Annotated in this window: 35 protein-coding genes (1 of these 35 only partly in view); 9 read left to right on the forward strand and 26 right to left on the reverse strand. The window is 39.8% G+C overall.

Annotation, left to right across the window (positions count from 1 at the left end):
* From HMPREF1505_RS00500 to HMPREF1505_RS00560, 13 genes are all read right to left on the reverse strand, one after another.
* Positions 1-140 carry the start of a hypothetical protein gene (locus HMPREF1505_RS00500; RefSeq protein WP_155948898.1) on the reverse strand. The gene continues 562 nt to the left of window position 1, outside the view, so the window shows 140 of its 702 coding nt (coding positions 1-140); its start codon is at positions 138-140; its stop codon lies beyond the left edge, outside the window.
* Between the two features lie 189 nt (positions 141-329).
* Entirely contained in the window at positions 330-908 is a 579-nt protein-coding gene (locus tag HMPREF1505_RS00505; RefSeq protein ID WP_231480310.1) for a hypothetical protein, read from the reverse strand.
* A gap of 182 nt (positions 909-1,090) precedes the next feature.
* Complete coding sequence (locus HMPREF1505_RS00510) at positions 1,091-1,489, reverse strand: HIT family protein (RefSeq protein WP_036920941.1); 399 nt, start codon at positions 1,487-1,489, stop codon at positions 1,091-1,093.
* Positions 1,490-1,510: 21 nt separating this feature from the next.
* Positions 1,511-1,981, reverse strand: a complete 471-nt coding sequence (greA, locus tag HMPREF1505_RS00515; protein ID WP_004360966.1) for a transcription elongation factor GreA — start codon at positions 1,979-1,981, stop codon at positions 1,511-1,513.
* Positions 1,982-2,673: 692 nt separating this feature from the next.
* Positions 2,674-3,261 carry a pyridoxal 5'-phosphate synthase glutaminase subunit PdxT gene (gene pdxT / locus HMPREF1505_RS00520; protein WP_036920946.1) on the reverse strand — a complete coding sequence of 196 codons (588 nt, stop codon included), beginning with the start codon at positions 3,259-3,261 and terminating at the stop codon, positions 2,674-2,676.
* On the reverse strand, positions 3,258-4,130 hold the full coding sequence (pdxS, locus tag HMPREF1505_RS00525; protein ID WP_004360968.1) for a pyridoxal 5'-phosphate synthase lyase subunit PdxS: 873 nt from the start codon (positions 4,128-4,130) through the stop codon (positions 3,258-3,260). The genes pdxT and pdxS overlap by 4 nt, the downstream gene beginning before the upstream one ends.
* A gap of 282 nt (positions 4,131-4,412) precedes the next feature.
* Positions 4,413-5,390 carry a bifunctional hydroxymethylpyrimidine kinase/phosphomethylpyrimidine kinase gene (locus tag HMPREF1505_RS00530; protein WP_036920950.1) on the reverse strand — a complete coding sequence of 326 codons (978 nt, stop codon included), beginning with the start codon at positions 5,388-5,390 and terminating at the stop codon, positions 4,413-4,415.
* Positions 5,391-6,053: 663 nt separating this feature from the next.
* On the reverse strand, positions 6,054-6,335 hold the full coding sequence (locus HMPREF1505_RS00535; RefSeq protein ID WP_036920952.1) for a hypothetical protein: 282 nt from the start codon (positions 6,333-6,335) through the stop codon (positions 6,054-6,056).
* Between the two features lie 81 nt (positions 6,336-6,416).
* Positions 6,417-7,475, reverse strand: a complete 1,059-nt coding sequence (locus tag HMPREF1505_RS00540; RefSeq protein ID WP_036920955.1) for a relaxase/mobilization nuclease domain-containing protein — start codon at positions 7,473-7,475, stop codon at positions 6,417-6,419.
* On the reverse strand, positions 7,459-7,890 hold the full coding sequence (locus HMPREF1505_RS00545; RefSeq protein WP_036920958.1) for a hypothetical protein: 432 nt from the start codon (positions 7,888-7,890) through the stop codon (positions 7,459-7,461). Before HMPREF1505_RS00545 ends, HMPREF1505_RS00540 begins: the two co-directional genes overlap by 17 nt.
* A gap of 315 nt (positions 7,891-8,205) precedes the next feature.
* Complete coding sequence (locus HMPREF1505_RS00550; protein WP_036920961.1) at positions 8,206-8,640, reverse strand: DUF3408 domain-containing protein; 435 nt, start codon at positions 8,638-8,640, stop codon at positions 8,206-8,208.
* A gap of 2 nt (positions 8,641-8,642) precedes the next feature.
* Positions 8,643-9,617 carry a toprim domain-containing protein gene (locus HMPREF1505_RS00555; RefSeq protein ID WP_036920963.1) on the reverse strand — a complete coding sequence of 325 codons (975 nt, stop codon included), beginning with the start codon at positions 9,615-9,617 and terminating at the stop codon, positions 8,643-8,645.
* A gap of 193 nt (positions 9,618-9,810) precedes the next feature.
* Positions 9,811-11,154 carry a VapE domain-containing protein gene (locus HMPREF1505_RS00560; protein WP_081722898.1) on the reverse strand — a complete coding sequence of 448 codons (1,344 nt, stop codon included), beginning with the start codon at positions 11,152-11,154 and terminating at the stop codon, positions 9,811-9,813.
* 376 nt (positions 11,155-11,530) lie between these two features.
* Here HMPREF1505_RS00560 and HMPREF1505_RS00565 point away from each other — a divergent pair, with 376 nt between their 5' ends.
* The gene (locus HMPREF1505_RS00565) at positions 11,531-11,833 is read left to right on the forward strand and encodes a helix-turn-helix domain-containing protein (protein ID WP_036920966.1); all 303 of its coding nucleotides are present in this window, start codon (positions 11,531-11,533) and stop codon (positions 11,831-11,833) included.
* Between the two features lie 11 nt (positions 11,834-11,844).
* Positions 11,845-12,144 carry a helix-turn-helix domain-containing protein gene (locus HMPREF1505_RS00570; protein WP_036921061.1) on the forward strand — a complete coding sequence of 100 codons (300 nt, stop codon included), beginning with the start codon at positions 11,845-11,847 and terminating at the stop codon, positions 12,142-12,144.
* Between the two features lie 52 nt (positions 12,145-12,196).
* Here the strand turns inward: HMPREF1505_RS00570 and HMPREF1505_RS00575 are convergent, their stop codons facing one another.
* The 9 genes from HMPREF1505_RS00575 to HMPREF1505_RS00615 form a co-directional block, all read right to left on the reverse strand.
* Positions 12,197-14,851 (reverse strand): P-loop NTPase fold protein, encoded by a 2,655-nt coding sequence (locus tag HMPREF1505_RS00575; protein ID WP_036920968.1) that lies wholly within the window; start codon positions 14,849-14,851, stop codon positions 12,197-12,199.
* Positions 14,852-15,008: 157 nt separating this feature from the next.
* A complete protein-coding gene (locus tag HMPREF1505_RS00580) occupies positions 15,009-16,973 on the reverse strand; it encodes an AAA family ATPase (RefSeq protein WP_036920970.1) in 1,965 nt (654 codons plus the stop codon).
* Between the two features lie 17 nt (positions 16,974-16,990).
* Positions 16,991-20,422, reverse strand: a complete 3,432-nt coding sequence (locus HMPREF1505_RS00585; RefSeq protein WP_036920972.1) for an N-6 DNA methylase — start codon at positions 20,420-20,422, stop codon at positions 16,991-16,993.
* A 9-nt stretch (positions 20,423-20,431) separates the two neighbouring features.
* Complete coding sequence (locus HMPREF1505_RS00590) at positions 20,432-21,826, reverse strand: RNA-binding domain-containing protein (protein ID WP_036920975.1); 1,395 nt, start codon at positions 21,824-21,826, stop codon at positions 20,432-20,434.
* Positions 21,827-21,832: 6 nt separating this feature from the next.
* On the reverse strand, positions 21,833-25,105 hold the full coding sequence (locus HMPREF1505_RS00595; RefSeq protein ID WP_036920977.1) for a helicase-related protein: 3,273 nt from the start codon (positions 25,103-25,105) through the stop codon (positions 21,833-21,835).
* A 4-nt stretch (positions 25,106-25,109) separates the two neighbouring features.
* Entirely contained in the window at positions 25,110-25,331 is a 222-nt protein-coding gene (locus HMPREF1505_RS00600; RefSeq protein ID WP_019969092.1) for a helix-turn-helix transcriptional regulator, read from the reverse strand.
* A gap of 258 nt (positions 25,332-25,589) precedes the next feature.
* Positions 25,590-26,006: a hypothetical protein gene (locus HMPREF1505_RS00605; RefSeq protein WP_036920980.1), complete on the reverse strand. Its 417-nt coding sequence runs from the start codon at positions 26,004-26,006 to the stop codon at positions 25,590-25,592.
* Entirely contained in the window at positions 26,003-27,322 is a 1,320-nt protein-coding gene (locus HMPREF1505_RS00610) for a site-specific integrase (RefSeq protein ID WP_036920984.1), read from the reverse strand. The genes HMPREF1505_RS00605 and HMPREF1505_RS00610 overlap by 4 nt, the downstream gene beginning before the upstream one ends.
* A 28-nt stretch (positions 27,323-27,350) precedes the next feature.
* On the reverse strand, positions 27,351-28,580 hold the full coding sequence (locus HMPREF1505_RS00615) for a site-specific integrase (RefSeq protein ID WP_036920987.1): 1,230 nt from the start codon (positions 28,578-28,580) through the stop codon (positions 27,351-27,353).
* A 722-nt stretch (positions 28,581-29,302) separates the two neighbouring features.
* On the opposite strand from HMPREF1505_RS00615, the gene HMPREF1505_RS00620 reads away from it, so the two are divergent.
* The 6 genes from HMPREF1505_RS00620 (at position 29,303) to HMPREF1505_RS00645 (ending at position 37,039) form a co-directional block, all read left to right on the forward strand.
* Complete coding sequence (locus HMPREF1505_RS00620) at positions 29,303-31,768, forward strand: TonB-dependent receptor (protein ID WP_036920989.1); 2,466 nt, start codon at positions 29,303-29,305, stop codon at positions 31,766-31,768.
* A gap of 308 nt (positions 31,769-32,076) precedes the next feature.
* Complete coding sequence (locus HMPREF1505_RS00625; protein ID WP_036920991.1) at positions 32,077-33,063, forward strand: SPFH domain-containing protein; 987 nt, start codon at positions 32,077-32,079, stop codon at positions 33,061-33,063.
* Complete coding sequence (locus tag HMPREF1505_RS00630) at positions 33,060-33,395, forward strand: hypothetical protein (RefSeq protein ID WP_009433917.1); 336 nt, start codon at positions 33,060-33,062, stop codon at positions 33,393-33,395. Before HMPREF1505_RS00625 ends, HMPREF1505_RS00630 begins: the two co-directional genes overlap by 4 nt.
* A gap of 22 nt (positions 33,396-33,417) precedes the next feature.
* Positions 33,418-34,830: a TFIIB-type zinc ribbon-containing protein gene (locus HMPREF1505_RS00635; RefSeq protein WP_036920998.1), complete on the forward strand. Its 1,413-nt coding sequence runs from the start codon at positions 33,418-33,420 to the stop codon at positions 34,828-34,830.
* A 32-nt stretch (positions 34,831-34,862) separates the two neighbouring features.
* Positions 34,863-36,251 carry a TFIIB-type zinc ribbon-containing protein gene (locus tag HMPREF1505_RS00640; protein WP_036921001.1) on the forward strand — a complete coding sequence of 463 codons (1,389 nt, stop codon included), beginning with the start codon at positions 34,863-34,865 and terminating at the stop codon, positions 36,249-36,251.
* 23 nt (positions 36,252-36,274) lie between these two features.
* Positions 36,275-37,039, forward strand: a complete 765-nt coding sequence (locus HMPREF1505_RS00645; RefSeq protein ID WP_036921003.1) for a toxin-antitoxin system YwqK family antitoxin — start codon at positions 36,275-36,277, stop codon at positions 37,037-37,039.
* Between the two features lie 560 nt (positions 37,040-37,599).
* Here the strand turns inward: HMPREF1505_RS00645 and HMPREF1505_RS00650 are convergent.
* The 4 genes from HMPREF1505_RS00650 to HMPREF1505_RS00665 all read right to left on the reverse strand — a co-directional run bounded on the left by HMPREF1505_RS00650 (position 37,600) and on the right by HMPREF1505_RS00665 (position 45,213).
* Positions 37,600-39,048: a signal peptide-containing protein gene (locus HMPREF1505_RS00650; RefSeq protein ID WP_036921006.1), complete on the reverse strand. Its 1,449-nt coding sequence runs from the start codon at positions 39,046-39,048 to the stop codon at positions 37,600-37,602.
* Between the two features lie 131 nt (positions 39,049-39,179).
* Entirely contained in the window at positions 39,180-40,415 is a 1,236-nt protein-coding gene (locus HMPREF1505_RS00655; RefSeq protein ID WP_036921009.1) for a SusF/SusE family outer membrane protein, read from the reverse strand.
* Positions 40,416-40,445: 30 nt separating this feature from the next.
* Complete coding sequence (locus tag HMPREF1505_RS00660; RefSeq protein WP_036921011.1) at positions 40,446-42,191, reverse strand: RagB/SusD family nutrient uptake outer membrane protein; 1,746 nt, start codon at positions 42,189-42,191, stop codon at positions 40,446-40,448.
* Positions 42,192-42,225: 34 nt separating this feature from the next.
* A complete protein-coding gene (locus HMPREF1505_RS00665; RefSeq protein ID WP_036921014.1) occupies positions 42,226-45,213 on the reverse strand; it encodes a SusC/RagA family TonB-linked outer membrane protein in 2,988 nt (995 codons plus the stop codon).
* 1,059 nt (positions 45,214-46,272) lie between these two features.
* Here HMPREF1505_RS00665 and HMPREF1505_RS00670 point away from each other — a divergent pair.
* Entirely contained in the window at positions 46,273-46,494 is a 222-nt protein-coding gene (locus tag HMPREF1505_RS00670; protein ID WP_036921017.1) for a hypothetical protein, read from the forward strand.
* Positions 46,495-46,642: the final 148 nt, after the last annotated feature.

Raw genomic sequence — 46,642 nt, forward strand, 5'->3', positions numbered from 1 at the left:
AAGCCTATTATCAGATAAAACAGTAACAAAAACAATATACCAAGAATCCACCTTGCCGGCTTGACCCTATCTATATTTTCCCAACGATGCTCTTCGTCAATTAGCCAATCAGTCCATCTATCATCCCGTATATTCTTCATAAACATTCGTATAACCGGCAAACGGTGATATACACGTCACAATATATCTCCATTCAATAATATTTTTTATAATTTAATACTACTCTTACTAAGATTTGAAAATCTTTACAACAATCTCTTTCTACCCCTCAAATTGTACATGATATTTGATATTAACATCAGCGACGCTGTTCATTGATAGGAAATAGATCATTCTGCAACAAGTGTTGTTGATGAGAATGAGCCTTCTTTATACACCACACTATCTGCTACATACAATCCAAAATAACCTTTATGTAAATAGATAGTACAAGGGCTATTTTGTTTCCAATCATAAGAAAAACCATTCGTGAATACTATCTCTCGCTTTATCTGTGGAAGATAAAAGTTATAACAAACAAAACTTCCGGCATTTGCCACCATAGAAACTTTTCCTGTGAATATAGCCCTCTGCGTTATTATCTCTTTGTCACCATAATTAGAGTTGGGGTACAGAATAGCAAAAGAAACGAAACCAAATAAGAAATAACATAAGACAGGATTGAAAAACATGAGTAAGAAGAACATAGTCACACGATTATTCCCTCTTCTCCAACGCTTCTTTGAGACAATGATTATTAAACTTAGGATGGCATCCAAAATAATACAAAACACCGTATGATTAATAGGCAATTCACTGAAAGGCATTAAGGTATAGCTATAAAGTTTATTGCCCGTCTTTAGAATCAAGAAAGCTACAACAAGGATAGCAATGAACAAAAGACTACCCAATACAATCCCAGTCCACATGCTTACCGTTCTTTCCAACCAAACAAGCCAAATCTCTCCCAGCGGAGCTTGTCATTAATCAACCAATCTGACCAATTATCATCTTTCGTTTCCTTCATAGAGATTCTTTATAAGCAAAAACGGAGATATATTCCTTATGATATATCTCCGCTCTGTTCGTTTTCTGTTTCAGAACCTATCACTTAATCCAATTCCTGGAAAGCCTTGAAAATCTTTGCAGCAATCTCCTTCTGCTCCTCAGCATCAACCTGTACGTGATGCTTGAAATCAACATCAGCCTCACTGTTCATTGGCAAGAGATGAATATGTGCATGATTAACCTCTAATCCCAAGACGACCTGTGCTACCTTCTTACATGGGAAGACCGTCTTTATAGCACGTGCAACCTTCTTTGCAAAAACCTCAAAGGCAGCAAGTTCCTCATCTTCCATATCAAAGATGTAATCAACCTCCTTACGAGGAATGACAAGTGTATGTCCCTTTGTTACTGGATCAATGTCGAGAAAGGCATAGAACTGTTCGTTCTCTGCACACTTGTAGCTTGGAATCTCACCCGCTGCAATCTTACTGAATATTGTCATACAAACCTCCTTGTTTTATTGTTATGCATCAATTGAGATCTTGTCAATGCGCAGAGTGATAGTACCACGAGGGATAGTGATTTCAACCTCATCGCCCACCTTCTTATTCAACAAGCCCTGTGCAATAGGAGTCTTGATTGAAATCTTATTCTGCTTCAGGTTAGCCTCTGTCTCACTAACAATCGTATACTTCATCTTAGCATTTGTCTTTACGTTTGTCATCTCAACAGTAGACATAATCTGTACGGCATCAGTGCTCAAACGTGACACATCAACAATCTTTGCTTGTGCCACGGTCATCTTCAATTCAGCAATACGTGCTTCAAGATGACGCTGTGCCTCCTTAGCAGCATCATACTCAGAATTCTCACTCAAGTCACCCTTATCGGCAGCTTCGGCAATAGCAGCAGATGCCTTGGGACGTTCAACAGATTCTAAATACTGCAAATCGGCTACGAGTTTGTCGTAACCTTCCTGTGACATATAAGCCATAATATCTTGTTTTAAAAATTAATCGTTTTTCAATAGACATAAAAAAGATAGAATTCCAACATCAATCTCACTGAATGTCGGAATCCCATATCCTTAAACGTCTTAATCCTTTTATTTTTTGCAAAGATAGGCTTAAAAAATGACATAACAAAGTTTTAACGGATAAAAATGCTTTTTTATAAGCTATATTTCAACTTTTCTTTCAGACTTTAGTCTTTCTTTCAGGTTATATTCAACTTTCTTTATATAAATCCTCTTTACATTACATCCGCTGTTGCCAAACAAGTAATGAACTGGTAATGTCAACTATCTCGGCTCTGGCGAAACCATTAACCAAAATCGGTCATTAGAGGTTAAACTATCATTTTGTCATATAAACTACTTGATATAAATCAATAATACATCATATGCTAAAAAAAGACATTGGAAAAGTTGCAAATATAAAAAATACTCTTTATCTTTGCAACGTGTTTTTCATAGTATTAGATTTAAGGTTAACAAAGGTTGGACTACAGCGGTAGTCCTTTTTTTATGTCTTTAAGTCTGATATCACAAACATTTTATCGGTAAATACTGGCTTACAGAACTTAACTCTTTAGAAGATAACAAAAACATATATAGGCTGCTACAGGTGCCAATGAGCATCTGTAACAGCCTATATTCATTATTTAGTTGTACTTTCCTTTAAGGTATCATCTACCTTTCACCATTCCCAAGAAGTATTCATGCACACGCATATCACTATCCAATTCAGGATGAAAGGCAGTAACAAGTTGGTTTCCTTGGCGAGCAGCTACAATATGTTCCTCAACCTCTGAAAGGATTTCTACCTCTTCAGCAGACTCTTTTATATAAGGTGCACGGATGAAAGTCATTGGGATATCGCCTTCAATTCCCTTAAAAGAAGCCTCCGTATGGAAACTACCCAACTGACGACCATAGGCGTTACGAGCAGCAGTCATACGCATTGTACCCAATCGAGGAGGAACTGGTGCAGACGAACTATTCCCCTCTACCTCACGAGCAAGGAGTATCAAACCCGCACAAGTACCAAAGACTGGCAATCCTGCTTCGATAGCTTCGCGGATAGGATCAAGCAAACCAAGGTCACGAAGGAGCTTTCCTTGAGTGGTACTCTCACCACCAGGGATTATCAAACCATCCTTCTCCTGTTGCCAATCCTCCAATCGGCGCACCTCAAAGCAATCAACTCCCAGCTTACGGAGCATCATTTCATGCTCTAAGAACGCTCCCTGCAGGGCAAGAACGGCAATTCTCATTGTCCACGCTCAGCCATGAGCACTTCAATTTCATGCTCGTTGATACCAACCATAGCCTCACCCAAGTCTTCTGACAATGCAGCCAACTCCTTAGGGTTATTATAGTTTGTAACTGCCTTAACGATAGCTGCAGCACGCTTAGCTGGGTCACCACTCTTGAAGATACCAGAACCAACGAACACACCCTCAGCACCTAACTGCATCATCAATGCAGCATCAGCAGGAGTTGCCACACCACCCGCAGCGAAATTCACTACAGGAAGCTTACCATTCTCATGTACATACTTCACGAGGTCGTATGGAGCCTGCAACTGCTTAGCCGCCTCAAAGAGTTCGTCCTCACGCTTACTAACAAGTTCACGAATCTGACTCTGCATCAAACGCATATGGCTAACAGCCTGCACAACATCACCTGTACCAGGCTCACCCTTTGTACGAATCATCGTTGCACCCTCTGCAATACGGCGCAATGCTTCACTCAAATTACGTGCACCACAAACGAATGGCACCTCAAATTGTGTTTTGTCAATATGATAGATATTATCAGCAGGAGATAGAACTTCACTTTCATCAATGTAATCAATCTCAATTGCCTGCAGAATCTGAGCCTCAGCGATATGACCAATACGGCACTTTGCCATTACAGGAATCGTCACAGCCTCCTGAATACCTTTAATCATCTTTGGGTCACTCATACGCGAAACGCCACCAGCAGCACGAATATCAGCTGGGATACGTTCCAATGCCATTACTGCACAAGCACCTGCAGCCTCAGCGATACGCGCCTGCTCTGGTGTTGTTACGTCCATGATTACACCGCCCTTTAACATCTGAGCGAGGTTGCGGTTTAGTTCTTGTCTATTTGCCATATTACTTTAATTTTTTAGATTTCTACCATGTTTCACTCACGAATGAGTGTACATAAAGATGTTATATGTGTTAGTTAATATTAGAAATTCCTTTTAAAACGATGAGAAAAGTGTAAGAACAACACACGGATTTATGAGCTTTAAAAGCCAACATGTTGCCCCCTACTTCATCCCGTTAGACTCTCCCCTACTTGATGTTACAACCTTAAGGACTTATAGAGTTGTCCCCTACTTTATCCCGTTAGGCTCTCCCCTCCTTTGGAGGGGCTGGGGGAGGTCCCCCTACGACCTTCGCCACTCACTCGGAGTCAGTCCCATCTGCTTCTTAAAGAACTTAGAAAACTGAGCTTGTGAGGCAAAACCATGCTCATATGCAATCTCTTGAATGGTCTTCTGTGTCGTTCGAAGCTGACAGGCAAGTGCCTCTGCCAGTGTATGATCAATGATACATTTGGGAGATTTACCAGATATTCTATGCGCCACCTGCGACAGATAACGTGGAGAAACATTCAGGCAGTCAGCATAAAAAGCAACATCACGATTCGTATGATAATGCAACTGAACAGCTTCTAAGAATTCATTATACAGCTGACTACTCCGTCCACTGATATCACTCTTCCTTGCTACAAGCGTTCTGACATACTCCCGAGCATGTTGTAACGCTTCATCCATCGGCTCGTCTTGGCTAAGATAGACTGCAAGTGCTGATGAAAAACTATTGGCAAGACCATGCTGTAAAGGGTCGTCCAACACAAATGAGCGTACAGTTCGACGTCCTTCTCCTTTCAACGAAGAACAATCAAAGATTCTTTCAGCCTCTCCTTCTCGCAGAATGACAAGCGAACAAAGTGGCAGCAAACGACAACGTATCTGTGTTATCACGTCATCTGTCATCAATCTGTCACCATTACTTGCCGTCACAATTGGGTCATATATAATATGGTGAGGACGATACTTCAACAGTGCATCCACCACGACAGCCAAGGTCTCTATGGTTCTAATCATTCCCACCTTTACCGTGTCAGGCTGCATATCATTGATAATCGCCTCAATCTGTCCTCTAACAATCTCCGCAGGAAGGTCATAGAAAGCCTGAATACCCAAGGTATTCTGCACCGTGACAGACGTTACAGCCGACACAGCATAGCCTCCTAAGGTTGCTATCGTTCTGATATCAGCCTGCACACCAGAGCCACCAGTGCTATCTGAACCTGTTATTGTGAGAATTGTCTTCAACAGTTTAGGTTTATTGTTTTGCATACAAAGTAAATTGAAAATATTGAAACCTGCAAGAGTTATTCCTAAATTGACAAGAAAAACTACATTTCTGACTTTTATTAGGCTTATCTGTCTGATTAACCTTATTAGCCTCACAGCAATCAAAAAGCTTATAGACTCACATACATCAAAGGAATCTATCCACCCTATTATCATCCAATTTCATTGAAAACCTTTTCATTTTAAGACTTCGAAAACATGTAGATAAGGATTTGAAAAATCATTACATAATTTCAATTAAAACATCTGTAAATAATGGCAAAAACACATACAAGAAGCAGGTTTGCAACCAACAGTAAATCAATTAGTTATAAAACGGTATAAGAAAAGGTGCTTAATTAGACTTCAAAAGGGCGTTAATAAGGGTCTTAAAGGGCACCTTTTGCATGGTAAGATAATTATAAAAATGTATCTAACTGAAAATAAAGAAGTTACCTTGTTTGTATAACTAAACAGGTAACGATTAGGAAACGAGCGAGCTACTTTAAATCGCCGTTTTCTGCCTAATAAAGAACGCTTGTTATTCTGTCTGCAAAGATAAGACTTTGTTACCGAATAACAAGCGTTCTTGATGAAAAATCCACATAATTCTACCAACTTGGATAAAACAAATGGTTGGACTTACAATCTTGGCTCTTTACAAATCTACAACCTTTCACCTTTTAATGCTATCCAGTTTGAACATTCTGTAGAAATAACTCTTTCTAATTTTACGTTAAGCATCTTGCACACGTCTTTAATTATTCTGAAGACATTTTCTTTAGTTGTATTCCTCTTTAATAAAGTCGTATTTGGCAAATTGCACCTCGTTCTATCATCACCTATGATTATTTCCTCAAAATCATACTCATCAATTAATTTCTTTCTAATTTCGGTATGCTTGTTATCTACATCATAGGTTAATAACACATTGTAAAATTTTTTCATATAGTTTAAATTAATAGTTAATAAATTCTTATTATTAAGAAGCAAATAGTGTGCCAACAAGAAAGTTTTATATGTATTTTTTTATATCCTTCTTCCTCTCTTTTTTCTGTTGGCTTGATTTCTGAGTCTGCGCTGCCACGCAGCTTCGGCATAGTCATTGCCCTGTGCGGATGGTGTAATCAAATCGCCCAATCCTTCCATCAGTTCGTCGGCTGCGCCAACAATGGTGTCTGCCACTGCACCAATGGAATCTTGCACTCGTGGGGTGTCATTGTCTCGTGAAATTGAGGAACGGCTTGGAGGTACAAGTTGGTAACCTGTATCAAGTTGTTCTTTCTTTTCTATTGGCTCTTGTATCGTTTGGTGTGGTTTCTTCTGCTTTTCCTTGTTGGCTGCTTCAAAGTTCTTCTGCAGGGAACGATAACCGAACTCCCTGCCGATTTCGGAAGCCTTGAATGATAGTCCTCCGTATGAGAACTTCAAGCCATATACCTTATCTTGCTTGTTCTTCATACACTCTATGGTAATGCCGTTTTTGTTCAATTCATAAAGGAACATGGAATGCCCCGTGACACCTGTTCCTTTGTACTTGTCAAGCTGAGCATAACAGATTTGTTGCACCTCTTTCTTTGTTTGCTCTCTCGTTGGGTTAGATTTTTCCTTTTGGTGTTTCCTTTCTGCCTTGACCTCTTTTGCAATGGTCAAGCCTTTCTCCCTGCTGATTTCCTCTGCCACCCTTGCAGCCCTGTTGCTCACAAAAGTGGTATCATAGACTTCTCCAAACAGGCTGATGCGGTTGGCAATAATGTGAATATGTCTGTTGTCGGTGTCCTTGTGCGTTACCGCCACCCATTGGTGGTTGTCAAGTCCCATTCGCTTGGCAAACAAATGGGCTATTCCCATAAGCTCTGACACAGGTAGCTTTCTTTCGTCTTGTGGTGCGATACCGATTTCGATGCGGAGAAACTTGTTCCTGCAACGGCTGTTGTAGTCACTGACCACTTTCATTTCCTCATAGATTGTCTTTGGCTCCCTGCTGCAAAGATTGTGGAAAGCAAGCCGATAGCCGAGTTTGCCCTCTCTGAAAATATAGTCCAGAGCCGTACTACCGTGCGCTATTGCCTTACATTTTCCTATCATCTCTTCTCATATTTAAGACCTTATATACCTCATCGTCCACACGAAAATGGGGGTCGTAAAATCGCTTAAATGCCTCTTTGGCACATAGCGAAAGGTTCTGTGTAATATGTACCCATCTCTCATCTTTTACTTTGATGAGGTTAGAAATCTGCCCGTAGAACCTTCCTGTATGCTGAAGTATGGCAATGGCTTCCCTTTCATTTTCGGTCATCTTGGGGACGGCTGCCACCTCTCGATTTAGGAGTATCTCACGGCAGTAATCAGAGAACTTACGCCCCGCACTTTCCGCCTTTGATTTGATACGCTGCTTTTCTTCTGAGGTGCATCTTACCTTGATGAACTCTGTCTTGTTCATCTTCTGCTCTTCCTTATTCTGTTGCTGCCATCGGGCAATCTTTTTATTATATCTGTTCATATAAGCTTCTTTGAAAGTTAATCATTATAGATGATTCATTGTCTCTTAATTCTTGAATGCTGACCGATGAGAACGTAGTGATTACGGTCTAATCTCCTCGACAGTCTGACGAGGGGAGCAAGAGCAGTTTGTGGGAACAAACTGACGTCTTGCAATGCTACCGAACAAACCATTTACGCTTAAAACGTTTTATAGCTTAAAAATGAATGCCATGCATTCTATGACTAACTGCATTCGTGGCATTCTCATAGAGAACTAAGCCGAAGAAGAAAAGGTAGACCCTTTTCCAGAAAACCGTCTACCTTTTCTTACGGATTACAGTCTTCTCCATTTCTCTATGTCCTCACCATATTCCTCCAGATGCTGACGCACGATGTTCTCAACGAAGCTTGAAAGGTTGCTACCCCTGTCGCCTAACCTACGCACAATAAAGTCGGCACGCTCCTGTGTCTCCCTACTCAGATAGACAGCCTTACGGTTGTTTAACTTGGTCGGCACAAGATAGGCTTGCTTGTAGGCTTCGAGTGTTTTCTTTCTCATCTTGGCACTGATACGTCTTTGAACAGTTGCACTCTCAGCATTCCGTGCAGGCTCGGAGTGCATGGTATTCTCTGTATCCTGCTTGTTTGTTGGGCTTTCTCTTTCAGGAACTGCAGTCGCTTCTTGTGAAGTAGATTCGTTCTCTGTTTCATCTTCCACACCCAAGAACCATGAAAGGTCTTTGTCGCTCATCATAGTTTCCTTTTCCATTTCTATTTCATTTTAAGTTTGACTTGTTTTGATTTCTTGTTTTGTCCTGTAATTGATATGTGTGTCTGTTTCTGCGCTTTCCGTTTCTGCTGCTCACGGACACGGCTGACATGATATTCGTTGAGATCCTTGAAGTCTTTGTAATGTATGTTCATGTCCTCAACATGGAAGCCTGCCTTTATGAAATCTTGAACAGCCATCCGTCCTGCTTCGTCATTGTCAAGGAAGGCACGGATATGGGTGAGGTGTCGGTCATTCAAATAACGGATAGTCCTTGCCACGTTGCTCACGGAGTTCATCACAAGGCAGTGGTTGGTAATCTCTTCTTTCATTGAAAGGAAGGATAGGAAGTCCATGAAGCCTTCAAAGATACATACTGGCTCCGCTCTATCCGTGAATATCGGAGTAATGTCCTTCGGGGCTATCGTTCCCTTGAACGTCTTGTCGTCCCGAAGCTCATAGCCGCCAGAGAGATTGGAAAAGCCAATGGCTTGATAGCGCCTGCCCCTTACCTCATAGCTGATACATTTGAGGAAAGGCATAGCCTTTTCCAAGTTGATGCAACGCACCTTTGTAAGGTACTCCTGAAAATGTGGTGGCAGAGTGTCTGATATTTCTATCAGTCTCCTTGCTCCATTTACAGCCATCACAGGCTGGGTGTTGTTTGGTGCGAAGTCATTTAGAAAACTATATGTGTCATTAACGGGAGCGTTCTGTCCCAAACGACGGATGGCTTCCGATAGCGTGCAGCCTTCCAAGCGCATACAGAGGTCGATGATGCTTCCGCCCCGTCCTTCGGCATAGTCTATCCAGAGGTTCTTCTGTGTGTCCACCTTTAAACTCGGATGCATTTCCTCTCTGAGTGGTGAGCGGTACAGCGCATAGGAAGGTGTCCTACGTACAGGCTTGATACCTTTCCTTTCAAGATACTCCACGATGGAGTATCGCTTGATGAGTGATAAATCTTCTTCTTTCATTGCTTGAATAATTTAAGTGATTGAGTTATAATCGATTGTCTGAATTATATTTGATTGCATTTGAATGAATTTCCCTTTTTCTAACTTTTTCCCCTCCAAACTTTTTCATCTTTCTTCTTACTACATACTATTTTGTGATAAGTGATTGATAATCAGTGTTACTTTTTAGTATAAGACAATACTACACATTCTACTACATTTGGCTACTACAAGTTTTAAGGAGCGGGCATGGCAAGATTTTCCTAATCTTGTAGACATAGATGGGGCTACCACCGTTTCTTCGTTTGCTCACCTTTATGTATCCTGCTTTCTTCAAGGCTTCGCCCATCCGCTTGGCAACAAGTGGCTGGTGGGTATAAATACCCAAATAAGTGAGTATCTCCGTAGTGGTCATTAACGAATAACTTTCATCCTCCGTTGGCTTTTCAAAACAACGCAACAAAAGCTCCATCTCTGCAGTTTGTACTTGAAAGTCCTCACTCTCTCTGTATAGTTCGGCAATCTCATCATCATCAAACCAATAGCGAAAACCTGACTTTAACAGGACTTTGGCTTCCGCATAGACATTATCCATAGAAACAGCCTTTGCTCTCTCAATATCTATGGAAAGCACTTCAAAGGGCAGAAACCATCTGCTGCCTGTGGGGTCGGTAAGGAAATCGTTACCATTTACCGATGCAACGAAACTCGCCAAATGTGGGTGTTCCTCCACATACTTATCGTAGGGCATACGGTACTTGACCATCGGACAGGTGATGAGATTCTTCAGTTCGTTCTCGTCACGCTTGTTGAGGGCTTTAAGTTGGTCGTCGATGTTTACGATGAGGTTCTGCCCGATATAGGTAAGCGTGTCCTTCTCCTGCGGATATATCTTGCCCGTGTAGCTGTAACCATGCAGGGCAGGTGGGCAGAGCAAGTCAAGGAACGTGGTCTTGAACTTGCCCTGCTCGCCCGTCAACACAAGGCAGGTGTGGTTACGGCACTCACGGTCGTCCATTGCATTGGCGACCACTGCCACGAGCCACTTGGTGAGATATTGTAACCACTTGTCAGAGTTGCGCACGACTACGCAACTTGCCAAGTGGGGAATGGCTTTCAGTGAAAAGGGAGAACTGCTGCTTACATCCACCAATGGTAACCTTTTGAAATACTCCTGTATGGGATTGACACGTGGAGAGAAGCTGCTCTCAATAATTGAATAGAGGTTGTCGGAAGATGTGATAATCCCCACATCGTTGTCAAGTTCCCTGCGGAGCGTGTTGATTTCATAGCGCCCCACTTTTGAGAAGTGAGCATCGTTCTTGCCCCTGTATTCGGTTCTACCCAACACCGTGTTGTATCTGAACTCATAATAGGAGGAGAGATAGGTTTCTATCTCACCATTTTTGGAGGAAGTCTTCCTTTGCTTGGGCGTATTATTTTCGCCCACAGAATTGCCTTTATCTGCATTCTTCTTCATTATATGCTTGGTTTTGTTTCCAAGAACGAAGTTATTAAGAGAACGGATAAGTTCCAAGCATTCGGAGAGTGCTTGCATAATGTTGCGTCTGTCTGCTATAAAGTTCACATGTATATTTTGTCGTGGCAGGGCAAGAAAATGGGATTTTTGTAGAAAACAGAGTTGGGAATGATAGCTACAGCCAAAGACAGAAATGTGTGTATTGCCTATGTTTGCTGTATTTTGCGCCGATTGGGATTATCCTTCATATAGGATAAACGGTGAAAGAAGAAATCAAAGAATAATGCGAAAAAGGCAACCGATAAGATATGTTGTCTTTTCCCTCAAGTTCCCTATATTTCCCTGCTGTTCCCTGCTGCTTTGAGGTATGGAAAACACATCCTACTTTTGCAAGCAGAAACGTGCGGTAAGACGCAAAACAATAAGAAATTACAAACAAAACAATAATAGAACTATGGGGTATTTTATCATTACAGACTCTACATGGGCAAAGCTAAGGAACGAGATACTCAGTCTTGCCGAGACCTGCCACAAGGCATTCGGGGAACAGAGCAGGCACACCGATTGGCTGCACAATGGTGATGTGTGTAAGTTGCTTAACATCAGTAAGCGCACCTTGCAGCATTATCGGGATACGGGTGTGCTGCCCTTTGCCCAAGTAGGACATAAGTGCTATTACAAGCGTGAGGACGTGGAGAGGTTGCTCCAAACCAAAATAAAGAAATCGAAAGCGGAGAAAAATAAATTCAACAAATAAACATGAAGAATATGGAACAGGTAAGAGACTTGAATATGGAGGCTGACGATATGCAGGTGGTACTGTCCGCTATCAGCGGAGTAAGCAAGAGAATTAAGGAAGTGGCACAGACACACAAGCCACTCTTTGGCGATGAGCATTTCCTAACGGGCAAGGAGGTGTGCGAGAGGCTGTATATCAGCCCACGCACCTTACAGGACTATCGGGACAGGAGGATTATTCCCTATACGCAGTTTGCAGGGAAGATACTTTATAAGGAGTCGGATTTGGAAAGCCTGCTGGAAGAACATTATAGAAACAATATAGTATAGTATTACTATTGTAGATAGAAATAGAGGGTATAAAATGCTTTCTGCATCTATCTTATTTATATATATCATTATTCTTCCAATAGCTTTCAACAAAATCAAGATATGGATGCGTAGATTTATTCAGTGACTTTAAGTCTTTATTTAATATTTCCATTAGATCCGTTAAAACAGGGGTTTCTTTATAATTACTATTAGTAATGATTTGTTTCCAAATTTCATGATTTTGCCAATGTGGGAAATTAAGTTGTTGTCTTAATAACTCATTCCAATCACACATATTATTTTCATAGGATGCAACTCTTGCTATCCAGTCCATAAAATATGGGGATTCCTTAATATAATCTTTAAAGCTGTCTATCCAATAATAAGTGTCTAATACAGCCACGTGGCTGATAGTATAAAGATTATTTCTGGAGAAAGTATGTTCTTTATCATACTTTTTCAATTCTAATATGTAATTATCAACAATCTGCCTTGACCATCTTTCTATATTGTCATCACCAAGTAACGAATATTCTTTATTGATACTGATTTTTTTGAGAACCAGCGAAATAAAATTTACTTCATATTTACGAGTTTTAATATATTTATCAAAGTCATTTCTGTCTTCTTCATATCTTTTTCCTGTTTCTTCCTGACTTAAAATAGCTGAAGGGTAAGATTTAAGCTGATTAAAATATATATGCGCCAAAAGCCTGTGAATATCATAGACTTCTATAAAAGATTCTATTATTAGAGCTCTTTGCTGAGGTTTATCAGCACTGACAACTTCAGGTTTTAATTCGCATAGCAAGGCAACAAAAGTGGAAAGTTTTTTAAGGATTTCTATTTTAGAATCATCAAATGTATGATACCATTTATTTATATTATGTATAAAAGAACTTTCTTGACCATGCAGTATGATGTCTTTAATCTCTATTTTATGTAATTCTTCATGTGCGGAAGAGAATATAGTACGGACTTTGGCTCCTGATATTTGAGTTTGTTTCTTTGTAAAAGCAAAATATCTGAAATAAGAATCCACATAACGTATTGAATAACCGTTGATGTCTTTTCTTTGCTGATCAAACAAAAAACATACCACATACTGATGTACTATTTGTTTTTTAGCTGATACATCTGCAACAACATCATTTGTGTCTGATATTACAGTATGAGGTTCTTTTTCATTAGTTTTTTCATCTATTTTTGACAATAAAGGGTGATCAAATACAGATTTGTATGATGACGATATACTTAACGATTTTGTCGAGTCATCGTATGATAAAAGCAAACCATCATCATCTCTAAGTATCTTATATAACTCTACCTCCAAATATTGTATAAGTGATATGGCAAATAGATCTGCAACGTTAATTTCATTCATTATCTCATTTCTTTCTATACAATCCATAGCAAATGTAAAGATATTGAGGAATCTCACAATATCTCTTGGAGTTTCAAAAGCATCTATTATATTATCAATTTCAAGGATACTGTTTATTATAAGGTCTTTAGAACCTGTACAACTATATTCCCTTAAAACGCTGTCTAATTTTTCTCGGAACAACTGTTTTAATACAGCATCGTTTGCAGGGAAAAGACATTCAAAATTGATAAACTTTTTCAGAAATCTCTCTGGGGCTTTTATACCCAAACGTTCCATTGACAGGCACAGATTCTTTTTATCAGCAGCAACTATATAGAAAAGGTTAGGGAAGTCAGCCGTGTCTCTTATAAGATTTAGCACCACCTTTACCTCATCATCGTGTAGTCTATCTACATCGTCAATGGAGATAAGGATAGGTCTATCTATCTGTTTGAGGAACTTCATTATTCTGTCATGCTCTTCTGATAAGGATCTTTTCTTATGTAATGATTTTAGCATGAAAGAATAATACGTGTTTGGAGCATTTTCTACAAGCAAGGATAGATAGGAAGAGAACATTCCTTTTGGCAGGACAAAATGTTTGTCAAGTTCCTGATGCAGAACTGAAAAAAATTCCGTAATAATTGTTTCTGGCTTTTCGCAAAGCCAAGGTCTGAATTCTACATAAATTATTTTATTCTTATATTCTTCCTCCCTAATGGCTTTTTTTGCTTGGAACAAGAAAGAAGTCTTCCCTATTCCAAAAGATTCACTAAGCAATATTGTGAAAGCATTGGGATTTTCTACAAAATATCTGTTATCGAATGTTGAAAGGATTTTATCCAATAGCGTTTTAAGAAAAATTTTCCTATCATAACTATCATCTGTGGTGGGAGCATCTATGAAAAAAGGATGTGGCGCTTTATGAAGGCTGGCAAGAACTTGAAAATCCTTTCTATAAAAATAATATAATACAAATTCTGTAATAAACAATCCTATAAATGAATAAGAGAAATAGCTAATTCCCAGATAGGAATAAAAGTCAAAGTTTCCCAACCGCTTAAAAAACGAGTAAATTGCAAACAAGAGAAATTCCCATAAATGTCTTTGGGAAAAAATCTTAGTTTCACTTCTCAGAGAATCAAATCTTATAAATGCAATAAATACCGGGCATAAGAAAAATATAAGAGCAACTATCATATTATTATCAGCCACAGTCTCTGTTATATTTACAATGCTTTCGGATATTAGCGTATTGATGATTTTCCAAAATACAATCAACACTGCAAGAATACAAATTATAAGTTTGTATTCAGATAATACTGCCATTTTTATATTTTTCTTTATCTCTTGGAACATTTATTATCCTCCTTATTAGAAAGTTGCCTCTCCCAATATTTATTTTCTTCGATCACTCAGCTACTAAGTCATCCCATCTCCAAACTTGGCAGAAAGGATAATCCTATTTGTTGTTTGAAGATGTTGAACTGAAAATCATTCTACCTTATCAGGAATATTAATGTTTTGTATTTCTATTTTTTGCAGAAGCCAACATCAATGAGGTTATATTAACCCCACCAAAAAAATCTTTTAATGGGGTGTTGTCAACTTTACAATTTGCCCAAAATATTTCTTCAGTAATCTCTAATGGTAACTTTTCGAGCCCTTCAATGAATTTATTCAATTTTGGAGTTGCTGTTTTTAAAGGATGATTCTGATTTTCTCCTCCTTTCTCAAAATCATAATACATAATCCCATTATAGTTCCAGTGTATATCTTTACATTTGGGCATTACATTAATAAGCCTATCTCCTTGCTCCAGTATAAAATCTTTGTCTATTGAAAAATCACATTTATAGGGTTTGGTAGGATGAGTAAAATTAAATATTTTTCCTTTTTCAATGCAGAGCATATTTTCTATCCTATCAATGTGCGATAGTTGTGTATGCAAATCAAAAGTCATCTCCAATTCTTTTTTATAAATAGGATTTGATAATCTTTGGAAATGTGCAGCAGGATTTAGGATCAGAAGCTTTGAATCATCAAATACTTTTTGTGTATTTTTATCAATGCTTTTTCCATTGTCTGAATAGTATTTAATCAGTTTTTGCCATAATGTTTCTAAAGACAAAAATCCACCACCCGCTGATGTTTTTAATTCATATGGGAGTAAATTGCCTATAGTTTCTTCCAAACTTTTTCTCAAGTATATTGCAGAGGTCTCATAATCTTGTATCTGATAAAACCTCTTTGCTTTAGAAATATAATCATCATCATCGTCTATTAGAACAGGCTCAGAATGCTGTATATAAATCCTTTTGTGAAGCCATTGATTATTACACTTCTTTTTTGAAATTTTGGTCCATATAAAGTTGTAAAAAGCTCTATCATGTGTAAAAAGATAGATTTTGTATTGGTTACATTCTGAAAGTAAATAATCTATCACTTTCATGCGATTACTCATATCAAGACTAATTAGCATATCATCAAGAGCTAGAAAACGACCATCTTGGGCAGTAATTGTATCTAATAATGAAAAGCGAATAGAGAGAACGATTGCTGTTAGTTTAGCCTCATTAAAATAACTTTGAGGTTTAGCAATTGGGGTAAAAAATCCATCTTCCTTGTCTTCATCTATGGACAAGGTTATTACAGGATTCAATATTTCCAATCTATTACTGATTTTTACTTTTTGCAATTTTCCTGCAATTTTTTCTTCTTCATACCTATACCCTAAACGAAGCCAATAAGAATTATTATTTTGAATAATTTCATCTTTATTATCTAAATAATTCAATATTATTCTAAGATTTGGGGCTCCAGAATCTCTAAAAAAGTCATTATATATTTTTGTTGCAGTTCGTGGTGCGTTCGTGTTTATGTAATCAATAATATATTTAACTTCATTATTAAATTTCTTAATCTTATTCTTATAATCATAGGCAATTAGTTTGCCTTTTCCTTTCCGCTGAATACCAATATTAATTTCATCATAGATTTGAGAAATATATCTGGATTTATCCATTGTTAGGGTAAACGGAAGAATATCCTTGATAAATACAGGAAACAAATCTATATATTGAGAATTTCTGAAACTGAAGAAGTTAAAAAGAAACTTGTGATTGATGAACACACATTTACCGTTTAAATCCTTGATAGGTGAAGTTGGTTGTTGAATAGACTCCTCGTAACCATTCTCAGAAATGTTATAAGTAATATCACTATTTTCAAATTTCACAGAAACTTTTGGAACCGGCGTTGCAGTCATGGTATTTACAATACACTCGTCTGAGTTTTTATTGAAATACTTTTTAATATCATGACATTGACTTTGCAACAGTGCATGTAAGGCATAATAGATAGAGGATTTGCCACTTCCATTCTCACCGTACATTAATAAGTTTTTCCCATCAAGATTCAGATTAAATTCTTTTGGAAAAGCCTTAAATCCATTAATTGTTATTTTAGAAATCGAAGCCATCTTTAGGATATTAAGTATTAATGTTGAATAATTATTTTCAGAATCTCCGGACTCCGTGAAACGAAAAGTGAAAGTCTTGTCCGCACGGGATTATCTGATTTATAAAGAGTATCAAATGCTTTGCTGATAGTTGTAATGATAGATTCTTCTGATAGGTCATTAAAAGGTTTAATATACTCAAATAGATACTCTATGATATTTATGTCTCGTTCCTGCATATGTTCTCCGAAGAAAAGTTCGTAAACACAACCGTCTATAATCTGTTGAAAAAACTCTCCTACGAATTCATTCCCAATAGCCTTATCTACTTGTGCAGAATCTACATTTTTTAAAAACGCCATATAATCATAGAGCGTTTCCAGTAATTCCTGTTCCTTATTCTCTGCTTTTGGTATGTATAGTTTCCTTACATTGATTGGCTTTACTTGTGCAAAGGTTCTCCCTTCTTCCTGAGTCAGTTTCTTATATATATAGTCCGTCACACAGGAATTAAGAACTGTAGCTATATACTTATAGGAAAATAACATTGTGTTTTTTTTAAAGATGAGAATGCTATCCAAAACGAAATATCCTTTTTCATCATAAACACATCTAATTTTATCAGAAGTCTGGCGCATGATGATTTTAGGCTCAACAAAAAGCCTTTCATAGCGATTTCTATTCAATGAATACCATGGTAAGACTCCAGATTTCACCTCACTGCGTAAAGCTAACTTTTCATGGTAATTATTTAGATATTCAAGTGTATGTGGATAACGTAAAATATCTGTCTCTCTCGTAGTATATATGAGTTGTTCCATAGAGCTACTTATTGTATATTCAGAAATTTCACTACCCACCAACAAAGGCTTAAGAATTGTTTGTTCTATATTAAAAGTAGAAATACAGTCTGGTGTAATTCTAAAAATCTTATCTCCACCCGTGGAAATACCACTTGCCATCTCTTCGGCTATTGCATCAATAGTAACTCCATGGGACCTGATACTATCTAAAATGTTTATATCGCTATTTGACATTCCTATAACCATTGCTGGAACGGATTTTTGCTTTTCAATACTGATATCTTCAATCTTTTCATCCCACTTAATGTTCTTTACATTAAATTGACGATAATCGGAATAAGCAATATTATAATTAACTGTTTTCTCTGTGTTTGCCACAAAAATACAAGTTGGAACATCGGCATTTTCAAATGTATTGTCTCCAAGATTAATGGCGCGCACTAACGTGTGTTCCTCGGCAAGTAACCTTCGAGTTTTCTCATTCTCTTTTTGAAATAAGATGTTGTTGGGGACAATATAAGACACAACTGCCCTTTCCTGCTTACACAAGTTAAAAGCAAGCGAAGTGAAATAGCAAAATGTTTCTGGCGTTCGCATGTGCACATCGGCATATTTATCCTTGAACATTTGTTTTTCGAATGTCGTAAGTTTTGCCCCGTAAGGAGGATTTCCTATAATCACGTCAAATCCAGTGAAGGTACCAATGTCGTCCAATAAAGCGGGGAACTCAAATCGCCACTCAAAAGCGTTTTCATAAATTTTACTATTCTCTATATCGGTTTGCTTCTTGAGAATGGTATTTAATTGTTTCTTTAATACTTTTACTTTTTGCTTTTCTGCTTTTGATAATTCAAACAACATTGGAGAGTCATAGTCTGCTAACTGTTTTTTAAATCTTTTTATCTTTAAGAGTTCTCTGTCTGTGAGTTTATATTTAAACGTCTGTTTAACCTTTTCTATTATTGCTTTGAATTCAGCCTTTCGCGTATGGTCGGAAGTATTTGTATATTTATAGACCATACTCTTGTATAATTCCAATGATAGTTGTTGATTTTCAGAAACATTCTGATTATATTCCACAAGCACATCATCAATCTGTATATCCATTGGATACCGATAGGTGAGTGAATTCCCACACATTATCTTATAATCAAGGTTAGGCAGTGGCTGCGGAATCGTTTCATCGACCACCAAAGCCAACCAGAAGCGGAGGCGGGCTATATCTACCGCACCCTGCTCTATATCCACTCCAAAGATGTTATTCTGTATAATGTCGCGTTTTACCTTTGCATGAGAGAAATCTTCCGGGGACTTCAGAAAACCGTAGAGCTGCATACGGGCATGATAGAGTACATTGAGTACGCCCATAGGAAAGGCACCGGAACCAATGGCAGGGTCGCACACCTTTACAGTTTTGAGCAGATTGTATACCTCATTGGCATTGGTCTTGTTTTGAAGTTTCACATCAACAACTCCCTGCTTAATCAGAGTTTCGACAGACGAGTATAATTGTTCAGCAACATGAGATTTCAGATACTGCACAATGGTTTCACGGCACATATACTGGACTATTTCCTTTGGCGTATAGAATGCTCCCTTGTCCTTGTTGTCTTCCAACAGGTTCTCGAAGATATGTCCCAACATCTCTGGGTCGATACCCACTTCTGCATCATCGGGATCGTTTTCGTCGATGGTGAAATTGTATTCTGAAAAGAACTCCATCAGTTCGTAAAAATAGGAGTAAGGAAAAGCAATATTCCTATTGTCCAAAGCATCCTTGTCGAAAAGACCACCATTTAGGTAAGGTATCTTGATATTGTCGCCAAGACGAGAATTGGCAATGTCATCGGGTCTGGTTTCATTAAGCGTATTGAAGAAAAGCAGTTCCAGCACATCGCTCAATAATCTGTCGTTGTCCTTATAATGCTCAACAAGTTTTTGCATATATGCTTTGTCACCACCTTCCCATGCTTTGCTACTTGCAGGTACGCCCATCCAGCCTTTTTTCTGCAAAAATTGCAGGAAGACGAGACGACCGAGTAGTTTTTTCACATAGTCGCGATTGTCCTTTGCATTTCCTGTAAGGAAATCACAGAACTTCTTATAGCGGTCTTTATACCCTTTGAAGAAGTCCTTGTTGAGTCGTTCTACGGAGAAAGCATCGGTAACATCCGATAACAGAACGTTCTCTTTCTTCACTAATTCATATAAACGGATGGCTGCGGTAGTACATGGTTCATTTCCGCCCAATAGGAATGTGTAGCGTTTAGGGGCTGTTTCTTTTGTTTGAAACTCTCCCGCCTCATTGAGTGCAGTAGTCTTTGAAACAAAGGTGAGGCGATAGTCAGTCTGTTTCCTTGAATAATAGAAAACCAATATTCCATGGATGATGTCTTGGTCAATATATCTTATGGCTATATTGCGTAGTCCTTTTCTATTGTGGGCAATGTCAATATTGTCGGCAACTTCTATGACAAAGAGTGCCAACGAACGGTTGTCATCAAGACGTATCGTTCCTATTTGTCCGCCGCTTTTTACAGACTTGTCTTCTATGGCGTTTGGGATAGAAAGATAGTCAATCTTATGAAACATTCTCCCAAGAATGGTTTTCCATGCTTCAAGATTGAAATTCTCTTTCAATTTATTTTTTAGTTCAGCTTTATCCATATATCTTCTTTATTTTTGTTCGCTTTGTTGAATGAAAGTATTAAGTAATAGCAATCCCTTTTCCGTAAGTTTGTACTTTTGTTGGGGGTGATTGGGCTTATCGGAGTATAGCATCTCTATCCAGCCTTGCTGCATAGCTGGGAGAATGAATTTCTTTTTAAAATACCAGTGCGACTTATACACCAGCTTGTACACTTGCTTATACACTTGCAGTATCTCATCAACAGACAGCATCTGCTTATTTATGCTGATTAGCAAAAACTTAAGTTGCATACTAACTTGTACACTCTCTTCCACTTCATTAGTTGTATTCTGTCGTTGATACTTCTTAGAGATTGGGAAAGTAATACGTATAAAGTTGTCTGTAAAGACGAAGCACTCTGCACCATAGGCTCTGAGTATGCGAGGAACTCCAGATCCCAAAGACTCTACTAACTCCAGGTCTCTATAGACACGCATTAATTCTTTATTGCGTGGAATGGAAATGCCATTAAAGAATTCTTCACGACTCAACGACTCTGGCAACCGTCCCGCTGACGTAATCTCAATGCGGTCTGGAAAGATTTCAAACTTGGGTGGCACCTCAAATGAATAGTCATTATGTACAATGGCATTGACAACTGCTTCACGCAAAGCTATCTTATCCCATAAAGGATACTCTGTGCGTTCTGCAGGTGTGATAGTTGCAAAGACTTTATTCTCTATATCTAATTTTGCTAAGATACTCTTTGTTGCCTTAATTAACGAACAGTATCCATATTCATTATTTTCTATTAGTTCGCATCTGTCAAGGCTTGAGTATTTAGCAAGTTTTATAGAGTTGTTATTCTCATCAGCTAACAAATATGCAACATAGTTAAGCTTATCATTCTCTGTCAACAGTTCCAAGCTACGTTTGAAGTTATCGTTAAGCCGTTTGCCCCGCTCATCATAATAAATACGAAGTTGTTCGAAAGATAAATCTTGTCTGTTAGAGATAATCTTTCCTATGGAGTTTCGTGTCCGCATCGCAAACAGTCTGTCAATTTGCTGTTGCTGCATAGGCTCAGCAGAAGTACCTATCCGAATGAATGTCCCTTTGGAAGTCATACCATACTTGGACTTGAAATAAGGTTTCTCAATGCCACTTGCAATCGTTATCTTTACAATTGGACAGCCGTTCCGTTCTTCTTCTGATATATCAAAAAGCCCCATAACTGAGGGTGAGATATTATTTTTGATACGATCCTTTAGCTGTAACATACAAGTATCTACATCATCTACTCCTACTGTATTTCCATCTTTATCTACACCTATATATACGTAGCCACCTTCCTTGTAGTTCAGAAAAGCTATCACTTCCTTCTCTATATCCAAATCAGGGGTAAGCCATAGCTTGTATTCTATACGATTTGTCTCATTCATACTCCATCAAGAACAGAAGCTTTCAGAAATGATAACTTCAGGATTAAACAATTCTCTCCGTTGCTGCCCATCTACCGTAACATTAACAGGAACCGTGTTTTGCCCTGTTACCAAAGGATAAGATGACAGGATTTGTATCATCTGTTCAAGAAGAACAGACAGCTTAACAGGGGTTTTCTTTGTTGTAGTTTTAAGTTTGTTCACCTTTCGTTGCAACTGTTGGAACCGACCCGTCGTAATCGCCCTCTTCGCTTGTCGAATTAACTCTGCCTCCTTCGCATCAATATTTGGAATCGTAAGAAAGCTATCCAAATAGGCTATTGCTCTCTTCTCGTTAGGTCCTTGTGTTGGGTTTACTTTTAGCGTATTCCCCTTTTCTGCCTCAGCTCTCTCCGAAAAGAAATTAAGTGCTTTCCCTACTTGGGAATAATGAAGTTCATGTAGCGGAATAGCTTTTTCGTCAACATCAGCCTTAAATATCTTAACTGCCTCAAGAAAAGTAAGTTCTTCCAATCTTCCATCTTTATGGATAAGCGTGAAAGCATCTCGTTTTTCGTTACGAATAAACACCAATGTTGATTGGTCTGCATTAGTAGCAATTCTACCAACCCGAGCACGCAAAGGCATTTTCTCTATGGCTCTCAACAAATCGGGATACTCCTCCTTTTGCTTTCTTAACCACATCAGATAGCCTAACTTCTCGTCGCGTTCTTCTTCAAGATTCTTATCAAACAAGCCAAAACTCTCTGGATTTTCCTCTTCTGAATATATTTGACTATCCTCTCCTAAAGCAGCATGAAAAGCAAATAGCTTCATCTTGGCTTTGTTTTCAAGTTCTATATCATTATTTACTTCTTTCGTAGGGAAGAAATTGTAAATATAAACATCCTTTGCAGTACTCCCTATACGGTTCACTCGCCCAATACGTTGCATTAGACGTGTAGAGTTCCATGGCGTGTCATAATTAACGATCACATTGGCTCGATGCAAGTTGACACCTTCAGCTAGCACTTCTGTTGTCAGCACAATGTTGTAATTATCTTTCTTATATCCTTTATAATTTGCATCGAAGTTTGCACTTACTAAAGGCATCTTTTCTGTACGGTTGCTGCTTTCAACCGATAAGACCTTGTCATATCCTTGTTTTTCTAACTCTTTCAATAGATAGTCTGTTGTTTCTTTACTTTCTGAGAAAACTACTAATTTCCCCTCACGATTAATGGACTTGTCAAACAATTGATTTTTTAGTTTGTCAAGAAATACATCCAGTTTGGGGTCATAGTTTATCTTATCCCATTCAGTTACCAAATCTTCCAATACAGCATTATCGTGTTTCAACCCATCTAAATAAATAGGTTTGACAAAGTCTTCTGGTGTATAGACATCTATTGTGGAATCATTGTAAGGGGATTGTTCAATTAGTTTTATCAACTCCTCCTCTTTGCCTTCGCTTAGGAGTTCATTAACCTTTAGCTTAGGCGCAATATAAATCCTTCTATTTTCAAACATCTTGAGCATGACACAGTTTGACTGATAGTATCGTTTTAGTGATTGTTTGAAAGCATAAAAACTACTATCTAATCGCTTCACAAGTAAGGTTTTCATAATCTTTGCCAACTGAATGGAAATCATATCGGCCTTTTTGTATTTCTTTTTCTTTTCCTTATTAAGATATTTAATGGCTTGATATCTGAAATAAGTCAGACCCTCCTTCTCATCGCTCAACACCTTGATGGTCTTGTCATAAAGTTCGTTCAACTGCTTATCTAATTTATAATATAGTGGCTGTGGCTGATGAACCTTGGGGAATGCAACACCTTGTGTGTCTAAATCAATCTTGTATGCTTCATTCTCTAAAAGGTCTGTGCGGGTGCGACGTACCATCAATGGTTCTACAACTTTTACACGTATCTTCTCGTAAATGTCTCTAATTTTAATTGCTATGATTCTGCTGTCTTTTTCTCCTTTTACCTTCTTATAAGCGTCTATCTGCTCTCTGAAGAAACGTTGTAGGTTTCCTTCCTCGAGTGTACTATCTTTCGAGTCCTGAAACAGATATACAAGATTGGCTATATCTTCTGGCTTATTGTTCAACGGTGTTGCTGAGACGAGAATTACCTTCTTACTATATAAGGTTCCATCCGCATGATGATGGCAGCAAGGAGTCTTGCATAACTTCTGCAGTTCGTTATACATAGAAGCAGTGTCTGTACGGAACTTATGGGCCTCATCAACTATGATTAAGTCGTAGAGAGACGCATCTTTTATTTTGCTTATACTTCCATTTGTAACAATCCTGTAATTATCTACCTTGAATTTAGACAGGGTTTCCTCCCAACTCTCTTGTAAAGCAGGTGGGACGATGACCAATACATGAGAATGGTATGCTGGGAAATCATTGGCATAGAAAAATTTCTTAGCAATTAAAGCCGCAACAACAGTTTTTCCTAATCCGACGACATCAGACAGGAAAAAACCATTATGTTTCATCATCTTGGAAAATCCATCATTTACAGCATCAACTTGATAAGATAGTCTCTTAAAACCTTTTGGTAACTCAGATAAGGAATTAGGATCGAAATCTATACGTTTCCCAAAATATTCCAATAAAAACTTCAAATATACTTCATAAGGTGTGAAGTTAGGATTCAAGTATGACTCATTTTTTATCGTTTCTATATGCGTCAAGTCTATCTCTACAGACTCTTTCCACAAACGTTCGAATGTTTCGGTAGCAAATTGGATATCATCATCATAACGCAACTCAACATTAAACTCAAAATTCTTTTCAAGTCCTGCATCAGTCAAATTACTTGAGCCTGTAATGACCGAGCCATATCCGTGCGGATGATATATCTCTTCCCTAAATATATAAAGTTTAGCATGGATATTTTGTTTAGGATGAATGCGCATTTCTATTTTTCCTGACATGATATCTTTTATAAATTGGCACATCCCTTCCTCTACATCCTTATCATACCGAGCTTCTTGAATATTCTTTTTCAATTCATGAAATAATTCTTCTTGTGCTTGCCCTTCATCTGGATTAAACAGGAGTCCTTGCTGGTTAGCTTGAGCCGTAAGTTTATCAACATTAATGCCTACAAGAAACCTTATCTTCGGTGTTTGCTCTATAAACTTCCTAATCTTAAAGTAACCAGAAGCACGGAAATAGCCAACAAGTACATCAAAAAAATGTACTTTCTTATATTTGAATACACCTTCTATTTTCTCTAAAAGTGTATTTTGATTCTCATTCGTAAAGAAATTAGTTTCCATTGGTTTAATCTTTTGTTGATTTAATCAATAATCTTACATCCACATCCAGAATCTGTGCGATTTGTCCCAATATGGCAATTGTTGGCTGTGTTTTGTTTTGACACCAACGAGAAACAGTATGCTCCGTCTTACCCAATTGCTCTGCAAGCCATCTGTTCGTTCTTCCCTGTTCAACAAGGACAATTTTTAAGCGATTCCTAACGCTTGTTTGTTCATTGTTTGACATTTCATTACAATATATTGCTTACAAAGATAACAAACTATTTGAAAAAACACAAGTTTTATTCTTAAATTGTTTTACAATCAGTTTTTTGCTGCATTACTTTATATACAATACATTTTATAGGAGTAGAATGTAGCCAATTGGTAGTAATAGTTATTTCATCTCCTAACTACGGCGTAATCCATTTTCTTTCACCGCTTTAACTCTTATTGTAGTAATGTAGTAAGATATAATCGGTGAAAGAAAAAGGAAGTATTATCATCAATTATGCGTGTTGCCTATCAGGAATATCGGTGTTATCATGGATGCTGATTTCTGCAACTTCTGACAGACGTACTTTCTGAACAAATGCGCTTCCGTGCTGTCCAACAGAAAGGACAGGGCAATGATGATAGGAAGCGGATAGAGTGGCGCATAGCCTTTCAATTGTCTGCTGATAAAAACAGGCTCTTCACTTGCACCCCTCTCATCGGGATGCAAGGTGGAGGATTTCATAAGTGTTTGCAACCCATGATTAAGTTTTCTCCACGTTACTCCGAAGAACCTTGTAAGTTCTCCCTCTGTCATGGCTATGTCTCCGATTCCCTTGCGGACAATCTGCATATTGCAGCCCCAATCAAAATAACTGCGATGATTCTCCGTGCTAGTCATAGTTCTTAGTTTATAGTTCGTATTCATGCCGTTTCCTCCTTTCTGCCATTTGAATTGACAACAAGCGGGATTGTCTTTGTGTCTGTCGCTGCTTCCACATCTGCATTTACGGTAGTCTTGTCCTTCGCCTTGTACTTGGCTATAAGCCTGTCCATATCCTCCGAAATCTTGTTGTCCGTTACCTGCGCATAAATCTGCGTGCTTGATATGGAGGCGTGTCCCATCATCTTGGCTATACTCTCGATAGGGATACCTGCGTTCAGACTCATCGTACCGAAGGTGTGGCGAGCCATGTGGTAGGAAAGTCTTTGACGGATACCGCAAGCCTTACCCACGATGCTCAGGTTCTTGCCCATCACGCTACGGCTGCAATGAAGTTGAAAGACAAGGCTGTCGCCTTTTTCTTTCACCGCCTGCTGTTCTTCGTTTCCTGCCTGCGAATTCCTGCAATGGCTGATGATAGTTTCAGCTATGGGATGTAACGGTACGACAAACTCAACCTTTGTCTTCTGACGCTCCTTGCGTATATACCTCTGTCCGTCTGCTGCTGTTTGGATATGCTTGTATTTCAAATTCTCTATATCTGAGATAGCCAAGCCTGTGAAGCAGGAAAAGATGAACATCTGTCTTGCCAACTCTGCTTCCTTGTCATTCATACTCATTGCCATGAGTTTCATTACATCGCCCTTTTGTAAGAAGCGTATCTTCTTTTCCTCCTTCTCATACTTGACGTTCTCAAAGGGATTGCAACGGATAATCCTCCTACTGACCGCACGGAACATCAGTCGGCTCAGCCAACAGAGATTGGTATTGACAGTCGATGCTTTCAGCCCACTCTTTTTCAGGAAGAAACGGTATTCCTCGAACAAACTCTCTGTAATGGTGGCGATAGATATGTCTTGTACTCCTTTGTTTTCGATAAATTCTCGGAGATTTCTATCAGAATAGTAAAGGTTCAGATAAGTTCCCTCCGCCCTTGACTTTCCAACGCTTTCCTTGACGGCTTGCAGTTCCGCCTTGCTCATTGCAAGGAGCGTGGTGGGGCTAGTGGCTATACCTTGCAAGCGGTTCTTGATAAGTTCCACACTTACCACTCCTTCCCTCGTCAGTATGTCCCGATAGGTTTTTTCTATCAATTCCCTGAACTCATTGATTCTTTGGTTGGTCTTCTTATTGGTTGTTAAACCCTGTTTGGTGTTCCACTCGGAGGGATTGCACTCTTCGCCTGTGCGAATAGTTGTGTTCTTTCCATCGATGGTGATACGGCAGAGAATGGCGGTATTGCCGTCTGTCTTAGTTTTCTGTCTGTTGATATAGAACAGTATCTTGAATGTACTTCTCATAATGATTTTAGTTTTAATATGTCTATTGCTAAATACTCATCTGCATATCCTCTGTGAAAGAAAGGAAACGATTAAACTCCTCAAAGAGTTTTAGGGGTGTGACCTTTGCATAGCGTTCTGTCATGCTTATGTTCGAATGTCCCAGCATCTTGCTCACCGTCTCAATAGGCACGCCCTGCTCAAGCGTGATAAGCGTGGCAAAGGTGTGTCTTGCGGTATGCGTGGTAAAGGAAAACGAGATACCCACACGAAGCCGTAGGGCTTTCAAGTATGATTGGTAAGTAGCATATCCCATGAAAGGGAGCAATGCTTCCCTTTCTTCGCTGTAGAGCTTCTCCATCAGCCGTATGGCTTGGGGCAGCAGTTTGACACGGCATAGTACACCTGTCTTGTGGCGGTTGAACTTTAACCATAAACTCCCCTCGTCATCACGGAAAAGATGCTTCTTGCCAAGTCCCATCAAATCACAATAAGCAGCACCTGTATAACAGGCAAAGAGGAAAATATCCCTTGCCGTTTCCATATCCTCCTCCAAGTCCTCCAAGTTGAGAGTCTTCAATTTGTCTAATGCTTCCTTGTCCAATGCTTTGGGCAGTCTCTTGTCGCCCTTGCTGATTTTGGCTTTGTCAAATAGAAGTACATCAGCCAATCCCTCACGGTAAGCCAACCTGCATACCGTCTTCAAATGCGTGGCTGCATTATAGAATGTGCTTTCTTGAAAACCGCACTCACCTAAGAAATATTGCCCAAACTCATAGATAAAGTTCTCTGTGAGCTGTGAGAAAGCCAAGTCTGTTACCTTGTTTTTCCGTTGAATAAACTTCTGCAAATGAATTCGGGTAGAGTGATAGCCGTGTATGGCTCCTACCTTGATGTCTATACCAACATGGCTTTCCTTCTCCTTAATGAGCATATCCAGCCTTTCAATGAGCATGCATCGTGTCTGTACGCTCCCTTGGAACAGCTCTTTCACATCGGCTGCATCAAATGGGCAACCTTTGGATAGCAGAGATTGATAAGCCGACTGAACAGACAACAGTAGATTTTCCAATTTATCGTTTATCTCCACCGCCTCACGACTCTTACCATCCATTCTGCTCTCTCGTGGATTCCACAAGTCGGGGTTGCAGGAGAGTTTACAACTGAACTGCGCAATACTCCTTCCAAGTGTGATACGTCCCATGATGGGAGCCTTGCCCGACTTGTCAAGTCCGCTCTTTTTGAGGTAGAGCAACACCTTCATTTTCTCTTGTTTCATACGCTTTAATTTTTATGGGCAAAGACAGTGCAAGCGAGTTCTATGAGAGCTTGCTCTCAAATGGACGAGTGCAGCATGTCTTATGCAAAGTTACCCGAATTAAAGCGTTCCTCACTTATGCAGAAAACTGCCGACCATAGCAAAAGCCACACGAGCAAAAATAATTCAGTTACCGAACATTACTTCATCGTTACCTATCTCAAAATCAGGTAATGCTTTGGTAACTGAACTTCTGCCTAAATCTGCATATTCCTGCCCTATATGAACAGAGCAGTTTTATGCAAATGACTCCGTTTCCTGCTCATTATCAGTCAGTTTACGCCAACTTCGATTTTTCTTCCTTTTCAAGGATTAGTTGCAAGCCAAAAGGGCGTCTTTTAGAAGCCCAAAGAGCATGTATTCAAAATTATGATGTGAAAAATTATGACAGAATAATAAGTTGTTAGCCCAATTAGACCAAATAGCCTAATTAGGCTAATAGGAATAAGTTGTTTGTGAAGACAGATAGACTGCGTACCTAATGACATTTATCATGTAGTTTATCCCCCTTTATAAAAGCATCTTATTGGAGGAAATCATACCATGTATGTGGATGAATCTCATTCTATAAACAATCTACGTATTTAACGGAAGAATCTTCACAATACCAACTATTAGGTATTGACACATTTATAAAAATAACATAACTTTGCAAAGTTATTTACAAACCATTTAATAACAAAATGAAGAAATATTTACTAATCTTGACCGCCATATTATGCTCTCTTGTATCCATGGCACAAAACACCGACGCAATGCTCTTCGGTGATGTGAAGGCAAAAGAAGGTGGAAAGCACCTTTCTCATGCCGTAATCCAAGTAAAAGGTACGAACCTTAAAACTCAATGCGATGCTTCGGGTCACTTTAAATTAAGTAATCTTCCTGTAGGAAGGCAAGTTATCATAGCTACACTCGCTGGTTATCAGCAGCAGGAAAAAGAGGTAGATATGTATAATAATAAAGGTTCTGAAGTCTACTTTGAACTGGAAAAAGACCCATTGGAGTTAAGCCAGGTCGTTGTAACTGGTACTCGTACCAGCCACTTTGTAAAGGATGTTCCTATCCGTACAGAGGTTCTGACATCACAGGCTATCACCAAGAAGAATGCCCAGAACTTATACGAAGCACTTGAAGGTGTACCAGGCATCCGCGTAGAACAGCAGTGCCAGTTCTGTAATTTCTCTGAGGTTCGTATGCAAGGATTGGGTGCTGAGCACACACAGGTACTCATTGATGGTGAGCCAATCTACTCTGGTCTTGCCGGTGTTTACGGTTTGCAGCAGATTGGTACCAATGACATCGACCGTCTTGAGGTAGTTAAGGGTGCCGGTTCAGCCCTCTATGGAAGTAGTGCCGTTGCTGGTGCCATCAACATTATCTCAAAGGAACCAACCTTTGAGCCATCTGTTAATGGTGATATTCAGTTCGGAAACTTTGGCTTCAAGAGCTATAAGGGTTCTGGATCTATGCGTTATAACAACATCGGTCTGAGTGTATTCGCACAGCGTACACAGATGGATGCTATCGACCGCACACAGAATGGTCTTACACGTAAGGAAGTAAAGAACAAGGATGGTATCTCTGATCGCGTAGATGAGACGATGAATAACCTTGGTTTCAGCCTTTACTTCTATCAGCCTTTTGCTAAGAACGATAAGCTCGTACTGCGTGGTAAGGCGATTGATGAGCACCGTTTCGGTGGTGTCATGACGAATGATCAATATATGAACCCATACACTGACGGTACAGAAGACATCCGTACCAACCGTCTTTCAGCTGACCTTGCTTACACCTTGCCTATCGGTAAGCACTCTGAACTGAACCTCACGACAGCGTATGTATATCATAAGCGTCAAGCAACAAACGATACCTTCCTTCATGACTACATGGATTCTCACAAGGATCCAGCACATCCTGACGAGGATGGTGCGGAACCTGACGTTTCTATGATGCGTCCATACATTGCTAAGGAGAATACGGTGACACCATCTATCACCTTCACTTCTATCCTTGGCAACCATACATTGCTTGGTGGTGTACAGGGTTATTTCACTCGTTTGCGTGAGACAGGACTCTATGTCATCTCTGCTGAGGACGAGAAGACAAGTCCATACTATGGCGTTCCATACACTTCTATTGGTAAGAAGCACGCTAACGAGGTTGGCTTCTTCGTACAGGATGAGTGGAACGTAACACCAAAGTTGACCGTTGTACCAGGTATCCGTGTCGACTCTCATAGCTCTGGTGAGGAGTATGCTACCAGCGTAAAGGTTTCTGATAGTGCTTTCCCAACAACGAAATTCAGTAAGACAACCGTCAATCCTCGTATTGCTATCAAATATGAACTGACTCCTTCACTCGTTCTCCGTGCTAATGTAGGTACAGGTTTCCGTGCTCCTTACGGATTCTCTGAGGACCTCCACCTCTGTAGTGGTTCGCCACGTGTATGGAAATCATCCAACCTCAAGGGTGAGCGTGCTATTAGCTACAACCTCTCAGCAGACTATTATGCTAAGAAATATCAGTTCAGCATCAACATCTTCCGCACCAACTTGAAGGATAAGATTCAGTTCTCTCCTGCAGACGATGAGGTTAAGAAGTTCGGTTACTCTTACCAGTGGGAGAATGTTGACGATGCCTACGTACAGGGTGTAGAATTAGGTGCAAAGGCAAACCTCTTCCGCAACTTCAATGCTGGTATTAACTGGACCTTCAATCAAGGTAAGTTTAAGCACGAGCGTGCAGACTGGTCAGACCCTAACGATGAGACTGTAAAAGAGTTCCCACAGCGTCTGCAGTATGCTAAAGACAGTCGTAACATCTCTCGTTTCCCAGCAATGACTGGCGATATCGACCTCGATTATACCCCTGGCACATGGAGCTTCTCTCTCACAAGCTCATTGCAGGGAAAAATGTACATCGACTACAACTCTGAGGACGATGGTGCAACATCAAAGATTAAGAAGACAAACACCTTCATGATCTTCAACTGCCGTGCTGCAAAACGTTTCGGTACATGTACTGTTTATGCAGGTGCTAAGAACATCTTCAGCTATATTCAGGACGAGAAACACACAGACGACGCAGCCTTCATGTATGCTCCAGTATACGGTGCAACATGGTATGTCGGTCTCAGCGTTAAACTATAAGATACTCTCTGAATTATTTTATTGAAACTTAGGTCGCAGCCGCATTGCCCCACTGGTAATGCGGCAGCTTTGTTTTATACAACTAAGTACAAAATGAAAACAAGCAAACCGCCATGCGATAAATCTTGCTTTCAAACAAAAAACAAGAACTTACTGAACTTTTTGAGATAGAATTAGACTCACCTTTTTCTACTATTTTTTGCTCTTTCCAATACAAATCATTATATTTGCATATTAGAATTAAAGTAGGCATCATAACTTATTACACAGCAATTATTAAACGAATTTGAAAAAGAAACAATAAAGCTATGGGAATAAAAGATATTTTCAAACGCCAACTGCGAACTGTCATAGAATGGAAAGAGCAGAAAACTAACCTATTATTTCATCAATTGGAAACCACTACAGATGAAATAAAGGACGCTAGTAAACTTATTATTGCACCTGGTCAGGGTTGCATTATCGTCTATGATGGACAGGTGAGAGCCACACTTACAGAACCAGGAGTGTATGAGATGGAGTCTGACAACCATCCTTTTATCACCACATTGCTTAACATCTCTCAGCAAGCAGAGAGCGACCATAAGATGAGGTTCTACTTCTTCCGTACAGCGGAGATGGTGAACATCCTTTGGGGAACTGCTTCGCCAGTGAAATACATAGAGCCTGATTATCAATTACCAGTGGCTCTCGGAGTTTGTGGAAACTTCTCTGTAAAGATACAAGATGCATCTCAAATGTTCGTCACACTGCTTGGAACGGTCGCAGACTATTATGCAGAGGATGTGCAAGAACTCGTATCTTCACGTATTGTGACGCCACTCACAGCCTTTCTTGCAGTCAAAGCCTACCCTTACCGAGAAGTGGATAGCCACATAGGTGAGCTTTCCAAGGAGTTACAAGAGAAGACTTCAGAGGAGTTATCACGCTTAGGTCTGGAGCTAACCGACTTCCGTATCACTTCTGTTACATTCGATGACGAAACGATGGAACGCATTGGTAGGATTGCAAACATGACTACTGAGAAGTATGCAGCAGCCGAGGTAGACCTTGATTACACTGGATTGCAGAAGTTAGGAGCCTTACGTGATGCTGCAAAGAACGAAGGTGGACTGGCAGGAGCAGGCTTGCAAATGGGAGCAGGACTACAGTTAGCACAAGACATATTCAAGTCGAGCGATGTTAGTAGTGACCCTACTCTACGCCTACGAAAGCTCAAGAAGCTCTTAGAGGAACAACTCATCACTGCTGAAGAATACGAACAAAAGAAGAACGAAATACTTTCTAAATTATGAATAAAGTCTTAATCCCCGCCATAGCAGTCCTCTTTGTCAATATCATTGCAGGTCTGGTTCTATCAATCTATCCATTGGTAAACATGCTCTACACAAGTGTTGCCATTATAGTCAACACTCTATTGGTTGTGATGTTATTTGCCCTTGGTGCAGAGCGTTCGCATCGTTTGAGTCTTGGTATGCTCTTCCTCTTAGCAGGAATCATAGAGTTTGTTAGTGGAATGATAGCACCGAGTGGCGTAAAAGACAACTGGTGGATTATCCTCTTCGCTATCTTTACAGCCATAGAAGCTATCTTGTGTTATCTAACCATACATTATAAGAAACAATAAAAAGTACTGATTGAGTTATACAATGTCAACAAAGATAAAACCGATAAAGTGCCCAAACTGTGGTAGCGAGAAGCATGTCCAACTGGATGAAAAGCGCTATCAATGTAGAAATTGTGGGACGGAATACTTCTTGGATGACGATGATATAACCATTAATATCAAGCATAATTTCGAATACGAAAACTTCACGCAGCCCAAAGAAGAGCCCCGCATCACCATGAGCAATACGCTAAGAAACCTAGCGGTTGTACTTATTGTCTTTCTCTTTCTGTATGCAGCTAAGCACTTTTGGGGCGGAGATATCAAAGTAAGTAAGCTCTTTGGTGTAAGTGATTTATTCTCTGTCGACTCTGTAGAGGTGGCAGATGACTACGATGCCATCTACCCTATGAAGCATAAAGGACGTATTTGTTTCTTCTACGTAACGAATCGTAGGTACGATTACGGGCTTAACGATGATAAGACCTTAGTAGATGGTCACTATTATGGATTCGTCGATGCGCAGACTGGACAAGTGTTAGCTGATAAGCTCCTCATCAGTGACGATGAGAGCAAAAGAGTTGATATGACATCGATTAATGAACTTAAGATATGGCATCTTTACCAAGCAGATAAGTGGTTATGCCTCATTCCGAAGCAGTTTATCTATGAGATTAATCCACAAACACTCACGATGAACAATATCTCTAAGACTATATTTGCTAATAAGGAAGCAATGTCAAGTGGGATCTCATCTGTGGATTTTATCTCTCGAACAAGCAATTTCTTTGATTTTTCATTAGAGGGAGATGAGGGCTTAGAAATATCTAATAACTTGGCAGAAGTTTACTATTACTTCCCTGCCACAGACCATCTATATACAGAAGAAGCCTATAATTACGCAAAGGAACTACCATCATCTGAATTAAAAGGAGAGATGCGTGATAGCGTATTATACATATTAGAAAGCAAGAAGTCTAATGCCTCTTCAAGCAAAGAAAGTCAAAACAGACTAACAAGAATACAATTCACGTATCACCTTGGGAATCCTAAATACCTTAGCAATCCCTCAAACAAGAAATACGATTTTGTGGCTAAAGACATACAAGTGGTTAGTAGTCAGCAAATATCAGATTGGTTCACAGGATTCGATGCAAACATTATTTTACAAGATTCAACGTACATACTTATTTGGTATAAAAGCAATATCTCGGAGAACGCACCAGCTGTTCTTCAGCTAAGAAATACTAATGGAAAGATTCTTTGGACACGCTCTCTTGATTGTCCAATAAAGATTGGTGGTGTTCTACGAGACAATCAGAAGATATGGTTCAGAGCAACAAGAGAGAACACCGATCGTTATGATGATGAATATATCATGAGTCTTACGTTAAAAGGAGGTAACATAAAATACGAATATAAGTTTGCAAATAGTCACAACGTAAGGAAGCAATAAGTAGATAAAACAAATACAGAAAAAGCAATACAATGTCAACAAAGATAAGACCCATAAAGTGCCCGAATTGTGGCAGTGAGAAGCATCTTCAGTTGGATGAAAAGCGTTATCGCTGTAAAAACTGCGGTACAGAATACTTCCTAGATGATGACGACATAAACATTAATGTCAAGCATCAATTTGATTATGGAGGCTACACACGCACCAAAGGAGACGCAAACATCTCCACTATTAATGTTATAAAAGTATTCGCTATCATCGGTGGTTCTTTATTCTTTCTATTCATGTTATTGTTCTTCAGCATAGACTCTTCCAAGCCAAGCGCTAGTTATAAAGACTCTATCAGCGTAGATGATTCATATAAAGCCATTGTCCCAGTAAAGTATAACGGACGTGTTTGTTTCTTCTATTTAACCGACCGTAGTTTCAGTAACTGGTATTCTGACGACGAGACACCACCATCAGGTTACTATTATGGATTCGTCGATCCAGATAGTGGGAAGGTGTTTGCTGACAAACTTTTCATCAGTGATGACGATGCAAGGAAGGTTGGTATGACAGCTTTCCACATGCTTCAAATACAACATCTGAACCAAGCCAAGAAGTGGTATATCACGATTCCTAGCCAGTTTATACTTGAGATAGACCCACAGACACTCACGCTAAAGGATGTCTCAAAGACTATCTTCGCCAAGAAGAAAGCAATGTCAAGTGGTATCTCATCAGTAGAATTTATCTCTGATACCTACGAAGACCACGCAAGTACGGCGGGCGTAGGTGAAGGGTTCAAGGTCACCAACAATTTGGCAGAAACCTATTATTATTTCCCAGCTACAGACCGTCTTTATACGAAGGACGCCTATGAATACGCCCAGCAACTACCCACTTCTGAGCTTAATGGTGAGGTTAAGGATAGTGTATTTTATATATTAGATCGTAAGGAAGCGAGCGAATCCTCTAGTCAAAAGAGCCTCAACCGCTTATGGAGAATACGCTTCATGTATCACTTAGGAGACCCTCAAGACGCTGGTTACTTCCTGTATGGTGTGACTGATTCTCCGCGTGGTGACAAGCGAATGATTAGTCACAACGCAATAACAGATTGGTTTACTGGCTTCAACTCAAAGATTGACTACCAAGACTCGAAGTATATCCTTATAGAGTATAATGCTAGTATCTCGGAAGATGCACCAACGATTCTTCAGCTGAGAAACACTAATGGCGTTATACTTTGGACACACGCCTTTGAGCTTCCACTGAAGATTCAGGGCATTATACGAGATAATCAAAAGATATGGTTTAGAGCGACCAAGGATAACGATAATACTGAAGACGAAGACTATATAGCGAGCCTTACTTTAAAGGAAGGTTATCTGAAATACGAATATAAGTTTACTACTAAACACAAGGTTCCAAAGTAATAAGTATTAAACACGAATATAATATGATAAAGATAAAATTCCTTCTGCTCTCTCTAATCGCACTACCTTTAGCGTGTAACGCACAGGAGAAGATAGTAGAAACCTATGACAATGGACAAATTAAAAGCATCTATCACAGAAATAAGGTATGGGGATTTAAAGAAGGCTCTTGCATTAATTACACAATAGACGGAACACTTTATTCAGAGCTTAACTATCAAGAAGGAAAGCTACATGGGACAATTAAGTATTACAATGAATTTGGAAAGATAGAGGCTATCATTAACTATGACCATGGTATATTTGAAGGTAAATCAACAATGTACCACCCTATACAAAGTGCAGATGAAACGCCCGCCATTTACTTTACACAAATGTATCATAACGGTAAATTAAATGGAATGACATACGACTATGATAAGAAAGGAAAGAATATTATACGACGTGCGAGGTATCGTAATGGGATATGCATGGCTGACACCATTATTTCAGACAAAGGTATTACCTATAAATATAGAGAATACGAGAGTGAGTACGATGATGAGTTAGAACCAATGACTACCCGCTTTGTTCCATTTAAGAGTAAATCAGCGACAGCAAATAAATCTATGGCTAAGTCACAGAAGAAAACAGCAATTGCACGTTCTAATCACTCTTCCTCTACAAACAACAAGACAAGTGTAAGTCGCAAAACAACCCCTGCCAAACCAACAGAAATACAAGCGACTATACCCGAGAAGAAACCTCATCTGAAACTAAATAAGGATGGAGCGATAGAAATTGAGTAAGTCTCCATCTTATTATTTCTGCTGAACTAATGGCTACCAAATGGTCTGTAAAAGACTATTATTGTAAATAACAGCAAACTTAAACAACTTGAATACAACGAAGAATCTGTTTGAAATATATTTACAAAGGAAGCGTGTTTTTCATGAAGAATAAGGCGAAAAAGGGCTATTAGAGTCACATTTGTAACTAACATGAATTCAGGCACTTACAAGACGTAAAATAAAAGGTGCTTAATTGGACTTCAAAAGGGCGTTAGTAAGGGGCTTAAAGGGCACCTTTTGCAAGCCAATTGGGCGTCTTTTCGATGCTAAAAGAGCATCTATTAAAAATCAGGATGTGAAAAATTATAACAAAGTAATAAGCTATTAGTCCTATTGGGCTTATTGGACTTATTAGCCTAATAGGGCTAATAAGGCTTATAAAAATTATTAGGCTAATTGGCCTTATTAGCCCAATAAGCCTAATAAGCCCTATAACAAAATCGGGCCAAACGGTTTCTTCCGTTTGGCCCGATTGTTTATAATCTTCTACTGATTTAAGTAATCAGCAGGTAAGGTTTTTATTTTGTCAGCTTAATAATCTTACAGCCATGTGCAGGGATGACTGCCTCAATCTTATCGCTTACAGTACCCTCATCAGCATGCTTCCAAAGATCACGTGCAGACCAAGTACCAGTAATACCAACCTTTGTCAAGTCGATAGAACGAGTTGCAGATGCCTGATCACGATTGAAGAGACCGATAACCCAAGAGCCATCCTTCATCTGGCCGTACCATACCTCACCATCAGTGTTCCAGAGGTTACGCTCTAATGGCTGACCAACAAAACCATCCTTCTGCAAAGCAAGCATCTCGTCGTTCTGGAAGAACTTCAAGTCGTCGCCAGTTGGCATATCTGTGATAGAGATAGGTCCACCTGCCATCAAAGGAAGAGAGATTACAGACATCTTCTCATTATCATCAGCATAGCTTCCGATACGAATGAAGTCGCCATCAAGACGAATCTTCTTACGACCAGAAATCTTTGACCAATTGATGAAACCATCAAAGGCATTCTCAGAGTTTGGCCATCCACCACGAAGACTACCACGGTTGTTATCAGAGAAACGATACCAAGAACCCTCAAGAGCATCGGCATCAATACGTACCATATTACCTGCATATCTCTCGATGAGAGCATTGTTACGCAAGTGAGGCATTACAAGTGAAACATATACGCCATACTTCTGTGCATACTTGTTAATCCACTGCATACCCTTTACATAACGCTCACGGCCATAACCCTTATCGATAACGTCAGTATAGTTCATACCATCTTCATACCAAGAGAGGAAGTCCATACGTACGAACTTCACGCCTAAATCAGAATAGTGCTTGAAGAATCCCTCAAAATACTGCTCTGCACCAGGGTGATCTGTTACTACCCAACCAAATTGATCCTTTGAACCAGGATGCTTAATGTCTTTATCTTTTGCTGGATCGTAAGCCAGACTGCTCACCTTAATACCATCAGTTCCTGGGATAACGGCATTAGGATTGGTATAATGATACCAGAATGGACTATCGTAAACACCAAGTTTCAAGCCCTTCGCCTTCAACTTAGCAACAATAGTTGTCAAAGGAACTTCTGGAGAACTCTCATCTTTTGCAGTGCGGCTATAACGTGTCATGTAGCCATCGTCACCACTCATTGAAGCGAAACCATCGGTAACAAGCATATCATAGCCATGTGACTTAAGATTGGTTGCTACATAGTCAATAGCCTCATCCCAGTCTTGCTCTGTGAAGATATTTGGGAATGAGCCAGCCTTCTCCTGTGCACGAAGATGACCATATACACTCCAATAAAGTGGCGCATAGTCCATACCTTCAGCCTCTGCAACAGGTGTAAGACCTACTGTTGGGTCAGTCTTATCAACGCTCAGATCGCTGGTTACGTCCCATTCATTGCTGTTACAACTTGTCAGAAGAGCAGCGAAAGCCAAGCTTGCTAAAAAATATTTCTTCATTGTTTTATTCTATCATAAGTAGTTTTAACTGGTAGCTGTGTGCCTTTAGCCTAATAAAATCCATGCATTATACTTATAAAACCCATGCATTGGAGCACCAGCTAACCGGTTATTTATGTTTTTAAACTCTGTTATGCGCTTATGTATTCTGCCTTGAACTTCTTGTTCTTCAAGTCAAGTGTCAGCTTATACTTTCCAGCCTTAGTAACCTTCCACTTCTTGTCACCATAAGAACTTTCAGTACCATAGGCAAGTGCATCCTTGGCTACACCTGTTTCATTGATGACCGTGTTCTCTTCTGGAGCAAAGAAATAAGGCTTATCAGCTGAGAAACCAGACTTATCGAGCATAAACTTCATTTCACCCTCTGCCAACTGAACCTCAACAGAGAAGATATGATCGCCTGACTTCGTGAAAGCAACACCATTATCAGTTACCCAACCAGCAGGAGTTGCGCTACCAATCATATAGACGCTTTCAGTGTCCCAAGGGGTTGGTGCAGCTGGAGCAGGAGCATCAGCGACAAACTTCGTCACCTTGATTTCATGCTTTGTGAGGTCGAATACAATAGTATAAGTACCAGCTTCTGTTACCTTCCATTTATTGTCATCGCCACCAACAACCATACCCTGCTTTGCAGGACCATCATGGTTGAACTCACAATCAGCTACAGGTGCTTGAATCATGTTGTTCCATCCATCTGATTTGTCAAATGACAACTTGAACTCACCTAAGTTTAAATGACCCTCATATGTAAACTGTAAAGGATTAGAAGAGGTCTTAGCAAACTTAGCAGAACCATCCTGTACCTTTGCTTTCAAGCCATCAATATCCCAACCGTATGGCGTTGCATTACCGATAAATGACAACCATTCAGACTCGATAGGAAGGATTGGACCTGCTGGTTCTTCACCCTCATAAGTAACTGTAAGCTTACGTGTGCGGAGGTCGACAGCGAAGGTATAGATACCGGTCTTTGTTACCTTCCACTTATTATCAGCACCACCTTTGCGAATATCAATCGCATCGCTGGCAACACCCTTATCATTGATTTCAGTATCAGCGGCAGGTGCGTAAACGAATGTAGCACCCCAGTCACCCTTTGATAGTGGCAACTTAATCTCGCCAGTCTTTAGTTTACCATGATAAGTAAAGAGATATTTATTCTCTGTATCACGTGTCATCTCGAATGGATTGTCAATACTCCACCCAGCAGGGGTAGCATCGCCCACCATATAAAGATGATCAACCTTCAATGGAAGCTCTTCTGTGATGACCACGATATCCTTATCATCATGACATGATTGGAAGGTTATTGGCGCTAAAAGAGCCAATAGCGCCATACCATATTTAACTATTGATTTCATCTTACGAATAGGTTTTAATCATTTAATAAATTAGTTGCCATCATAACCAGGGTTCTGCTTCATGTCCTTATGAGCACCCATGATGTCTGGGTGGAATGGGAAGATTTCGATGTGCTTATCGGCATCTGCCTCCTTATCCCACCATGCATCTTCGAACTTACCAAAGCGAATCAAGTCGATACGGCGACGTCCCTCTGCGAAGAACTCACGTCCCCACTCTGCCAACATCTCCTTCATATCGAGGGTTGCTGTACCTTCTGGGGCATAGAGAACAGTGCTCCAATCAGAAGAAGGATAGTTACGCTTGCGTACCATGTTCAAGAGTTTACCTGCTGTAGTAGCATCTCCCTTGCGCAGCTTACACTCTGCAAGGCTATAGATAATCTCTGGGAGACGTATCTCACAGTAGTCTGCTTCAAGCTGAAGGTCCTCTTCAGTATCTGGATAGAGAGGATACTTAGCGAACATCCAACCAGAGTTGTCGTCACCATCCTCAAGTCTACTTTCAGTCTTATTGAGCCACTTGCTACCATCAGTAGCACCGAACTTACCAACAGCATCACGTATGTCAAGAACATATCTACCGTTGTGATCCTTCAAATACTGTGGATGTCCGTCATCATCAATATATTGAATCTTACCGAAGATGAACATACCCTCACGTCGACCATTGTTTAAGTTCTTGTACATCTTTAGTCGAACGTCTGATGGATACTTCTTAAATTGAGCGATAGGCATACCTAACTCGAAGTTATACTTCTCTCCCTTAGGGTTATAAGATGGTGAAGCAGAGTACTTGAGGTTGTGTGAACCTTCCTTACACTTCTTATCCTTCAGCCAGTCATTGGCCTTAGATGGAGTAGTCCACCAATAAACATCACCCTTGTAGTGCCAGTGTGTCTCGCCCTGAGAGCTTGGGAATGCGAAGATAACCTCATCACACTTGTCATTATCCCAATCGAATGCAGCGTCCCAACGGTCAGCTACAGCGTATGTACCATACTTACCATCAAGAATGTCCTGTGCATACTTCTCTGCATCAGCATAGCGGTCTTCACCAACATAAACCTGTGCATTCATATACAAGCGAACCAACAATGCAGCTGCACCAGCTTGTGTCCACTGACCTTCAATGTTGCCATTACCACCGAGGGAAGCCTTCTTAACCAAATCAGGTAAAGCATCCTTCAATTCTTTCTCTATAAAGTCGAAGATCTGACGTGGTGGAACCTGGCCTTTAGAGTTCTGTGATAGGTCTTTGAAGCCAACAGAGTAGTAGACATTACGGAACGCATCTAACAGACGAAGATAATACCATGCACGGAGAACGTGGTTCTGTGCGCGAAGGTTAGCGAACTCTGCTTCTGAAAAACCAAACTTTGACGCAGAGAGTGTGTTAAGGTCTTCGATTACCTTATTAGCCTGTCCGATACCTTGATAGCAACCATTGAACTCAGACTGAGCCTCACCATTCGTGTTAATCCACTTATGGCGGTGCATACGAGCCCAACGACCACCATCATCCCACCAGTCTTCACGTGTAGGAGTAATCAATTGGTCGGCTGTTTCCTCATTCAAGACATGGCGACTCTGGATACTCCAGAAGCCATGTTCGAATGGACGAAGTACTGCGCGGATAACGTCATCCTTCGTATTATAATAGTTGCTTGATGCCACTTGGTCGTACAGTGTCTCACTAAGATCAGTACAACTTGAGGCTGTCATAAGAGCCGCAGGCACTGCTAACAATGCTGCGTATTTATATAACTTATTCATTGCTTTTCATTATCTAAATGATTGAACGATTGTTTTAGAAGTCAACTTGCAATCCTAACATGAACTGGCGTGTTGATGGATAGTATGTACGTGAACCCGTAGCACCTGGTGTCAAGCCATTCATCTGATAGGTAGAAGGGTCTACACCAGAGAACTTCGTAATCGTAAAGAGGTTGGTTGCTGTTGCATAGATACGAACAGAGCTAAGATACTTCTTCTTCATATCTAAGGTATAACCAAGACTTACAGAAGAGAGCTTCAAGTAGTCACCAGGCTCAAGGAAGTAGTCTGAGACGATAGGGTTCTGTGATACTGCAAGGTTCTTACTGTATGCTTTATCCATTACATTACCTTGGAAGTTCTTAATACCATAATAGAAGTCATGGATATTGAAGATATCAAAGCCCAAAGCTGTCTGGAAGAACAATGAAGCATCTAAGTTCTTATAACGGAAACTATGTGTCATAGAACCTGTGAACTTTGGAAGACCATTGCCAACAAACTGACGATCATTATCTGTAGCGTTGTCTGCTAAGATCTTATCACCATCCTTGTCATATACAATCCACTTACCATCAGAAGTGATACCAGCATACTTCCACATATAGAAGCTACCGATACGGCGTCCCTTCTCGATACGTTGTAATGTATGGAATGGGTATGGATCCTGTGTATCAACCATGTAATAGAAGTCCTGACCAACAAACTTACTGTTGCTGAACTTTACGAACTCATTACCCATTGTTGCTCCTACAACATTGAGTGTATAGGTGAAGTCCTTCTTCTTAATAGCATTCCAAGTTACATCAAACTCGAAACCAGTGTTACGCATAGTACCTACGTTCACGAAAGTAGTCGTAAACAAATAAGGTGGAACAGTCACGTTATAATCACCCAAGAGGTCTTGCTGTGTACGATTGAAGTAGTTGAAAGAACCGAAGAGGTTACCATTGAACAACGCCCAATCAAGTCCGACGTTCCAGTTCTTACCCTTCTCCCAGTGCAAGTCAGGGTTTGGATTCTTACCAGGACCCCATACTTGATAAGACTTTCCATTATACATATAATAACCAAAGCCCGTCATGGTGTCAAGTGACTTATATGAACCGAAGTCCTGATTACCTGTCACACCGAAGTCAGCACGGAGCTTCAAGTCGGTCAACCAACTCTTTGTTCCTGCCATAAAAGCCTCGTCAGAGATACGCCAACCTGCAGACACAGCTGGGAAGTTACCCCACTTGTAATGCTCACCGAACTTTGTTGAACCCTCATGACGCAAAGAAGCTGTCAACATATAGCGTCCCTTCCAGTCATAGCTTACACGTCCGAAGAATGCAATCAGCTTGTAACCATTCTTATAAGAACCCATACCAAGCTCGTCCTTCTTCTTCATGAACTTACCTGTTCCTAAGTTGTTGTCCTCAAGAGCATCGTTAGGGAAGTCCTTGTTCTCTGCATTAAAACCTGAGTAGAGAGCCTCTTGATAAGAGTAACCAAACATAGCCTTAAGGTTGTGATTACCAAACGAGTTGCTATAGTTGTTAATCCACTCCAAGCTATGGAGAGACTCCTTGCCATAACTCTGTGATGCTTCACCATCACGACCTGCATTAATAGTGCGGGTGTTGGTTGATGGGCTAAACCACTGGTTATAGTTATCATACTGATGGTCAGCGAATGTCAACTGTGTAGTCAACACCTGCTTTCCAGGATTGGTCAATAACAATGGGAAGAGATTCAACTTAACGGTACCATCCCAGTCAATCAACTTTGTTGTACCAGTATCTTTACGTCTCTTCTCCTGCTCAATAGGGTTCCACTCAGCAGGCTGTCCCTTAAAGTTATAGTACAGCGCAGGGTTCTGTGGATCCCAGATAGGAGTAGTTGGGTTAGCCTCTAAGGCATTACGGAACACATCCCAAGTTGCGTTCTTACGATAGGCAACACGTGGAGCAATATTCAAACCGAAGGTTATCAAACCGTTGTTGGTTGTATGGTTCAAGCTGATACGCGCACCATACTCCTGACGACCAGAATACTTATCAATACCCTTTGCATCACGATAGTCTACCGATGCACGGTAATTAGACTTGATATTACCACCACTAAGCGTCAATGTATGAACAGTGCGAACACCTACTCGGCTCACTTCCTTCATCCAGTCTGTTGAACCACCAAGGTCATAACCAGTACCAGAAGCCAATCGGTTGGCACGATACTCATCAGGTGAGAGCATATCAAGGTCCTTCTTAATGACATCTAAAGCGATAGATCCATTATAAGAGGTGTGCAAGTTTCCGTCGCGTGCACCCTTCTTAGTTGTCACGAGGATGACACCATTAGAACCACGAGTACCATAGATAGCAGAAGCTGCACCATCCTTGAGGACGTCGTAGCTTTCGATATCATTTGGGTTAATATTAGTAAGGTTACCACCTGGTACACCATCGATGACAATCAATGGACCAAGTCCTGCAGCACGAGATGAGACACCACGCACCTGAATACTTGCCTGATTGTTAGGGTCACCAGCACCAGTATTAGTAATACTAACACCAGCCACCTTACCTTGAATCATCATAGATGGGTCTACACTTGCTACCTGTGTGAAGTTCTTAGAAGATACGTGAGAGACAGCTGAGGTCAACTCCTTCTTATCCATCGTACCGTAACCAACGACAACGACCTCATCAAGGTTAGCAGCGTCTTCCTGCAACTTGATTTTGAAATCGGTCTGATTGTTCACAGGTAACTCCTGAGTCTTATAACCGATATAAGTCACACGGAGTCGTGATTTTGGACTTGCAACAGACAGTGCGAAGTTTCCATCGATATCTGTCACCACACCATTCTTGGTTCCCTGCTCCATAATGGTTGCGCCGATGACGGGGTCACCATGCTGGTCAGTTACCGAACCTTTTACATTGATTTGTTGAGCTGCTACGTTCAAGGTGCAGATGAGTCCCACCAATACGGCAAGAATCTTACGCCATGAACTGCTCTCAGTTTGCAATGGTTTCATGATTGTTGATTTGATTTATGTTTTTAAAATTATTTCCTGTCTTTGTAAACGGGAACCTTTTTAAAAAGGTGTATGCAAAGATACACGAAATTAGGGCTTTATAATAGACAATAACAAGAAGTGTAATAATTTTACAAATACTCTTTACTGATTATCAATAACTTACGACATATAATATACAAATAAATATAATAACAAATATAAGCTTTGAAAACAAGTATTAACATCTAACAAAATTTTAATCTGTATAGAAAACCTCATATCTCGTTCTTTTAACATCAGTTTACAACAAGCTCTAAACGACTTGGATAACAAGCAGAAAGACTGATTTTTCACATTGCTTTAACCCCTCTTTGAGCATCTTAATTATCGATGAAATGGGCAAAAATTGAGGTTTCAACTACTTTAAGCCATACTGACTAAGATAGAATTTAGGACTAAGAGAATTAAGTCAAAGATTGGTTTAAATCATTTTAAATCGAAGAATATACTCAAAAAGACTTATCTGTGCTATCTTAAAGATTTTTCTGACTCATCCGAAATATGGAGTGATAAACTAAAACACTTATATAAATAAGGCACACAGAGCTACGGAGAGGACGGAGATAAAGGCAATATCACGGAGGTGCCGATGGCACAAAGAGCGACGGAGGTGTAGCGTACAGATTTCTGATAAATCCTTTGGTATGAACGCTTTGTATATAAATTGCTAACAGAATTAGCAAACTATCTCCGTCACTCCACGCACCGACGGTGCCTCCGTGACTACCAGTGCTTGCTTTGATATCCCTCCGTACTCTCCGTCCCTCTGTGTGACATTTCGTCAGAGACCTAAGCTAAGATGTATTATTATCACTCCAAAATTCTGAAGACCCTTTGTTTTTTCTGTAAATCATATGTATTAGAACGTACGAGAAAATTATCTAAGAGCATTGAAATATATTGACAAAACAGCGCAAAAAATTCACCCTAAAAGGGCATTATAAGGACTAACAAGAAGCCCGATGTAACTAACAAGGGATCAAAGACTTACAAAACCGCAATTCAAAAGGTGCTTAATTGGACTTCAAAAGGGCGTTAGTTGAACCGCAAAAGGGCATCTTTTGCAAGCCAATTGGGCGTCTTTTCGAAGCCAAAAGAGCATCTTTTAAAATCGAAGGTGTGAAAAATAATTACAAAAGCAAAGCTAAAACAACAAAAAGCCCCCTTCCAAATGGGAAGGGGTATGACTATTGTGATATCCCAATAAAGAAAATAGAAAAGCGTGAAAGCACCTTTTAACCCAAATCGGTCATTAGAGCCTAAACATATTTTGTTTTATTATCGAGCAGATTGTTTGGCTTTGGGGCGCAGGCGTAGCGGGCTACGTCAAGCTACAAAGACAGACAAGATGCCGATAAGAAAATAAAAGATGTTAGGAAACAATACC

Source organism: Prevotella sp. ICM33, from assembly GCF_000517825.1.
Classification (GTDB): Bacteria; Bacteroidota; Bacteroidia; order Bacteroidales; family Bacteroidaceae; genus Prevotella; species Prevotella melaninogenica.

What these genes read in the sequence shown, in the direction of transcription:
- HMPREF1505_RS00545 (WP_036920958.1), bottom strand. Translation starts at nt 7,890, where the DNA reads ATGAACAGATATAATAAAAAGATTGCCCGATGGCAGCAACAGAATAAG.
- HMPREF1505_RS00620 (WP_036920989.1), top strand. Translation starts at nt 29,303, where the DNA reads ATGAAGAAATATTTACTAATCTTGACCGCCATATTATGCTCTCTTGTA.
- HMPREF1505_RS00580 (WP_036920970.1), bottom strand. Translation starts at nt 16,973, where the DNA reads ATGGCTTCGATTTCTAAAATAACAATTAATGGATTTAAGGCTTTTCCA.
- HMPREF1505_RS00635 (WP_036920998.1), top strand. Translation starts at nt 33,418, where the DNA reads ATGTCAACAAAGATAAAACCGATAAAGTGCCCAAACTGTGGTAGCGAG.
- HMPREF1505_RS00640 (WP_036921001.1), top strand. Translation starts at nt 34,863, where the DNA reads ATGTCAACAAAGATAAGACCCATAAAGTGCCCGAATTGTGGCAGTGAG.
- HMPREF1505_RS00590 (WP_036920975.1), bottom strand. Translation starts at nt 21,826, where the DNA reads ATGAATGAGACAAATCGTATAGAATACAAGCTATGGCTTACCCCTGAT.
- HMPREF1505_RS00555 (WP_036920963.1), bottom strand. Translation starts at nt 9,617, where the DNA reads ATGAAAGAAGAAGATTTATCACTCATCAAGCGATACTCCATCGTGGAG.
- HMPREF1505_RS00530 (WP_036920950.1), bottom strand. Translation starts at nt 5,390, where the DNA reads ATGCAAAACAATAAACCTAAACTGTTGAAGACAATTCTCACAATAACA.
- HMPREF1505_RS00595 (WP_036920977.1), bottom strand. Translation starts at nt 25,105, where the DNA reads ATGGAAACTAATTTCTTTACGAATGAGAATCAAAATACACTTTTAGAG.
- HMPREF1505_RS00505 (WP_231480310.1), bottom strand. Translation starts at nt 908, where the DNA reads ATGTGGACTGGGATTGTATTGGGTAGTCTTTTGTTCATTGCTATCCTT.
- HMPREF1505_RS00655 (WP_036921009.1), bottom strand. Translation starts at nt 40,415, where the DNA reads ATGAAATCAATAGTTAAATATGGTATGGCGCTATTGGCTCTTTTAGCG.
- HMPREF1505_RS00600 (WP_019969092.1), bottom strand. Translation starts at nt 25,331, where the DNA reads ATGTCAAACAATGAACAAACAAGCGTTAGGAATCGCTTAAAAATTGTC.
- HMPREF1505_RS00610 (WP_036920984.1), bottom strand. Translation starts at nt 27,322, where the DNA reads ATGAGAAGTACATTCAAGATACTGTTCTATATCAACAGACAGAAAACT.
- HMPREF1505_RS00570 (WP_036921061.1), top strand. Translation starts at nt 11,845, where the DNA reads ATGGAACAGGTAAGAGACTTGAATATGGAGGCTGACGATATGCAGGTG.
- HMPREF1505_RS00645 (WP_036921003.1), top strand. Translation starts at nt 36,275, where the DNA reads ATGATAAAGATAAAATTCCTTCTGCTCTCTCTAATCGCACTACCTTTA.
- HMPREF1505_RS00665 (WP_036921014.1), bottom strand. Translation starts at nt 45,213, where the DNA reads ATGAAACCATTGCAAACTGAGAGCAGTTCATGGCGTAAGATTCTTGCC.
- HMPREF1505_RS00540 (WP_036920955.1), bottom strand. Translation starts at nt 7,475, where the DNA reads ATGATAGGAAAATGTAAGGCAATAGCGCACGGTAGTACGGCTCTGGAC.
- HMPREF1505_RS00560 (WP_081722898.1), bottom strand. Translation starts at nt 11,154, where the DNA reads ATGCAAGCACTCTCCGAATGCTTGGAACTTATCCGTTCTCTTAATAAC.
- HMPREF1505_RS00535 (WP_036920952.1), bottom strand. Translation starts at nt 6,335, where the DNA reads ATGAAAAAATTTTACAATGTGTTATTAACCTATGATGTAGATAACAAG.
- HMPREF1505_RS00615 (WP_036920987.1), bottom strand. Translation starts at nt 28,580, where the DNA reads ATGAAACAAGAGAAAATGAAGGTGTTGCTCTACCTCAAAAAGAGCGGA.
- HMPREF1505_RS00565 (WP_036920966.1), top strand. Translation starts at nt 11,531, where the DNA reads ATGGGGTATTTTATCATTACAGACTCTACATGGGCAAAGCTAAGGAAC.
- HMPREF1505_RS00605 (WP_036920980.1), bottom strand. Translation starts at nt 26,006, where the DNA reads ATGAATACGAACTATAAACTAAGAACTATGACTAGCACGGAGAATCAT.
- HMPREF1505_RS00575 (WP_036920968.1), bottom strand. Translation starts at nt 14,851, where the DNA reads ATGTTCCAAGAGATAAAGAAAAATATAAAAATGGCAGTATTATCTGAA.
- greA (WP_004360966.1), bottom strand. Translation starts at nt 1,981, where the DNA reads ATGGCTTATATGTCACAGGAAGGTTACGACAAACTCGTAGCCGATTTG.
- HMPREF1505_RS00550 (WP_036920961.1), bottom strand. Translation starts at nt 8,640, where the DNA reads ATGGAAAAGGAAACTATGATGAGCGACAAAGACCTTTCATGGTTCTTG.
- pdxT (WP_036920946.1), bottom strand. Translation starts at nt 3,261, where the DNA reads ATGAGAATTGCCGTTCTTGCCCTGCAGGGAGCGTTCTTAGAGCATGAA.
- HMPREF1505_RS00585 (WP_036920972.1), bottom strand. Translation starts at nt 20,422, where the DNA reads ATGGATAAAGCTGAACTAAAAAATAAATTGAAAGAGAATTTCAATCTT.
- HMPREF1505_RS00630 (WP_009433917.1), top strand. Translation starts at nt 33,060, where the DNA reads ATGAATAAAGTCTTAATCCCCGCCATAGCAGTCCTCTTTGTCAATATC.
- HMPREF1505_RS00650 (WP_036921006.1), bottom strand. Translation starts at nt 39,048, where the DNA reads ATGAAGAAATATTTTTTAGCAAGCTTGGCTTTCGCTGCTCTTCTGACA.
- HMPREF1505_RS00660 (WP_036921011.1), bottom strand. Translation starts at nt 42,191, where the DNA reads ATGAATAAGTTATATAAATACGCAGCATTGTTAGCAGTGCCTGCGGCT.
- HMPREF1505_RS00510 (WP_036920941.1), bottom strand. Translation starts at nt 1,489, where the DNA reads ATGACAATATTCAGTAAGATTGCAGCGGGTGAGATTCCAAGCTACAAG.
- HMPREF1505_RS00625 (WP_036920991.1), top strand. Translation starts at nt 32,077, where the DNA reads ATGGGAATAAAAGATATTTTCAAACGCCAACTGCGAACTGTCATAGAA.
- pdxS (WP_004360968.1), bottom strand. Translation starts at nt 4,130, where the DNA reads ATGGCAAATAGACAAGAACTAAACCGCAACCTCGCTCAGATGTTAAAG.